Genomic DNA, 49,326 nt, shown 5'->3' with positions numbered 1-49,326 from the left:
GCTGCGCCAGCCGGTCACGCGCATCGCGGCCTGGCTGGCGATTGGCGAAGGCGTGTTGACCGGCTGGCTGCCGGGTTATTTGCTGTTGACCGGGGTGATTGGCTAACCTGGGAAGTAGGGGCGGGCGGCTGAAGCTGTTGTGGTCTTCGGTAAAACCACACAACGACAGCAATTCCGGATTCAGAAGGGTGCTCGTCACCGGCTATAAACTGCAGGTCGAAATGAAGCTACAACCTGCACTGGGTATGACCAAAAACCAACCCGCTTTCGCCTCGCTGAGGCCTTCCTTTCCAGGATTGGGCAACGTGTGTGGGCGGCGCTGTCTGACGCGGGCTTGCTGCATGCGTCTAAAAAAGAGGCGCGCCTGAACCCATGAACCCTTCCTGGTATGCGCGTCACATCATGCCGCCGGCGCTGGACTTTGTCTGCGGCCTGCCGATGGTCAGCCGCCAGCGCCATCTGATCGTGCCGCTGGCGCGCGGCCGGGTGCTTGAAGTCGGCATTGGCACCGGGCTGAACATGCCGTGGTATGACAAAACCCGCGTCACGCACATCACCGGGCTGGACCCGGCGCTGGAGTTGCATCCGCGGGCGCGCGAGCGCATTGCAGAAGCCGGGCTGGAGGTGGAACTGGTGGGCTTGTCGGCCGAGCAGATTCCGCGGCCTGACGCCAGCTTTGACACGGTGCTGGTCACCTACACGCTGTGCACCATTCCTGACGCACTGGCCGCGCTGCAGGAAATGCGCCGGGTGCTGGCGCCGGGCGGGCAGTTGCTGTTTTGCGAGCATGGGCGTGCGCCCGATGCCTCGGTGCGACGCTGGCAGGAACGGCTGCAGCCACTGTGGGGAAAAGTCGCCGGCGGCTGCCACCTGGGCCGCGACATTCCGGCGCTGCTGCAAGACGCCGGCTTCAGCCTGGCTGATCTGCACACCCGCTACCTGCCCGGCCCCCGGCCGTTCACGTTTCACTATTGGGGCGAGACGCTGCCGGTTTGAGTTTTGACGGGATTCAATTTCTGGTTCAAGACCAAACTGTCGCGATGCACAACCGTGGCATTTGCTATCAAAAAAATAGCTGTTTATGCAAGAACAGCATGCGCTAAAGCCCTAAAAACCATAAAATTTGTAACTACTCAGCTTATCGAACGAGACCTTCCTGCTCCCTCTCCCTCCGGGAGAGGGCAGGGGTGAGGGCTCCCGATGGCGATTTTTTTGGCAGCACTCGCGCCCGCTGACCCCCATCCCAACCTTCCCCCATCGGGGGAAGAGGTCATAAGAACTCAATGTAATGGTTCACGGGCAAGCTAGTCGTTACCGAATTTCGCAACAACCGCCCTGTTTTTCGTGAGTCGTGCGTCCAAGGCTTGCACGTCGGAAGGTTGTTCGCAGCCTTGAGGCAGGCGATCAGGTCGCTGCGGTCCGCGGGCCTCAGGAACGCTGTCGCAGGTCATGGCGGTACCGGGCACCACGGCCATCGGCTTAACCAGAAACAGGTTGAGCGCTTTATTTAAAATTTGATGCGAACTGAAAGGGACGCGCAGCAATACAAAGCCACTGCCCTTCATCAGCTTTTTGAAGGCGCCTGCAGCATCGGCCCCGGGCGCTTATGCTGGCAGGCCTGCACCGGGCCGGGCGCCCGGCCATCCACCGTACCGGAGTTTTTACGACATGCGTTACAAACCTCTCGGCCGCACCGGCCTTTTTGTTTCCGAGCTGTGCCTGGGCACCATGACGTTTGGTGGCGCCGACGGCATGTGGCGCCAGATCGGTGCGCTGCAGCAGCAGGACGCTGAGCAACTGGTCGGCCAGGCGATTGACGCCGGCATCAATTTCATCGACACCGCCGATGTGTACTCGGAAGGCGTGTCGGAGCAGATCACCGGCCAGGCGCTGAAAAACCTGAAGATTCCGCGCGACAACGTGGTGGTTGCGACCAAGGTGTTTGGCCAGACCGGTGAAGGCCCGAACAGCCGTGGCTTGAGCCGCAGCCACATTCTGGACGGCGTCAAGGCCAGCCTGAAGCGCCTGCAACTCGACCACATCGACCTTTACCAGGTGCACGGCTTCGACCCCGCAACGCCGATGGACGAAACCCTGCGCGCCCTGGACCAGCTGGTGCGCCATGGCCATGTGCGCTACATCGGAGTGTCCAACTGGGCCGCCTGGCAGATCACGAAGGCACTGGGCATGTCGGAGCGGCTGGGGCTGGCGCGCTTTGAATCGCTGCAGGCGTATTACAGCGTGGCCGGGCGCGACCTGGAGCGCGAACTCGTCCCGATGCTCAAAAGTGAAGGCGTCGGGCTGATGGTCTGGAGCCCGCTGGCCGGCGGATTCCTGAGCGGCAAGTACAGCCGTGACCAGAAGGACAAGGCCGAGGAAGGCAGCCGCCGCATCGCCTTCGACTTTCCGCCGGTCAACAAGGAAAAAGCCTGGGACTGCATCGACGTGATGCGCCCCATGGCCGAGGCGAAGGGCGTGTCGGTGGCGCGGGTGGCACTGGCCTGGCTGCTGCACCAGCCGCAGGTCACCAGCGTGATCGTCGGCGCCAAGCGAGCCGAGCAACTGGCCGACAACCTCGCGGCCACGCAGGTCAAGCTGAGCCCCGACGAACTCCGGCAGATCGACGAGGCCAGCCGCCTGGCGTCCGAATACCCCGGATGGATGCTTGAGCGCCAGGGCGAACACCGGCGCAAACAGATGGCGGTGGCGCTGCCAGGCAACGCCTGAGCGGCGCGCCGGGGCTGCCACGCGTTGCCGGGGTGGCTCTTTCGGGCGGGCTGTCAATTCCCTCTCCCGCTGGTGGTCAGTGCGGCGCCGGCACCTTGCCCCACATGCGGAGCCACAGCCAGGGCAGCGCCGTGGCCAGGTCAGGCCGCTGGCTTTCCAGCACCGGCACCCGCGCCTGCCCGGCCCGTGCGGCAGGCGGGCCGAGGTTGAAGTGAAAGGTGTAGGCCGGTTCCTGGCCCATGCGCAGATCCGTCACAAACAGCTGGCCGCCCGATTCCGAAAGACGGTAAAACCCGTGGCTGAAGGCCGCCATGCGGGCCACAGACGGCTCCTGGCGGTGCCGGTCCATGAGCGCTGCGCCCCGGTCATGCGCGCTCCAGCGGATGCGCGGGGAGTCGTCCAGCAGCGAGTAATGGCCTTCAAAATACTGCGTGGGCGTGGTTGCCACCAGCCGCCAGAGCAGCGTGTTGAACGGCGCGGGCGTGACCAGCAGCCCGCTGGCGGCAATGCCTTCGGCCTGAAGCGAGGCGCGTGCGACCGTGGTGGCCTGCTGTTGCGCCCCGACGCTCCAGCCCAGGTAGAGCGTGCTCAGCACCAGGCCGGCCGTGTTCCAGCGCAGGCCGCGCCGGCTTTTCAGGCGCAGCGCCGCCACCACGCCGACGATCAGTGGCACGGTGTAGAGCGGGTCGATGATGAAGATGCTGCCCACGGCAAACGGATGGTCGCTGAAGGGCTGCAGCAACTGCGTGCCATACACCGTCATCACGTCGAGCAGCGGATGCGTGAACAACGCCAGCCACAGCGCCAGCCACCAGCGCCTGAACAGCCCCGGCTCGCCATGCAGCCGGCTGACTCCCCAGGCCAACAGCGGTGCCGCGAGGGTGAGGAACAGCAGCGAATGGCTTTCGGCGCGATGGCGCGTCATGTTCAATATGGCGTTGCCCTGATCGATGAAGGCATCCAGGTCGGGCAGGGTGCCGGCCACGGCGCCCCAGAGCGCGGCCTTCCAGGCGGCCGTGCGCCGGCCCATGACGGCCACGCTCAAGGCAGAACCGAGCGCGATTTGGGTCAGTGAATCCATGGAGGGCAGCTTAGCGCACGGTACCCGTCCAGCCAGGTGGACCGCAGGATGGGCCGGCGACGGGGCAGGGCATGACGGTCTTCGTTCAGCGGACAAACGCGTAATGTGACTGACTGACTGACTGACTGGCTGGCTGGCTGGCTGTGTCCGGACATTGGCCAGCCCATGGGTTTGGCCAATGTCCGGGATGCTTTTTCCTCACAAGCGCACACTCGCGGCAAAGGGTTGCGCGCAATCCACGCTGGGCCACAATACCGGATGCCGGGTTTGCTGCAAGCCCGCAAGAAGTTTGAGTCCTGCCGGCGTATCCGGAAATTTCACCAGAGAGCAACCAAGGAAACCGCGTGAGCATTGCAGGCAGCGAACTGATTCCTCCGTCAGGCACGGTCCGGGCGCCCATAGGCGACCAGCCTGTGGGGCGCGCTTCACCCCCAGGCGACGCAGCGTTTCACCTGCTGGCCGATGCCTTGCCCCAGATCGTCTGGACGATGCAGCCAGACGGGCAGCACACTTACTTCAACCAGCGCTGGCTTGACTATTCCGGTGCATCCCTGCAAGACAGCCTTGCCCACGGCTGGAGCCGGTTCATCCATGCCGATGACCGCGCGCAGGTGGCCGCGCAATGGGCCCTGGCGCGCATCAGCGGCGAAGCCTGCGACGTGGAATGCCGGCTGCGCCGCGCCGACGGCCTTTACCGCTGGATGCTCGGCCGTACCGTCCTGCAGCGCGACGCGGCCGGCCATCCCGTCGGATGGGTGGGCACGCTGACCGACATTGACGACCTCAGGCAGCGCGCCGGGCTGCTGGAAAAAAACCTCTACATGGGCCGGCTTGCCGGCAGGGTGGCGCGACTGGGCGGATGGACCATCGACCTGCCCGAGCGCACGCTGGCCTGGTCGGACGAGAACTGCCTGATCCACGATGTCGCGCCGGGTTACACGCCCACGCTGGACGAAGGCATCGGCTACTTTTTCCCCGAACATCGGCCGCTGGTGATCCGCCATGTGCAAAATTGTGCCGAAAACGGCGTTGCCTACGAATTTGTGCTGCCCAAGCAAACAGCCACGGGCCGGCGCATCTGGGTGCGTTCCATGGGCGAGGCGGTGCGCGACGCCAGCGGAAAAATCGTTCGCATTCAGGGCGTGTTCCAGGACATTTCAGAGCAAAAGGAGGCCGAGGAGCGCGCGCTGGCGCTGGAAGCGCAGCTCGCCGCCACGCTGGAAAGCATCACGGACGGGTTTTGCCTGATCGACAAGGACTGGAAGGTCACCTTTTTCAACGGCCAGGCCGAGCGCATGCTTCAGCGCCGGCGCGAAGACGTTCTGGGAAAAACCCTGTGGCAGGAGTTTCCCGAGTCCCTGGGCACCCGCACGGAGCGTGAATGCCGCCTCGCCCTTCAGGAGCAGCGCACGACGCGGTTTGAAGCCTTTTACCCGCCGCTGAACCTGTGCATTCATTTTCATGTCTATCCCACGGAAAACGGGCTGGCGGTTTACTTTCAGGACATCACCCGGCAGCGCGCAGAAGAGTCGCAACTGCGGCTGCTGCAGACGGCAGTGTCGCGCCTGAACGACATCGTCATCATCACCGAAGCCGTCCCACTGAAGCAAAGCGGCGGGCGCATCGTGTTTGTCAACGACGCCTTCGAGCGCCAGACCGGCTACAGCAGCGCCGAAATGCAGGGCCATGCCTCCGGGCTGCTGTGGGGGACGAACACCCAGCGGTCCGAGCTGGACCGGATTCGCGCCGCCATGGCCCGGTGGGAGGCGGTGCGCGCGGAAATAGTCATCTACACCAAGGAGGGGAGCGAGCGCTGGCTGGAAACCGACATTACGCCCGTTGCCGGCAAGTCCGGCAAGTTCACCCACTGGGTCGCCGTCGGGCGCGACATCACCGAGCGCCGGCAGCAGCAGCAGGAAATCCTGAGCCTCAACACCGGACTCGAAGCGCGGGTGCTGCTGCGCACCTTCGAGCTGGAGCGGGCGAACCGGGAACTCGAATCCTTTGCCTATTCGGTGTCGCATGACCTGCGCACGCCCCTGAGCAGCATCCATGCCTTCAGCCAGCTGGTGGTGAAAATCGATGGCGCCCAGGTGAGCGCGAAGGGCCAGCATTATCTGGAGCGCATCGGGGTGGGCGTCAAACACATGGGCGATCTGATTGAAGGCCTGCTGAACCTGGCCGATGTATCGCGCAAAAAAATCGCCTCAGAGCCTGTCGATCTTTCGGAAATTGCCCGGCGCATCGGACGCGACCAGCGTGAGCGCGAGCCGGGGCGCCAGACCACGTTGCAGGTCCAGGACGGGCTGAGCGCGCAGGGTGACGCCCGGCTGCTGTCGGTCGTTTTTCAAAACCTGCTGGGCAACGCCTGGAAGTTCACGTCCCGCGAGCCCCTGGCGCGCATCGAGGTCGGCGGCGAGCCGGATTTCGACGGCAACACCGTCTTTTTTGTCCGGGACAACGGCGCTGGATTCGACATGGCTTTCGCTCCCAAGCTTTTCGGCACCTTCGAGCGCCTGCATTCGCCCGAGGAGTTCTCGGGAACCGGCATCGGGCTGGCCACTGTCAAGCGCATCATTGAACGCCACGGAGGCCGCGTTTGGGCCGAAAGCACGCCAAACGAAGGGGCTGCGTTTTTCTTTACGCTGGGTCGCGCGAGCGAACCGCTGCCGTGACGGGACCCGTTTTGCGCTGCCATGCGACATCCCTCAGGCTGCTGGCCGCGTGCTCATCGGCTGCGGCGATTCCTCGTCCTTTACGCCGCCAGGCGATCTGACTGCTGCGCGAGCCGGGGGTTCGGTGTCGTCCACCAGGGGGATGTTTTCGTGCTGGGCCACCATTTCCAGCGCACGCTCGAAAAGCGCGCGGGCAGAGCCTGAAATGGCATGCAGGTGGGCATGAAGGTGCGCGTCTTCCTCGTTCTTGTTCAGGCATTCCTGGCTGTATTGCTCGAAGCTTGCCAGCTGCGCGATCAGCTCGGCCACATGCCGGGGGCATTCGCACAGCATGTTGCTTGAAATGCCGGCCACCCGCGACAGCGTGTCGTCGGAGTATTTTCGCGGCGGGATCAGCGAATCGGCGTGAACCCCGCCCAGGCTTTTGGCGGTGTCGACCAGCAGCACCGAACTGATCAGGTCCGACAATTCGTAGTCCGAGACCGGCCCGCGCCGCACCAGGATGCCGGCCTCCCGCATCGCTTGCACCACTGCTTCCTGTGCAAAGCCATAGACCACCAGCGTATGCACCACGCCCTGTTTCAGGGCCAGTTCCTGGATTTGGCTGCGGATGCTGTCATGCAGGGTGTTGACCTTGACCAGCAGGATCTGGGGCGGTTCCTGAAAACCGGCGACGCCAGCCTGCGCCAGATCTGGAAAACTGTCAGTCACCCGCAGGCTGCTGCCCAGGAAATGACGGATGAACTTTCCCGACGCCACACGGCCGGTGATCCCGGCTCCAATCACTGCCAGTGACACCGTGCCGGCCGCCTGCGTGGGTGCTTCAGGCGGGCTGTCCAGCGCTTTGTGCGGCTGCTGCAGCCTTTCCAGTTCCGCTGCCTGCAGCGGTGCAATCGTACTGATGGCATGCCCCTGCCGGCTGAGCTGCTTCAGCAGGCCGGCCTTGTGCACATCCTCCTGGCTGTAGAGCCGGTGCTTTCCGGTGGTTTTCGACGGCGAAAAAGCGTGGTGTCTGACTTCCCATATCCGCAGGGTGGAAACGGGGATTCCCGTCATTTTTGCAAGCGCTCCGATGCGGAAAAGCGTGTCGATCAGCCCATTTTCATTTTGAGTAGTTTTTTGCATATGAATTTGCGTAGATTTCACTGTTTATAACTTAAAAATTCGATTTGTTTCGACTTTTTTCAGATAAAGTTGTTTTAATTGTGTAGGTTTGGCGTTAAGCTACGCACTAATATCTACTCAAACCCGGAAGGACAATCATGCTGATTCCCAAAAGAACCCGAGTTGCCGTTGAATCACTGGTCTACATCGCAGCCAAAGGCGCCCGCCAGCCGATTCCTGCCCGTGAAGTGGCGCAGGCCCTGAGCGTGTCGCTGGCCGGACTGGAAAGCATTTTGCGGGTGCTGCGCGAACACCACCTTGTCTGCTCCTTCAAGGGGCCCGGAGGCGGTTACCAAGTGGAAGGCGACCTGAAAAAATTCACCGTCCTGGACGTTGTGAAGTTTTTCGAGGCTTCACCGCCCAAGCCGCGCAGCGGATCTGCCTGCGACGATTTTGCCGTTGATTTCCACGAGGCCTGCAAGAACGCCTTCAATGCAGAAAACCTGCATGACCTGGTGAGCGCAGCGGCCTGCAGCGACCTTGCGCTTCCCGTGGCCAAGCCGCGCTTTGCCTTCAGGCCACTGCCGTCGCCAGTGTGCCCGCGTGGCCCGAACTCGGTGTTCCAGCTGCATTCCTGCGACTTTGCCATGCGCAAGAGCGCTGCCTGAGGGGGAGCATTCCGGTGCGCACCCACAGGCTTGATCCGGACTGCAGGTCAGCCTGTGGCCAGGCATGGTCATGACGTGCCATCCATTCTCCCCACGGGCGCAACAAGCTGCCGCAAGGCAGGGTGTGGCATTGCAATATCCAGATCCCCGTTTTATTGATTTGTTTTTTCCAGAAGGACGCGGCCCATGCTGACGCACCTCAGCGACCTGATCGTCGCAGCCAACGTAGGCATCATGCTGTTTTTCACCGTGGCCGTGGCGCCCACCATTTTTGTCGTGCTGCCCCAGGAATGGGCAAGCGCCTATGTGCGCTCTTTTTTCCCCAAATACTATTTGTTTCTCGGCCTGAGCACGGCCGGTGCTGCAGCGCTGGCCGGCGTGGCGCTGGTGCAGGGCAGCCTGGTGGCGGTGGCGCTGGTCTTTTTCCTGAGCCGTTTCTGGCTGACGCCGCTGGTGAACCGGGCGCGCGACAACCACCAGGGCCGCCTTTTCAAACAGCTTCACACCCTGAGCGTGACACTCAACATGCTGCAACTGGCCGTGCTGGTCTGGATTCTGGTCAAAAGCCTGGGCGCGGCATGACCTTGCCCAGCACGCCCGATGGCAAGCCGCAGTTGCATTGCGAGTCGATCACGGTGCTGTTCGACGGTGCCTGTCCCCTGTGCCGTCGCGAGGTCGGCGTCTACCAGGCGCTCAAACCGGCGCAACCTGTCGCCTGGCTGGACGCCAGCCAGGCATCGGTCCAGCTCACGCTTGAGGACCGGGCCCGCTATCTGGCACGCTTTCATGTGCGCCGGGAAGACGGGTCGCTGTTGAGCGGCGCTGCCGCGTTTGTGGCGCTCTGGCGGGTCATGCCGGGCTGGCGCTGGCTGGCGCGTCTGGCCATGCTGCCCGGTGTCACGCCGGTGCTGGAACTGCTCTACCGTGGATTTCTGCATGTCCGGCCCGGCATCCAGTGGCTGGCCAGGCGCTGGCCTTAAATTGCCAGCGGGTCCACATCAATCATCCAGCGCACCAGGCTTTTGAATTCCGCCTGCCGACGCGTTTCGAACAACACCGGCTGCCAGGCGGCCAGAAACCCCTGCAACGCCTTGCGCGACGGGCTTTCGACCAGCATCTGCGCACGCTCGACATCGGCGACGCGCTGGATGGTCATCGGCACGGCCGGGTAGGGCGTGACGTGGTCATGACCCGGCAACTGCTGCAGCCGGGCGGCCTCGGCGGCGGCGTTCAGGAAGCCCTGGGCGACGTCCTGCGTCTTGGCGTCGGCCCGGATGAGCGCTGAAAAACCGAAGGGCGCCAGTCCGGCGGCCTGCCGCTCGGCAAGTTCGCGGGCGGCAAAGGCCGGATAGTCGTGCCGCTTCAGCGCTTCGAACAGCGGGTGGTCGGGGTGGAAGGTCTGCACCCACATTTCGCTGGCGGCGCTGTGCCGGGCATCGCGGCCGGCGCGGCCCGCCGCCTGCATCAACAGGCTGAACAGGCGCTCGGGCGCGCGGAAGTCGCTGGAAAACAGCGCGCTGTCGGTATTGACGGCGGCCACCAGCGTGATGTGCCGGAAGTCGTGGCCCTTGGCAATCATCTGCGTGCCGACCAGCACATCGACCTCGCCGGCATGCACGCGGGCCAGCTGCGATTCGAGCGAGCCCTTGAGCCGGGTGCTGTCGGCGTCGATGCGGGCAATCCGCACCGGCTCGCCATCGGGCCGCCGCACATCGGCCAGCAATTCGGCCAGGTGTTCTTCCAGCCGCTCGGTGCCGCGCCCGACCGGCGCGATGTCCACATTGCCGCAGTTCGGGCAGGCGCGCGGCACGCGTTCGGTGAAGCCGCAGTGGTGGCAGCGCAGCGTGCGGTCGATCTTGTGGAACACGCGGTAGGCACTGCAGTGCGGGCAGTCGCTTTTCCAGTCGCAGTCCAGGCAGGCCAGCACCGGCGCATAGCCGCGCCGGTTCAGGAAAATCATTGACTGTTCGCCGCGCGCCACCCGCTCGGCGATGGCCGCCAGCAGCGGCGGCGCGATGACGCAGGACCTAGGCTGGTGGTTCATGTCCACCCGCCTGACGGCAGGCAAGCCATTGTTTGCCAGCTTGGCCGCTTCGCCCGATGGCTGGCCAGCGCCAATGCGTTCTTCCATGTCCAGGCGCTGGTAGCGGCCCGCAATCGTCGCCTGCCAGCTTTCCAGCGACGGCGTGGCCGAACCGAGCAACACCCTGCATGTTCTGGCCCCCACGCTTGCCACTTCGTGTGCTGCGCTGCCCCCCGAGGGGGCCGCTGCGCCTGCGGCCCGGCCAAGCCGGTTCCGCGGCCCTGGCTGGTGCAGATCACCTGTGGCTGTATCTATCGCCGGTCCAGCGCTGACCCCTTCTTGTCTTGTGGTGGTTTCAAGCCGGGCGCGGTACACCGCCAGGTCGCGAGCCGAATAGCGCGCGCCTTCCTGCTGCTTGTAGCTGGGGTCGTGTTCTTCATCGACGACGATCAGGCGCAGGTTCGGCATCGACGCAAACACCGCCATGCGCGTGCCCAGCACCAGCCGCGCCTGGCCCGAATGCGCGGCCAGCCATCCCTTGAGCCGCTGGGCCGGCGTGAGGCCGCTGTGCATCGGCACGACGCGTTCCCGGCCCAAGTGGGCAAAGCGCGTTTCAAACCGGGCCTGAAGCTGCGGCGTGAGGTTGATCTCGGGCACCATCACCAGCACCTGCGCCTCGGGGTCTTGCGCCAGCACTTTGGCGGCGGCGCGCAGGTAGACCTCGGTCTTGCCGCTGCCGGTGGCGCCAAACAGCAGCGCGGGCCGCTGCTTTTCGCTGGTTTCAGTATCAAATTGGGCTATTGCGCTTGCCTGCTGTGCGCTAAGTGCTATTAATTCAGTAGCTTCAGGCGTGCCTTCGGGGGGGCTTGCCGGCCGCTTGAGCCGGCGTGCCAGTTGCATGCCGGTCAGGTCGCGCAACTGCGGCGGCAGCGCCGCCAGCGCCACCTCGCCGAGCGAGCGCTGGTAATAGCCAGCGGTGAAGGCCACCAGCTTGCGCCAGGTGGCCGACAGCGGGTCCAGCCCATCCAGCGCGCCGGCAATGTCGCGGATGCTTTCCTCTGCCATGTCGCCGCAGTCCGGCAGCACGTCCCACACCACCCCCAGCACCTCGCGCCGGCCAAAGGGAACGCGCACCAGCGTGCCCGCGACCAGCGGCACGGCGCTGCGGTAGGTCAGCGGTCCGGCGATGGCGCTGTGCGCCGGCGTGGCCACGACTATCTGCAGCCAGTGGCTCATAGCCAGCGTCCTGAAGGTCGGGCGGCGGCAACAGCACGACCATGACAAGCGCTAAGTCCTTGATTTTTCACTGTTTTGGAGTTGTCCAGATTTTCTGTGGATAACTTTGTTGATAGCTTGTTGCAAGCGGCCGCAGAGCCTTGTAAATCAAGGCTTTCCTTAAATTGCCCGGCAAAAAGGCAATTTGAAGTTTCCTTATAAATCAACAACTTACGTGTGCTATGGGTTTGATAGTAGGGCGCCGGGCTGAAGCTGGACCTTAAAAAGCTGTACCACAGGTTTTGTGCATAAGTCCCTGGAAGGATGCTATTTTTTTATGGTAAAGGGCGTGGGGCCTGTCCTTTTTAAGCCTGTCCGCAAGCGGCCCGAAGGTTTTCAGGCCTGGCTGGCGCGCAGCCTGCGCGATTGCGCATGCACCGCGCGAACCAGCACGTCAACGTTTTGCGGCGGCGTGAACTGGCTGATGCCGTGGCCCAAATTGAAAATCTGGGTGGGTCCGGTTTGCGTTAAATCGGTGTGCGGCGCACCGAAGCTGCCCAGCACGGCGGCCACTTCGGCCTCGATCTGTGCCGGGTTGGCAAACAGCGCGTTCGGGTCGAGGTTGCCCTGCAGCGCCTTGGCGTTCGGGCCATTTTCGCCGACCAGCGCCCGCGCCCTGGCCAGGTTCACGGTCCAGTCCAGGCCCAGCACTTCGCAGTCGAGCTGTTTCATGGCTTCGAGCCACTGGCCGCCGCCCTTGGTGAACACCAAACGCGGGATGATGACGCCGTTGTGCTCGCGCTTGAGCTGACTCAGCACGCGCGCGGTGTAGGCCAGGCTGAAGGTGTGAAAGGCTGCATCGGCCAGTACGCCGCCCCAGCTGTCGAAAATCATCACCGCCTGCGCGCCGGCCTCGATCTGGGCGTTCAGGTACAGCGCCACCGCGTCGGCGTTGATCGCCAGCATCTTGTGCATCAGGTCGGGGCGCTGGTACAGCATGGTCTTGACCCGCCGGTAGTCGTCCGAGCCGGCGCCCTCGACCATGTAGCAGGCCAGCGTCCAGGGGCTGCCCGAAAAGCCGATCAGCGGTACCCGGCCATTGAGCGCCTTGCGAATCGATGTGACGGCGTCGAACACATAGCGCAGCTTGTTCATGTCGGGCACTTCGAGCTTGTTGACGGCGGCTTCGTCGCGCACCGGCGTGGCAAACTTCGGGCCTTCGCCAAGCTGGAACGACAGCCCCAGGCCCATGGCGTCGGGCACGGTCAGGATGTCGCTGAACAAAATGGCTGCGTCCAGCGGAAAGCGTTCCAGCGGCTGCAGCGTGACTTCGGTGGCGTAGTCGGTGTTGGTCGCCAGCCCCATGAAACTGCCGGCCTGGGCGCGCGTGGCCTTGTATTCGGGCAGGTAGCGGCCAGCCTGGCGCATCAGCCAGACCGGGGTGTAAGGGGTCGCCTGACGCAGGCAGGCGCGCAGGAAGGTGTCGTTTTGAAGGGGTGCAAACATCGGGGGATTGTCTCAGGTGTGGGAAATGGATGGGTCGGGTCGCCTGGCGTTCATTGCTCTTTTATTGATAGCTGAAAGCGCCCGCAGTCATTGCGCAAGAAGGCTTAAACGCTTGCAGTTGCGTCGGGATGCCTGAGCAGCAGGCGCTCCAGCGCGTTGAGCGTGTCATAGGACTCGGCAAAGTCGGCGAACAGCGCGGCATTGTCGGGCGCGGCCGCCTGGCCCTGCCAGCCAGCGCGAAACTGGTCAAAGATTTCGCCGAAACTTTTCTTTCCGTCGATCATTCGCAAAATTTTCGCGCCGTACTTTCCGGGGTTGACGATGACCGAGACGCCCGAATGCTGGTGCGTGAGCCTGAAGGGCTGGCCCTTGTTGCTGCCAAAGACCTGCGCCGCAATCTCGCCGGTCAGGGGCTCATGGTAGAAAAACGGAATATAGGCCGTATCGCCGTAGGGCGCGGTGCAGGCCGCGTCCTGCGTCAGGTAAAGCGAATGGGTGATGAGGTTGCCGATCATCAGCTCGGCCATCTCGTACTGCTGGCGCAGGGGCAGGCGGCGCAGTTCGGCGGCCATGGCGGGCGGCTTGCTGCCCAGCACCATGTGTGGCAGGTAGGGCGAGCGGCCGCGCTGCACATCGCTGAAGCTCAGGTGCCTGCCGTGCTGCACGCCCAGCCAGTCGAACAGCTCGCCCACGCTGTAGGCGCGGTCCTGTGAATGCAGCATCAGGTCGTAGATGCCGGCGTCGCCGATCTTGTGGTCGTTGAACAGCGATTCGCTGGCCTTGAACCAGTTGCTGGCCGGCAGGCTGCCGAGGAGGTCGCGGGTGTTGGCGATCTTGCGCGGGTCGTCCAGCTCCTGGCCGGAGCCGCTCTGGTTGACCATGCGCATCAGCGCCTGCATCTGGTAGACGCCGGTGCGCCCGGTGGTGCCGTACACCATCAGGCCGATGGCGCCGTCCGGCTTCAGGGCGCTCAGCAGCACCCGCAAACCCAGGTCGGGATCGGCCAGGTGGTGCAGCACGCCGCTGCAGTTGATGTAGTCGAACTTGCCCAGGCCCAGCGCCGGCAGGCTCAGCAGCGAGTAATGCACCCAGGTGATGTTGCTCAGGCCGCGAATTTTCGCCCGCTCCTGCGCCAGCACGATGCTGGCGTGGCTCATGTCGAGGTGAACGATCTCGGCATTGGTGCCGCGCAGCTGCTCGGCCAGGAAGATCGTCGCGTCACCGGTGCCGCCGCCAGCCACCAGGGCCCTGAAACCCTGGCTGAAGGACTGTTTTCCGGCAAAGCAATAGTGGTTGATCATCGGCAGGTCTTCCAGCCACGTCATCGTCAGGCGCTGGTGCTCGTCCTGCGGATTGCAGGGCGGGTAGGGCATGGCTTCGTACTGGCTCTTGACCTTGGGCAGGTGGTTCTGGGGCATGGGTGTCTCGAATCAATCAGAAAAAACGGGCGGCAAAGTCCTTATTGTCAGCCAGCCGCAGGCCGCACCGCAGCAGGGCAGGCTCAGCGCACCGGCAGGAACTGCAAAAACGTTCCGCCGACAAAGTTCTGCACATAGCTGATCACGGCGCGGCGGTACTTCTCGGTCGCCACCTCGGCCAGCAGGTCGAGCCGGCCGATGATCTTGCCGAATTCCCGCTCGAAGCTCAGGTTGCGCTGGTGGCCCGAGATGTCGTCGGCCAGCAGCAGCGGCTGGCCTGCGGCATTGCGCCGGTTGGAGAGCAGCCAGACCGCAATCTCGACGTTGCGCGCTGCGTTGTAGACATGCTGGTGGTCCAGGCTGTCCACCAGGTACAGGCGCGTTTGGCCGCCATGCGCCGTCACCAGCATGTCGGCGCTGGCCACGACAAAGGCGGCCACCCGGTCGCCGCTGAAATCAGGCTGCAGCGCCAGCGACAGCGCGGCAATGTCGCGCCTGCCCTGCAGTTCGGGCCACGGCACCGGCCTTTCCAGCGCGAGGCGAAGCTGCTCCATGGTGGCCTCGCGGCTGGACGCGCCGGTTTTGCGCCATTCGGCCGGATTGCGCCGGTACAGCTTGTCGGCAATGCGCAGCAGGCTGTCCAGGTTGTCGCGCATGGCCAGTGTGGCCATGCGGTTCACGTCCGACTGGGCCAGTTCCGTCGGGCGCATGGGCGCCACCAGCGTCTCGCCGCGCTCGATGGACGCCGGGCCGGCGCAGCCCGCCAGTGCCAGCATCAGCGCGGCCGGCAGCAAGGCCCGTAAACAGGCAACGCGGCGCGGTACGCCTGTGCGCGCCTGGTCAGCCGGGTTCAGGGCGACGACCTCTCAGGCTGTGCCTGGGGGTCGAGCTGGCCGCTGGACAGCAGCACCCGGTGGTCTATCTTGATGCAGTGGTCCTGCACCACCAGCAGGCCGGCGGCTTCGGCTGCGGCGGCGGCCTGGGCATTGGCCACGCCGAGCTGCATCCACACCGCTTTGGCACCAATGGCGATGGCCTCATCGACAATCGGCGGAATGTCTTCGCTGTTGCGGAAGCAGTTCACCAGGTCGATTTTTTCGTGCCGGGCTGCTTCCTGCAGCGTGGCATAGGCCTTTTCGCCCAGTACCTCGGTGGCGTTCGGGTTGACCGGAATGATGCGGTAGCCGGCGGCCTGCATGTAGCGCGACACGTCAAAGCTGGCCCGGTGCGGCTTGGGCGACAGGCCGACAACGGCAATGGTGCGGCAGTCCTTCAGGATGCGGGTAATGCGTTCGGGGGCACGTGAATTCATGGTTGGGCTCCTGGTTATTACTGTGGAGTGCGGGCTTGCGGGGCGGGGGTCTTGTCAGGCATGGATTCATCACAGCCTGGCCAGTTCGGCCCGGACATCGCTCACGGACAGGATTTCGGACAATACCACCGGCGCGCGGCCGGGCTTGTAAAACACATAAACCGGCACGCCGCTGCGGCCGAGTTCGGCCAGCGCGGCGGTCACGGCCGGATCGCGGCGCGTCCAGTCGGCGCGCAGCAGGGCGACGTTCCTGGCGTCCATGTCGGCCAGCACGTCGGCGTTGGCCAGCGTGGTCTTCTTGTTGTACTGGCAGGTCACGCACCAGGCGGCGGTGAAATCGACAAACACGCTCTGGCCCTGCGCTGTCAGCTGCTCGACGCGGCCCGGCTGCCAGTCCTGCCAGCGGGCCGAGGCGGCGGCCAAAGGCGTGCCGACGGGCTTGACGATGTTCGGCCCGATGGCCCATATCCCCAAGGCGCAGAGCGCTATTGAAAAAGTAGCGATTGCGCGCCGCGCCGCGCCCCTCAGGCTGAACGACCAGACCGCCAGCGCCATCAGCACCAGCAGCGCCAGCAGCGCGCCCGCGCCGTCGATGCCGCTTTGCTGGCCCAGCACCCAGACCAGCCAGGCCACGGTGGCAAACATCGGAAAGGCCATCAGCTGCTTGAACGTCACCATCCACGCGCCGGGGTGGGGCAGCACGCGAGCCACGGCCGGCACCGCGCTGGCCGCCAGATACGGCAGCGCCATGCCAATGCCAATCGCGCCAAACACCGCCAGCGCCTGCACTGCCGGCAGGCCGACGGCATAACCCAGCGACGCGCCCATGAACGGCGCGGTACACGGCGAGGCAATCGCCGTCGCCATCACGCCCGACAAAAAGGCATTCAGGCTGGGGTTTTTGGCCTGCAGGTTGACGACGCGGCTGGGCAGGATGCTGCCAAAGTCAAACACACCCGCCAGGTTCAGCCCCAGCAGGGTGAACAGCGCCGCCAGACCCGCGACCACTGCCGGGCTTTGCAGCTGAAAGCCCCAGCCCAATTGCTCGCCTGCCGCCCGCAGGCCCAGCAGCAGCGCACCCAGCGCCAGAAAGGACAGCACCACGCCGGCGGTGTAGGCCAAGCCTCCGCTCAGGCGCCGGGACTGGTTTTTTTCATTCACAAAGCCGACCACCTTGATGGCCAGCACCGGGAACACGCAGGGCATCAGGTTCAGGATCAGCCCGCCTAGCAGCGCGCCCAAAAGGGCCACCAGCAGTCCCGGCGAAGCCTTGGCCGATGCGCCAGGCGCCGCAACCGGCGCGGCTGCATTGGCCCTGAGCGCCGCCTGCAGGGCCGGCGACAACCCCACCGGGGCCGCCACCGCAGGCCATTCGCCGGTCACCGGTGCCTCGATGCGGTAAGCCACGTCGTTGTAGGCCACGACCAGCGGCATGTTCAGCGGGCTTTCGGTGCGCTGGCCCGAGAGCGGCAGCTGCGCCGTCCAGAGCGCGCCCTGCCAGGCCTGTTGCCAGGCGCCGGCCGGCTCGATCACACTGCCCGTTTCCGGAAACAGCGCCAGCGTTTTGCCCTGCAGTGCGGCGGGCAGGCCGGCCAGCGACACCTTCAGTACCTTGCCGCTGACTTCGAGCTGGCTGTTGCCCGTGGGCAGCGGTTGGGGCGCGGCGTCGAAAGCCGCCTGGAAAGCCGGACCGCTCGCCGCCGTCGAGCCCCTGGCGGGCAGGCTCAGGCTGAATTCGCCCTCCTGCGGAATGCATTCCTTGCGGCAGACCAGCCAGCTGGCCTTGAGCTTCACGTCGAGCTGCGGCGCATTGAAACCGGTCGCGATGGTCAGCGGCACCGGCAGCAGCACGGTGCGCTCGTAGCCGTAGTTCGCCAGCGTGCCGATGGGGATTTTTTTCGGCGTCGGCCAGGCGATCTCGCCCGCCGTGATGCCCGCCGGCAGTTGCCATTCGAGCATCGTCGGCAGGCCCGAGTCGCCGGAATTTTTCCAGTAGGTGTGCCACTCGGGCTGGTGCGTCAGCTGCAGGCCCAGCCAGACCGGCTTGCCGGCTTCAACGCCCTCGGGTGCCCAGGCCAGCAGTTCCGCGCGCACCTGTTCGGTGGTGACCACCGGACCGGCCAGCGACGACTTTATCAAGCTGTTTTGGGTATTTGCGCTTGCTGGCAGGGCGCAGGCAGCTATCAAAAAAATAGCTGAGAGGAAACGGTTCAAATTCATGGTGAGGGTCTGACAGGCGGCGTAGGCGTTAGTTCCGGGGGTGCCCGGCAGGCTCGATTGTGCGTCAGCCGTGCCGGTGGGTCATGGCGAGCCCGGCTATACCGGGGGCTGGGCAAACACCGCCGGCAGCTTTTTCGGCGCCCGGATGCGCAACTGCTTGTTGACGTTTTCCTGGCCGAACACCACCTCGATGTCGGCCACCGCCACGCCGAACAGTGGCGCCAGGAAACGCACCATGTGGTCGGTTGCCTTGCCGCCCTTGGGCGTAGCGGTCACGCTGACCTTGAGCTGCGTGCCCTTGGGCTTGCCGATGGCGTCCTTGCCGGCGCTGGGCTTGCCCAGGATGTTGACGATCAACACATCCCCGTCCCAGGCAAAGAAGGCGTCGCCGGTGGCGTTGCGGATCTGGCCCCGGCTCATGCGGCGGATTGCCGGTGTGGGAAGGCTGTACGGGGCAAGTAATTCAATGGGCGGTTTGGCATGGTTTGCCGATGATAGGGGCTGGTTTCAGCAGATGGACAGGCCGGGCCCGGACGATACCCGCCTGTTCCGCACCACGCCATGGGTCATTTGCGTGCTTGATGTCGCCAAGGGTTACGGGCATATCCCTCAGCGTGGCACCCAGCCGCCGCACACCGGAAAGACTTGCCCGACGAAACAATTGGCGTGTTCACTGCAGAGGTAGGCCGCAAATTCAGCGTCTTCCCTTGCGCCAACCAGTCGGCCGAGCGGTACCTCCCGCTTCAGCCTCTCCTGGAATCGAGGGTTGGCCTGCACATCCGGGGGAAAGTAGGTGGGGTTGTCGACGAAGTTCTGCGCAATGGCATTGACCTGAATATTGTGGCCCGCCACTTCCACCCCCACCGCCTGAACATAGGCCAGCTGCGCGCCTCGAGCCGCACTGTAGGTGGAAGTGCGCTTCATGCCGCGCAGTGCTGAGGCGCTGCCCATGACAAGAATCTTGCCGGCGCGCCGTTTGATCATTGCGGGCAACACGGCCCTGAACAAGCGAGGGAGCGGATTCACGAGTGCTGCAAATGTGTCGAGCCACTCTTCATCGAGCACATCAGTCACGGCCGTTGTGGGGGCGGGTACGGCCAGGTTGACGACCAGCACATCTATTCGACCTGCAGCGGCAACCATGGCTGCAGGCGAATCCGGGCTCAGCAGGGAATCGGTATTCCCCATGACCTTTGCGCCGTGTTCGGCAAATACCCTGCACAGCACCGGACCCATGAATACATCTGCATTGGTGATGAGCACCCGTTTGCCCGTCAGGCTCATGTCCGGCATGGTTTCTCCTTTGGAACGGGCAGAAAATTTGCATCGTACTGTGATACCAAAGACGCATCAGCTGCCCGATGACCGATTTGGCACTTTTTCACAATACCCGCTCCCGAACGCCTCCCCTTTCACGCGCGCTGTCCGTTCCTGCACGGGTCACTCGAGCCGGTCTTCTGTTCGGCGGACAGCAGTGTCATCGCCCGCCAAGGCCGGACGACCTCGGCTCCCATTGTCCCGTCTCTGCCATGCTGCAGCTGAACGCTGGCGCCGCGGTTGATCCTCCGACGCTCGAAGCAGACGACGAGCATGGGGCGTGGACAGGAACCCGGCGCACCCTCAACGAGGCAAACGCCGGCGAGGAGGCTGTGCCGTCAAACACCGACTTGTTTGAAAAGACCGCGAATCGACGGATTTTGAATGTCAATGATGGCAAAACAGGCATTGCTGACGGCCTGAGAGGTCGGCATGAATCCAGAAGCGGGTGTGTGAGTCAGATTTCCTTGTGTATCTGACCATAGGCGAGCATCGCAAACAAACCTGTTCCACCCAATATGTTGCCGATCAGAATCGGGAATATATGACTAGCAAACGCCGTGAGGATATTCATCTCGCCTGTCAGCACCAGATTGAAAATTTCGTTTGATCCGGCGACGACATGGGTAAAACCACCCGCCGCAATAAGCCAGGTAAACAGCATGATGACGATAACTTCGGAGCCTTTTGCCGAAGGCAGCATCCACACCAATGCCGCAATGAAGAAACCCGCCGGAATGCCCCGCGACAGCGCAGTAGCAGGCGACAGTTCCGCGACGTCACGCGATATTTCGAGAATCGAGGAAAGGATTTCGTCTGGCAGGATACCGCCATGAACAGCAAGTGCCGCCGTGAAAAACGTGCCAAAGATGTTTGCCGCAAACACGATCGCCCACAAACGCGCAGTGCTGTATAACCGATTCCGGTTTGGACTGGCCAGAATTGGAAGCACGACAGTGATCGTGTTTTCAGTGAACAGTTGGAGCCTGCACATGATCACCAGCACAAAACCCAATGTGTAGCCAAAGCTTTCGATGACCGAAAGATAGGGGGATTCTGCCGCCACTGCGTTACGGATGATGCCTTCGGCCAGAACAGATGTCGAAATTCCGATCCCCGCCGCCACACCTGACCACCAAAGCGACGTTTTGGGACGGCGCAATTCTTCTTCGCCTTCGCGCAAAATGATGGAATAGACTGTGAGCGCTGACAACTTGCCGTTGTCGGCGACGACTTCACGTTCTTCCTCGGTCAGCGCTTTTTCTGTCTGTGTTGGCGACTTCTCGATCAATTCCCGCTGTGCCACCTTCTTGAGGGTGTCATCGGCTGGCTCCTTGGCATCCGATGACGCATCAGACCGTGGAGGGTGACCTTCGCTTTCGTCGACCATGCTGCGTCCTTCTTGTTCTAGTCTTTGACAGACTTGTTGTTGGCCATGGTCGATTCCCTATTCGCGACTTCGCCATTGCCCATGCTGCATGGAAAAACGGGCACGCCAGGTCCCATTCGAAAGTCGTCAGTCTTGCTGACCGCCGAAAACTGGCATGTCAACATCACCGGTACGGGCACAAACACCAAATCGCCGAGCAATGCGCCGGTCCTTGGCCAACAGGTTGGTACTAACAAAAAAACAACCCAGCCAGGTTCGGATCAGGCCTCGATTCCCTGTTTGCCATGGTGTTGCGATGTTTAAAACTGACTGCATCCGCAAAATCTTGTCCTTCCATTCGGGGATCATCACAAAGTCATTTACCTGCAACGGTTGCAACTTGGTTATTCACTCTCCTTTGGTGACAACACGCCTGAAAGAACTTGGACTGACAGTCGGCTCGCCTCGGAATTGCGACCATTTGCCGCCATGCCACTGCCGGATGTTGACAGGTTTCTCGAACTGGATGATCAGGTTTAACACTTCAACAAGCAACCAGTGCCGCTGGATATCGCCACGGTTGAGCAGGCTTTTGCCAAAAGTTACCTCTGCTTCAAGCATGTTCACAGCAGTTGCAATTCGTCACTGGAAAAAGCGGTGCCATGGGCGTCATCAGAGCCAATCCCGCAGATCAAATGCTGGGGTGGCCAGAAGGCGGCAGGGTCATGTTGACCAAGGCAGTCGAGAGCCTGCGGCCGGTGCCAATGGGTCAACGCTCAGGGCGCGACGACACCAGGCATTGCCTGCACTTCGGTGGCGCCAGAGTCGGCGATTGCCAGTTTGCCGCGGATGGTCATATCGCTGATGAAGTGAAACTGGTCGCGCATGTCGAAAGGGTAGGCCTTGAGTTTGTAGTGCGTGCCCAGCGGTGACTCGGACAGCATTACGACGACTGGCTTGTCATATTCGAGGTAGGCGCTGCTCAGCGCGACATCGCGCAGCGCCACGCGCACGCGGCCCGCGTCATGGTCGGGCCGCAGGTAGAACGAGGCGACGCACATCAGCGTGCGCGAGCCGTCGTTCGAGTTGGCGATGTTGTTTTGCCAGATCTTCTCGTGCGGCACATGGACGATGTCGTCAGCCGGCGTGCAGATCTCGATTGCGCGCATTCCGACTGATCGCACCTCCCCGTAGTCGTCGCCAATGCGGACCCAGTCGCCCGGACGGTAGGGCCGTTCGACGATCGCGACGACACCGGCGATCAGGCTGCTGACGTAGTCTTTGAAGGCGAAGCCGATCGCCACACCCAGGGCGCCGGCGATGACGAGAAAGTTCTGCAGCGTGATGTTGAAGACGATCGGAATCACCCACATGATCGCAATCACCAGCAGCACCAGCCGGATGATCGGTACCGCACCGAGCAGGTAGAGCCGCAGTTGGCTCGGGCCGCGCTCGGCCAGGAAAGGGAGCAGCTTGCGTGCCACCAGAATGATGAGCCAGGTCCCCAGCAGGATCAGCCCGATCTTCGTGAAACTGATGTCCTGCAGGTCATTGATTAACTTGGCGGCCTTTTGCTGACCTTGTTCCGCTGATGCCATCTCACATGGCTCCGATTGGAAATCCCGCAGCCTTCAACGCCTTGCGGACAGCCGGATAGGCCGTCGGCTTGACGCGATGGCGGTCGCTGTCGTATTCGCGCAGCAGATGGCCGGAGGTGACCAGTGCGGCCAGCATGTCGGGCTCACCCGTTGTCGGCAGCACTGCGTCGATTTCATCCGGCGTCAGCTCGCCATGGATCAGCAGGGCCTGCAGCACCTGCAGTGCCCTGTCCTCGTTCGACAGCGGCAGCTCGACATCATCGATGCTGACGACCCAGACCGTGCGCGCGTCGCCGGCGGTCGCCCCTGCGGCGCGGTCCGACAGCGGCTCTTCGCCGAAGTTGACCATCAGGCTGGCGCGCCACAAGTGCCACGCGACCCACGGGATGCCGCCGCTGCGTGCAGCGAGCTGGCGAAAGTGGGCGTTGCACGGCTCGCCGTCGTCGTCGCAGGCGAGCACGTCGTCGCCGTTGTCTGTCAGCCTGAACGTCGTGGTGACACCGTCGCTGCCCTGTGCCAGCAGGATGAACCAGTCGCGCAGTCGCCGTGCGTCGAAGGGCTCGAATGTTTGCGGACGCGGCAGGGCGAGGTCTGCGCCCGCGCCCTTGACAACGAAGCGCCAGGCCCAGCTGTCGCAACCAACCAGACAGCGGCGATGTGTGCAGGCCAACTGCGACAGCAGCGACCGCACCGCGTGCATTCCGTTGCGCTGGCGCAGGAACCAGTGCTCCAGCCGCGGGATCACCAGCAGCCCGTCGCCGGTCAGGTCAGGTAGCTTGCCATGGGTAACCCAATTGATCAGGCTGGCGCGGTGCGGTTCGCTCACCAATTCGTGGCCACGCGTTTGCGCCCAGATCGAAAGCGTTCCGGTGGTGTCGCACGGCGGGATGACGATGGTGCGCAGCCTGGGATGCGCACCATCGTCACGCGACCACTCGCCGAACTGTTCATCGAGCGCCTGCAGCAGCGGACCGCAATCCGGAGGGTCGACCAGGTCATTGATCACCGACACCGATGCCCGGCCCAGGCCCGAATGCTGCAGAAGCGGGTCTTCGGGGCCGTACATTCGGCGCTTCAACCGGGCCCAGGTCGCTCGGAGGACGTGTTCTGTTGGCATGGCCGGCGCGGTGTAGTCGCTGAGCGCTATCAGTTCGGGAAGGGTTACGTCATTTCTTTGCATCGTTAATTTGGGCGGGTCCGGCACAGGGATATTTGAAATAAGTCCAGCACATCAGCCTCCGGCTTTGCCGGGGGAGGGTTGCTTGCCACCTGCATCACTGCGGCAGCGTTCCCAACCGTGCGTCTTCAATATCTTATTGCGGCTTGTTTTCAGCAATGGCCGTGTCTTCCGAGCTTGCCAACGAGCCAGCCCCAGCACCGCCTATCGCGCCGGCAACAGCGCCCACCATGCCGCCAACCAATACACCGACCGGCCCTGCCACCACTGCCCCGACAGCAGCACCCGTGGCTGTGCCTGCCACCAGACCACCACCCACCAGGGTGGACTTTGATTCGCGCTCCGATTCTTCAGGGCTGAGGGCAACCTGCGCTGCCAGGTTCGGGTCCTGGGACGGCACGCCGTGTCCGGGTGTTGCCTGCTCGACAAGGTCTGCATCAACAGGCTTTGCGTCCATTGGCTGATAAGGGGATGAGTTCATATGCGCTCCTGGGGAAGTTAACGCGTGGGCGAGCAAGGCACTCCCTGCAATATCCTTATAAACCCTGTGACATGGCATTTTCGTGGTCCAAGTGACTGGGACACTGTCAGACAAGCTTCTGTTGCAGCGCCGCCCTTGACACACGTCAAGCCGCCCTCACAAGCAAGTAGGTCACCTGTTTGGGTGCGGATGAAACATTCCGGCAAAGCCGTTCTTACTGCAGAACTTGATAATGCCGCCATGCCTTCCCCTCAAGCCACCAACTCGCCCGCCATCGTCATCGCCACCCTGAACGCCAAGTACATTCACGCCTCGCTGGGACTGCGTTGCCTGCTGGCCAACCTGGACCTTCATGGCGGCGCGGGCCTGCGCGCCCGTACGCAACTGCGCGAATTCGTGATTCAGCAGCGGCCGACGCAAATCGTTGAAGACCTGCTGACGCTCAATCCGCAGGTGATTGGTCTGGGTATTTATATCTGGAACGTGGTTGAAACGACGCAGGTCGTGCGCCTGTTGAAAACCTTGCGGCCCGACATCAAGATCGTGCTCGGCGGGCCGGAAGTCAGTCATGAAACCGAAAGCCAGGAAATCTGCCGGCTGGCCGACCATGTGGTAACCGGCTGGGGCGATGTCAGCTTTCCCAAGCTGTGCCGCGCCTTGCTGGACGGCCCAAAGCCGTTGATGAAAGTCATCATTGGCGAGCAGCCAGCGCTGGAAGAATTGGCCTTGCCCTACAACGAGTACACGCCAGAAGACCTGGCCAGGCGCCTGCTGTATGTCGAAGCCTCGCGCGGTTGTCCGTTCAAGTGTGAGTTCTGCCTGAGTTCGCTCGACAAGACCGCCTGGGCGTTTGAGCTGGACCGCTTCATGGCCGAGATGGACACGCTGTTTCAGCGCGGCGCACGCAACTTCAAGTTCGTGGACCGCACCTTCAATTTGAAGGTTGATTTTTCGGTGCGGATTTTGCAGTTTTTCCTGGACCGGATGGCGCCCGACCTGTTCGTGCATTTCGAGGTTGTGCCCGACAGCCTGCCTGACCGGCTGAAAGCGCTGATCGTGCAGTTCCCGGCCGGATCGCTGCAGTTCGAGGTCGGTATTCAGAGCTTCAACCCCGAGGTGCAGCAGCGCATTTCGCGCAAGCAGGACAACGCCAAGACTGCCGACAACCTGCGCTGGCTGGTGGGCGAAAGCCGGGCGCATGTGCATGCCGACCTGATTTTCGGCCTGCCGGGCGAAACGCTGCAGAGCTTTGCCGACGGCTTTGACCGGCTGCATGAACTCGCGCCGCACGAAATCCAGTTCGGCATCCTCAAGCGCCTGCGCGGCACGCCGATCACGCGGCACACGGCGGATTTTGCGATGGCCTACGACCCGCAGACGCCGTACACGATTTTGCAAACCTCGACGATTGACTTTGCGACGATGCAGCGCATCCAGCGGTTTGCGCGCTACTGGGAAATGGTCGCCAATTCGGGCCGGTTCGCGCTGGGGCTCAAGCTGCTGCTGGGGCCGGGGTCGGCGTTCAGGCACTTTCTGGCATTCAGCGACTGGCTGTGGCGCACCACCGGCAAGACGCATGAATTTGCCTATGAAAAACTGGTGGATCTGTTGCATGCGCACCTGACGTCGGTTCGCGGGCTGGCCGATGACACCGTGCTTGCCGCGCTGCTGGCGGACTACCGGGCTAGCGGCGCGCGCGGCCGGCCGCAATGCCTGGCCGACCTGCCCGGTGCGAATGCCGGCCCGCAGGCCGCAGCGCAGCAGAACCGGCACGCTGAACGCCAGGTGCGTCACCTCGGCCAACACCGCGAAGCCATTCAAAAAGCCGCCGCTGCGGCATGAGGCCATCAATTTCATCCGAAAACTGCCTTTTCCGCTTTCCCGTTAAAGGTTTTTAGCTATTAAAAATATAGCAATATTGAGTTTCGGCGCTGGTCTTGCCGCGCATTCAACAGGTTCAAAATATGCACATGACTTCTTCCCCGCCCGCACCTCTTGCCTTGCCCCGCTTCTGGGCCGACCTGAAAACCACCGACTTCGCCCGCCTCAATCTGAACCGCTGCATTGCCGTGCTGCCGGTGGCGGCCATCGAGCAGCACGGGCCGCACCTGCCGCTCAACGTCGATGCGACGCTGGTCGATGGCGTGGTGACTGCCGCGCTGCCGCATTTGCCTGCCAGTCTGCCGGTGCTGTTTTTACCGACGCAATCCATCGGTTTCAGCCCCGAACACACGCGCTTTGCCGGCACGCTGACGCTGAAAGCCGAAACCGTGATCCGGCTCTGGACCGAGCTGGCCGAGTCGGTGGCCGCCACGGGTGTAAAAAAGCTGGTGCTGCTCAATGCGCACGGTGGCAATGTCGGCCTGCTGGATGTGGTGGCGCGCGACCTGCGCACGCGGCTGGGCATGCTGGTCTACAGCGTGAATTCCTTTAACCTGCCGCTCAAGGATGAACAGGGCGCGTCGGTAGCCGACCAGTTCAGTGCGCACGAGCACCGCTTTGGCATCCATGCCGGCGAGATCGAAACCTCGATGATGCTGGCGCTCCAGCCCGGGCAGGTCGATATGGCGAAGGCGCAGGATTTTCATTCGACGTCGCAGGACCGCTCCGAGCGTTTCAGTATTCTGGGCGACGGCCGCAGCGCCAAGCTGGGCTGGCAGATGCAGGACTACAACCCGCACGGCGCAGTTGGCAACGCGCTGGCGGCCACGGCGGAAAAAGGCCATGCGCTGCTGGGCGCCATGGGCCGCAGCCTGGCGCAATTGCTGCTTGAGATTGACCAGTTGCCGGCCGACACGCTGCGCGACACGACGGCGAACTGACAACGGCCGCCGCAAAAGGCAAACCCCCAGGCAACGGGTAATTCGCCTGGGGGTTTGTACCGCAGGCCTGGCCGGTAAGCTGGCTGCGGTGTGAAACAAGTATCCACCACACGCCACCGAAGGATTTGCCTGATTTGCTGCTGTATTTTGAAAATACAGATAAATATTCTGGGGAATCAAAAAATCCAGCTAAATTACCTTCATGGATACATTGGACCGAAAAATTCTTCAAGTCTTGCAAGCCGACTCGCGTACCAGCCTGCAGGACATCGGCCAGGCGGTGGGGCTGAGTCCCTCGCCGTGCTGGGGCCGCATCAAGAAAATGGAGGAGGCCGGCGTCATCGAGGGCTACACCGTCAGGCTCAATGCGCAGGCGCTGGGCCTGGGCGACACGGTGCTGGTGCAGGTCACGCTCGACAGCCATTCCGACAACACGCTGGAAAAGTTCGGCGAAACCCTGGCGGCCATTCCCGAAGTGATCGAAGCCTGGCTGGTGTCCGGGGAATACGACTACCTGCTGCGCATCGCGGTGAAAGACACCAAGGACTACGAACGCCTGCTGCGCGAGCGGCTCTACAAGATCAAGGGCATACGCCACAGCAAGTCGAGCTTCGTGCTGCGCACGCTGAAAAAAGCCGACCTGCCTTTGCTGCCAGGCTGATGCCTTTGAAATGCTGACAGGTAAATGACTGACAAAACCCTGCGTGTGCTGCTGACGACAGCTGTCGCAGGCTGCGGTCAAAGTTGACAAAGAGCTGCGCTGCATCCATGCAGCACCCGAATAACGGTTTTCAGGAGATTTTTCATGTCATCAACGCCCTTGCGCGCTTTTGCATTCAGGCCTTGCTTCGCCGCCGCTGCAGGCCTTGCCTTGCTGGGCAGCCTGACTGCTTGCGGAGACACCGCTTCGCTGGTCCCCACGGCCGGCATGGGCGCCACGCCGACCCTGCCGCAACCCAAAAGCAGCCTGATTCCGACCGTCAACATCGCACCGGCCACCGGCTGGCCGGACGGCGCCATGCCAACGGCCATGGCCGGCCTTGGCGTGACGGCGCTGGCCACCGGGCTGGACCACCCGCGCTGGGTCTATGTCTTGCCCAACGGCGATGTGCTGGTCGCCGAAACCAATGCGCCGCCCAAGCCCGAAGACGGTAAGGGCATCAAGGGCTGGGTCATGAAAAAGGTGATGGCCAAGGCTGGTGCCGGCGTGCCGTCGGCCAACCGCATCACGCTGCTGCGCGACGTGGACGGTGACGGCAAGGCCGAAACCCGCACGGTTTTCATGCAGAACCTGAACTCGCCCTATGGCATGGCGCTGGTGGGCAGCGACCTGTACATCGCCAATGCCGATGCCGTGGTGAAGGTCGCGTACCAGACCGGCCAGACCAGCATCAGCGAAACACCGGTGAAAGTGGTCGATCTGCCAGGCGGCCCCATCAACCACCACTGGACGAAAAACGTCATCGCCAGCCTGGATGGCAGCAAGCTGTATGTCACCGTCGGCTCGAACAGCAACGTGGCAGAAAACGGCATGGAAGCCGAAGAAGGCCGCGCCGCCATCTGGGAGGTGGAGCCGAAAACCGGCACACACCGGGTGTTTGCATCCGGCCTGCGCAATCCGAACGGCATGGGCTGGGCGCCCGGGACCGGCGCGCTCTGGACGGTGGTGAACGAACGCGATGAAATTGGCAGCGACCTGGTGCCGGACTACCTCACTTCGGTGAAGGACGGCGCGTTTTACGGCTGGCCCTACAGCTACTACGGCCAGAACGTCGATGTGCGCGTCAAGCCGCCCCGGCCCGACATGGTGGCCAAGGCGATTGCCCCCGACTATGCGCTGGGCTCGCATGTCGCGCCGCTCGGCATGGCTTTTTCCGAAGGCGCTGCCTTGCCGGCTTCGCTGGCCAGCGGCGTGTTTGTCGGCGAGCATGGTTCGTGGAACCGCAAGCCATTGAGCGGCTACAAGGTGGTGTTCGTGCCCTTCGCCAGCGGCCGGCCGTCAGGCCTGCCGGTCGATGTGCTGACCGGATTTTTGAGCCCCGACGGCAAGGCTTACGGCCGGCCGGTCGGCGTGGCGATGGACAAACGCGGCGCGCTGCTGGTGGCCGATGATGTCGGCAATGTGGTCTGGCGCGTCAGTGGCCAGGCCGCAAAGTAAACCTGCAGCGCATTCCTGCAACGAATAGACCGGTTTTTTGAATGAAATAAGTCATTTACGCACACTGGACATGCGCGAGTTGCTATTTAATTGATAGCGTTCTCGTTTTGCAGGCTTCTGGTGTCGCGCGAGCCTCGTTTCCCGGTCATTCAGGCGAAGGTCACCCAGCCTGCATGTTCGGGTGCGTCCAGGTGGGGCAGCGTGTTGAAGGTCACCAGCCGGTGGCGCTTGGGGCTGAAGGCAAACTCTGTCACCGAGCAATTGCGGATGCCCAAATTCAGCTCAATCGTCGTTTCCGGGCTGGTGCCCAGCACATGGCCCACCGCCGTCGCAATCGGCCCGCCGCTGGACACCAGCAGTACATTGCCCTGGTGGTGAGTGCGGGTGTATTCCAGCGCCTTGGTGATGCCGGCGACAAACTCGTTGTAGCTGGGCATGCCTTGGGGGCTGACCACGCCGGCCATCCATTGCGCCAGGCCGTCCTTGAGCAGGCGAAAGTGATGCCGGTACAGCTCGGGCGTATCGGGTCTGGCCAGCGGATAGGGATGAATTGCGCCAATCACGGCGGCGCTGTCGTATTCATTGAGCCCGGGCCAGAGCAGATGCGGCAGTGGCGATGGTTCCATGCCGGGTGCCGCGCCTGCTGCGCTGCCCGCACCGGCAGTCCAATCGCGGCTGCTTTCAAAGGCCAGTCCCATGCCTTCGCAGATGCCGGAAAAGGTCTGCAACTGGCGGTTCAGCGTGCCGGTCAGCGCGGCCTCGAAGCGCAATCCCTTGGTCCTGAAATACTCGCCCAGCCTCACGCTCTGCCGGTGCCCGAGCGGACTCAGCACATCGTAGTCATCGGCGCCAAACGAAGCCTGGCCGTGGCGTACCAAATAAAGTGTTCCCATGACAGGAATTTTGACCAGCTGACCGATTCGTCCTTGTCACCCGGGGGACGGTGGCGCCGCCTTGCAGTGCACGTCCTTCTGCTGCCAAAGCTCCTAGGCTGCACACCGCGGCATTCTGGCAGCCATCGACTTGCAGTACGCAATCAGGCTGTCGAGTTCGGTGGCCTTGTGGTACACGGCATCGACGCCAAGCCGCTCGCAGTGGTGCAGCAGATGGTCGTTGCGCGCATGGTTGGTCATCACAAGAATGCTCTGCTCGGGGCGCCGGTTCTGGCAATGCCTGATCACGCCGACACCGGTTCCTTCGCTCAGGAAAAGATCAACCAGGGCAATGTCCCACTGGCCAGGATGGCGGTCAAGCCAGCTGACCGCCTGGGTTTCCGTGGCTGCCACGCCCACAATGACTGCCTTCGCTTCCGTCGTCAGGATTTGCGTCAGGTAGGCGCACTGGGCGGCACTGTCTTCAACCAGAAACACTCGTAAAGCCATTGGTTTCCTTTGAATGAAAAACAGGAATTGCTTTTTCCGGAAAAGGCACATTTCACCTGTCGGCAGGGCGTAGAAAAGCCACTTTATTACAAAAGTGTCGGACTAAATCCGAAATTTACGAAATGTGGAAGCTTTCGATTTATTCACTCTACTGTGGGCAATCAAATTTATCAATTTAAAAATGAAATCTTTCAGTCGAGTTTTGCATCCAAGGGTAAGCGCACGGATCACCAGAATGGCTGGTTCAGCCAGAGGCGACGAGAGCGGCCGGCAATTTTTGGTGTTCAGCGGGCAACCTGAAGCTTAGCCACGCACCGCTGTCGCTGCGCGCGAGTCCGACCGATTCGGCAGCTGCCAGCAGTTCAAGGTCACGCCAGTTCAAAAGCCGGTAGCCATTCGAATAGACATGTTTTGCCTGTTCCTGTTCAGTACAAAGCAGGTCAATCGTCAGGTCGATGCGGTCCGGGAACGCCTGGGCGCGCAGCGTGAGCGTGGCCGGTGCGGTTGCCTGATCGCTCAGGCAGAAAAGCGCTGCGCTGACGACGCTGCGAAGCGCCCGGCAGGAGAATTCCGCGGCGACCGGCGGCACCTCATTGGCAATCACGAAGCCCTTGAGCTTGAAATCGTTGAGCAGCAGCGCGGCGCATTCCTCCACGCCGGCATCAAAGCGCTGGGTGGCTGCCGGTTTCGGACAAACCCAGGTCAGCAGGTTGATGACGGACTTGATGGCTGACTCCGACACGCTGCCCAGCAAGGTGCAGTCCTGGCGCAGGTTGCCCAGGTCGGGGCTGGCCGACTGAAGACGCCGGTCCATCATGACGGCAAGCATGTCCATCGACTGGAAATTGCCCATGATCTGGTGCTGAAGTACCGGCGTCAGGCGTTGTAGCAAGGCGTAGCGCGCGCCGTCCTCAAGCAGTGACAACTCGGCGCCCGGCGTATTTTCGGGCAGAAGGGTGCTTGTCAAGGTTTGCGGGGGGGTCATCCTGGGAGTCCATCGTTGGCGGGGGAAAGTCTTGTGGAAAGGTTTTGCCCGTGATTGTGGCAAAGGCTGAATTGCGCGCGTGCCGATTCCCGGGATTCTAGGCTGACAGCCAGGCCCTGGGACCGCCACCCTGGAGCGTTCAGCGGCAAGCGACATGCTGGCGCTGGTTCTGGTGATTCAGCGCCGCCGCCGGTCTGGCAGGGGTGTTGTCAGCGCAGGGCAGTGCCGAGCATCACCTGGCCTTCGATGCAGGTCACCGAATCGCCGCCGACCCAGACCTGGCCCTGCGCATCGCGCTCCAGATAAACCTGTCCGGAGCGGCCCAGACACACCCCTTGCGACGCCAGATAACGCCCGGGTGCATGACCTTCGGCCATCAGCCATTGGGCCAGGCTGGCATTGAGGCTGCCGGTCACCGGGTCTTCGTTGATGCCGATGGAGGGGGCAAAAAAACGCACTTCCATATCGGGCGCGGTGCTGTTGTTTTCCTTTACCGCCGCGTCAAAAGCGCGCGCTTCCCGATTGGCGCGTGCAATCAGCGGCGGGGTTTCTTCGGGCGGGTAAAGAGCTGCCACGCCGACCTTCATGTCCAGCTGTTCAAGCGTCAGAAAATTGGGCGTCAGCTGGAGCACGGTCTCGGGGCTGTCCAGCAGCAGCCCAAGACACATCGGCCCGTTGTTCAGCAGTTGCGCCGCCAGAATCTGCGCTGACTGCACACCCAGCGCCGCCGCGACCTTGGCCAGCATCACGGGACTGGGAACCGAGCGTTCAAGAGGCGGCGCTGCAAAGGCCAGTCGCTGCGTGCCCGCCTCGCGGCGAATCCTGACCAGGCCGACCTGGCATTCCTGCACGATGAAGTCTTTGGCTTTTGGCTGGCCCCCGGCCTGCAGCCAGGCGTGGCAGCTGCCCAGCGTCGGATGGCCGGCAAAGGGCAGTTCGCCGCCGGGCGTGAAGATGCGCACCTGGTAATCGGCAGATGCCTGTGTGGGTGGCAGCAAAAACGTGGTTTCCGACAGGTTCGTCCAGCGGGCAAAACGCTGCATGGCCGCGTCGTCGAGCCCGCTGCCATCGAGCACGACCGCCAGAGGGTTTCCCAGGTAAGGCACAGCCGTAAAAACGTCAACTTGCTTGAACAGGCGGGGTGTCATCGGTTGCTTTCCTGCCGCATGCGCGGCCAGCGTTTCAGGGTTTCAAGCCAGGGGCAGGGCTTCAAGCGTCTGTGCGCTGAGGGCCGCTTGAGCGCTGGAGCCGGCGTGCATGTCCCGAATGGCGGCGGCCAGCGCGGCAATGCCGATGTCGATCTGCGCGACGCTCGATGTGACAAAGGACAGGCGCAGCGTGCGAACGTCAGCCTGGCCGGCATAAAACGCCCGGCCCGGCACAAAGGCCACATTGCGCTCGACCGCCAGGGGCAGCAGGTCAACCGCATTCATGCCTTCGGGCAGGCGCACCCACAGGAACATGCCGCCAGCCGGCGTGTTCCATTCGACGCCTTCGGGCATCTCACGCGTCATGGCCGCCAGCATGGCGTCGCGCTGCGATTTGTACAGGGCGCGTATGGTCGGCACATGGCGGTCGAGGAATCCGTCTTTCATCACCTCGGCCACCAGGCGCTGGTTGAAGCCGGGGCTGTGCAGGTCAGCCGCCTGCTTGGCCTGCAGCAGCTTGGGGAAGATCGACGCAGGCGCCACCATGAAGCCCAGCCGCAGCCCTGGCGCCAGCACCTTGGAGAACGACCCCAGGTAGATGCAGCCTTCCGGGTTGCGCGCCGTCATTGGCAGCGGCGGTGGGGTGTCAAACCACAAATCGCCGTAGGGGTTGTCCTCGACCAGCGGCAGGCCCAGGCGCGCGGCCTCGGCGCTGAGCGCTGCCCGGCGCTCTTCTGGCATGGTGCGGCCGGTCGGGTTCTGGAAGTTGGGCAGCACATAGAAAAAGCGTGCGCCTTCGGCCTTGGCCGTCAGATCGGAAATATCCACGCCACCATCGTCGCTGGCGACGCTGACGATGTCGGGCTCCATCGGCGTGAAGGCCTGCAGCGCGCCCAGGTAGGTCGGCGTTTCAACCAGCACTCGGCTGCCTTCGTCGATCAGCACCTTGGCCACCAGGTCCAGCCCCTGCTGCGAGCCGGTGGTGATCAGCACCAGCGCCGGATCGACGTTCCACGGCAGCATCGCGGCCACCATTTCGCGGAGTAGCGCATAGCCTTCGCTGGCCGCGTACTGCAGCGCCGCATCACTGTCTTCGCGCAACACCTTTTCGCAGGCGGCACTGAAGGCACTGACCGGAAAGGTCTTGGGCGAGGGAAGGCCGCCGGCAAAGCTGATGATGCCGGGCTTTTCGGTGACCTTCAGGATCTCGCGGATCACCGAAGGGTTCATTTTTTCGGCGCGTCGCGCCTGCGTCCATTGCATTTCAATCTCCTGTTGATGATCCGATTGTCAGATAGATGGAAAGGATAGCGGCAGGCCGGATCAGCCTTTGGCGGCCAGCGGTTTGGGCGGCGCCCCGTTCACCGGCATTTTCTTGCCAATGAAGACAGTGGCCATCACGCCCAGGCCAAAGCCCAGCGTCGCCGCATCCAGCTGTTCGCCCAGCAGAGGCACGGCAAACAGCATGGACAAAAAGGGCTGCACCAGCTGCACCTGGCTGACCCGCACCACGCCGCCCAATGCCAGGCCGCGGTACCAGGCAAAAAACCCGATCCACATCGAAAACACCGCCAGGTAGGCAAACGCGCCCCAGCTGGCCCAGCCGATGCTCTGGCTGGCGGCTGGCGCATGGATGAAGGCCAGCGGAAGCGAGACCGGCAGCGAGATCACCAGCACCCAGCAAATTACCCGCTCGGCGCCCAGCGAAGGCGTCAGCCGCGCGCCGCCGATATAACCCAGCGCCGCACTCAGCATGGCCAGCAGCAGGAACACATCGGCCAGCTGAATCGCAATGTGGCCGCTGCCATCGCCCGAGTGCAAGGCCATGAACAGCAGCACCAGCAGCGTTCCTGTCACGGCGCAGGCCCAGAAGGCCAGACTCGGCCTCTGTCGGAACCACAGCGCCGCCATGCCTGCCGTGGCCAGCGGCAGCAGGCCGGTGACCACCGCGCCATGCGTGCTGGGAACATATTGCAGGGCCAGCGATAAAAACAGCGGAAACCCCACCACCACGCAGACTGCGGTGAAGCCCAGCAGACGCCATTGCCGGCCCTGAGGCTTTTGCCGGTGGCCGCGCCAAAAGCCAAAACCCAAATAAAGCAGCGACAGCACACCGGCCACGGCCGCCCGGCCAAAGGTGGTGAACCAGGGCGAAAGCTGCGGCGCATCAATCGACCCCACCGCCAGTTTGGTCATGGGCAGCGTGACCGAAAAAATCACGATGCCCAGCAAGCCAAGCCACAAGCCTTTGTTGACCTGCGCGTTATCCAGCGGCGGGTTCATAAAAAAAGCATCCAGATGGCGGTGGCCACCAGCACGGCAGCCATGACACGGTTGAACACAACCAGCCGCCGCCCTGACCCCTGGGGTCCGGCCAGCCATTCACGCAGCAGCGAGCCGGCCAGCGCGTACGTCAGGTTGCTGGCAAAGGCAAAGGCGAGCATCACCGGCACCACCACGACCAAGCGCTGGCCAGGATCGGCGCGCCCGGCAACCCAGCCGCTGACAATCGCCAGCGCCAGCATCCAGGCTTTGATGTTGACCAACTGCAGCGCCGCGCCCTGCCAGAAGGTGACGTTGAGCCGTGCCGCATCGGCGGGGCTCAACTGGCGAGAGCGCGCTATTTTTGATGCCAGCCACAGCAGGTAGGCCACGCCCACAAGCTTGATGGACCAGCCCAGCAGCGGCACCGCCAGCACCAGTGCCCCGAGCCCCAGCGCGCAGATGCCCAGGAGCACGCCCCAGCCTACCGGCACGGCGCAGACAAAAGGCATGGCGCGCCGCAGGCCATGGTTGGCCGCGAGCGCGGTGGACAGCGTGGTGTTGGGGCCAGGCGTGAAACTCATGGCCGTGGCCAGGACGAGCAGCGCGGTAAATTCTTGCCAGTTCATGGCCCTGACTTTATAGTTTGCAGCAGCACACTGCCAATACAGTTTGAGAAAAAAATCAAAAAACTGTACTGGCTGTTTTGACAGCACACGGGCAGGGCGTCCCGCCACAGAAGATCCAGCCATGTTGATGAAAACCGCATCCCAGTCCCTGGCCGAGCAGCTTTGCGCGCGTTTTGCCGAACGCATCCGCACCCGCTTGCTGGCACCGGGCGCACGATTGCCGTCGGTGCGGCTGTGCGCCGAGCAGCAGGGCGTGAGCGTGTCCACCGTTGTGGCTGCCTATGACCAGCTGCAGGCGCAGGGGCTGGTGGTGGCGCGCAAGAACCGAGGCTTTTTTGTCCGGGATTTGACATCAAATATGCCGTTTGCGCAGGCTGCATCTGCGCAAGCAGCTATTCAAAGCATAGCGGTTGCAGCCCGTGCGCCGGTCGATGCTGCGGCCCTGATTCGCGGCATGTTCCATTCCGTCAGCAATAAGCCGCAACCGGGCATGGGCGTGTTTCCGGCGGAATGGCTGGACGCCAGCTTTTTGCCGGCAGCGGTGCGAAAGGTCACCAGCGACAGTGCGCTGCGCGAACTGTCGCTTCACTATGGCGAGCCCATGGGCGACAGCGGCCTGCGCCGAACGCTTTCGCAGCGGCTGGGCGCGCTCAACATCCCGGCCGAGCCCGGGCAGATCATCACCACCGTCGGCGCCACCCACGCGCTGGACATCATCAGCCGCACCCTGCTGCGCGCCGGCGACTGCGTGATGGTCGAGGAGCCCGGTTGGGCGGTGGAGTTTGCCCGGCTCGATGCGCTGGGCATGCGCATCCTGCCGGTGCCGCGCCGTGCAGACGGACCCGACCTCGATGTGATGGCTCAGTACTGCCAGCTGCATGCCCCCAAGCTGTTTGTCAGCGTCAGCGTGTTCCACAACCCGACCGGTCATTGCCTGTCGCCCGGCAGCGCCCACCGGTTGCTGCAACTGGCCTGCCAGCACAATTTCCATATCGCCGAGGACGACACCTACAGCCACCTGGCGCCCGACCATGCCACGCGGCTGTGCGCGCTTGACGGCCTGCAACGTACGATTTACGTCAGCGGGTTTTCCAAGATCCTGGCACCCGGCTGGCGCGTGGGCTTCATGGCCGCGCCGCCCGTGCTGGTCGAGCGCCTGCTCAATACCAAGCTGCTCGCCACCCTGACGACACCCGCGCTGCTGGAAAAAGCCCTGGCCTGGTGCATTGATCAGGGCCAGCTGCGCCGGCATGCCGAGCGCATCCGCAGCCGGCTTGACCAGGCACGCGGTCGCAGCGTCAAACTGGCACTGGCCCATGGCTGCAGCTTTGCCGCAGAGCCCGCAGGCCTGTTTGGCTGGGTTGAAACCGGCGTGGACACCGACGCGCTGGCGCAGCGCCTGCTGGACGAGGACTACCTGATCGCGCCCGGTTCGCTGTTTCATGCGGTGCGCAAGCCCGGCACGCTGATGCGCATCAATTTCGCGACGACGCAGGACGCTGCGTTCTGGAAAGTGTTTGTGCGGTTGCGGGACGGCGTGCGCTGAACAGGGCTCAGTCAACTGGCCAATGCGGCCCAAACGGGGTTGTAGCCTACCCATACCCAGATTTGCAGTCCAGCCCAAGCGCTTGCGCTGCGCCATGGACTCTGCTGCTAATTGCCTTGTGCTCTCCATGAATTTCTACGGTCTGACTATTGGCTGAGGATTCCGGCCGATCACCTGAGTGGGGATTCCAGATGAACATTAACGGAAATTTGCAACGGCTTCTCACGCATTAAGTTGCACCCGCCATGCCACAAGCAGATGAATTTGTAATTAATTTAATACAAATAAGTGGCATTGCGACTATCAAGCAAAAGTAACTAAATGTATTAAAACTACAAAATAATGCTATTTAAGCGTTGTTTTATAGTTTGAATGCAGGATTTTTGTGAAATTTTGCGCGGTTTTTCATGAATTTTGGCAACATGGCGTGCATTTTTTAAATTGTTAACATAAAGTTACGTTCTTTATAAATTGAATTAAAAACAGTAACAATTTGCACTGCGGCCTTTGGCTTTTGATCACAGTCGTTTGCCGCTGATGTCTAAATTCTGGATGCACCCCGATGAAATCTCTCCTGAGTCTTTGTTTTCTGGTCGCCGGCCTGGCCTTGGGGCCGGCTGCCCTAGCCCAAACACCTGCCGTTACCTCCACCCTTAGCGCTCAGCGTGTGGAAATGGTGGAGGGCAAGGCTGTTCTCAAACCCGCTGCCCAGAGCAAGCCAGGCGAGGTCATTGAATACACCGGCGCCTACCGCAACGCCGGCACAACCGCTGTCAGCGCACTCCAGGCGGTCGTTCCCGTACCCGTCGGAACCACGTTCATTGCGGGCAGTGCACAGCCGGCAGCCACCCAGGCGTCCACCGACGGCACCCGTTTTGCGGCCTTGCCGCTGGTTCGCATGGTCAGGCAGGCCGATGGAAGCGATCGCAAAGAGGCCGTTCCGCTGGCTGAATACCGTGCCCTGCGCTGGGATGTCGGCACGCTGGGCGCTGGTACCAGCACTGTGGTCAGCCTTCGCGTGCGCATCGACGCACCCGTCGTCGCTTCTGGCACCAAGCCGTAAGGCTGCCTGTTTTTATGCAGCAGCGCTGAGCCAGGCGGCCCGGCGTTGAACGCTTCAGTCGTTCGTTGTTACTTGTTTGTCGTTTTGAATCCAGGAGAACCCCGCCATGTATGCCCCCCCCATCAGTCCGCACCTGTTGCGCCTGCCCCATTTCTTCACCCGGTGGCTGGCCGCCTTGTTTGCCGCTGTTTTGCTGGCGCTGGCCGTCATGCCGGCACGCGCTGCAGCGCCTGCTGCAGGCGCCTCCATCAGCAACCAGGCTTCGGCCAGTTATGCCGACGGTTTGGGGGGTTCGCGGACGGTATTGTCAAACACGGTCAGCACCACGGTCACCCAGGTCGCCAGCTTGACCCTGGTCGCCAACGGCGCGCAAACGGCCACACCAGGCAGCGTGGTCTATTACCCGCATACCCTCACCAATACGGGTAACGGTTCGGACACGTTCAACCTGACCAGCGCCAATACCGGCGGATTCGCCATGACGACCGTGCAGTTCTTTGCCGACAACGGCAGTGGCCAGCCCACCGGCTCGGCCATCACCTCCAGCGGCGCGCTGGCTGCAGGCACTGCCTTCAAGTTCATCGTCGTTGGCACCCTGCCCAGCACGGCCGTCACGGCGCAGACCAATGCCATCGTGGTCACGGCTGCCAGCGCTTTGACACCGGCTCAAACTGCATCGAACACCGACACCACCACGGTCACCAACAATGCGGTAGTGACACTGACCAAGGCTGTCAGTGTGTCCACCGGAGCGCCGGGTTCCGGACCCTACACCTACACCCTGACCTACACGAACACCGGTAACAGCACGGCCTCCGCCGTGGCCATCACCGATGTGATTCCTGCAGGCATGACGTATGTGGCAGCTTCCGCACGCTGGAGCGTGACGGGCAGTGCGGCATTGAGCGATTCCGGTGTTTCTTCGGGCACATCGCCCAACACCTTGACGTCTGGCTACACCGCAGCCACCAAGACTTTCCTGGCAACCCTGAATTCGGTGACGGCGGGCCAGTCGGGCACTATCACCTTCAATGTCAATGTGGATGCCGCCATTGCCCCCGGTGTGCTGAACAACGTTGCCACCACGTCGTACAACAACGGCGCGACGACCGTGACGGGCTCGTCCAACACGGTGCCGTTCACGGTGCAGCAAACCGCGGCCGTGACATTCACCGGTCCGGCAGCGGCAACGCCCAGTGCCAATACCGGCGCAACGGTCAGCTTCACCAATCAGGTGAAAAACACCGGCACCGGCGCAGACACCTTCAACATCAAGCTGGCTGCCAGCAACTCCTTCCCGAGTGGCACCACCTTCCAGTTGTTCAAGAGCGATGGCCTGACACCGCTGGTCGATACCAACGGCGATGGCATCATCGACACGGGTCCGCTGGCTGCCAATGCAACCTACGACGTGATCTTGAAAGCCACGTTGCCGCCCAATGCGTCTGGCGCAGGTCCTTTTGTGATCACCAAGACCGCAACCTCGGTGGTTGATCCCACCAAGTCAGCGACCGCGACTGACACGCTGACCGCCATCACGGGTGCGTCGGTTGACCTGACCAACAATTCGGTCACAGGTCCGGGCGTTGGCGCAGGCCCTGAAGCCACAGTGCAAGTGACCAACACCGTGAATCCCGGCACCACGACGGTGTTCACCCTGGTTGCGAAGAACACCGGCCCGTCACCTGACAGCTTCAACTTCAGTGCCAGCACGGTGCCAGGATTTGGATCGCTGACCCCGCCTCTAGGCTGGACCGTGACCTTCAAGGCTGACGGTGGCTCAGGCACTGCCTGTTCATCCACAGGTGCAACCATCGTCAACTCGGGCAATGTGGCCGCAGGCAGCGCAGCCACCGTTTGCGCCGTGGTGACCGTGCCGGCCGGCTTTGCTGCAGGAACCAACGACCTGTATTTCCGCTCCCTGTCGCCTACTTCGGGTGCCAGCGACATATTGCACGACGCCGTGACAGTCAACGCCGTGCGTTCCATCACCATCACGCCCAACGGCGCTGGCCAGACCTACCCGGGTGGCTCGTTTGTTTACAGCCACACGCTGACCAACACCGGCAACGTGACCGAAGGCAATGGCACGCTCAGCACCATCACCCTGGGGGCCGCGAACAACCAGACCGGCTGGACTTCGACGCTGTACTACGACAATGGCCCCAACGGCACACTGGATGCAACTGATCCGCTGATCACCGGCACCCTGAATTCTGTGCTGCCTGCCGGCCTTGCGCCTGGTGCGTCCATCACCGTTTTCGACAAGGTGATCGCTCCGAGTGGCGCCGTTCCTGGCGCGGTGAATGCAACGACCATCACGGTGACCACCACCAACGGTACTTACTCCACCACCGTTCCTGCACCCACCGTGGCCACGGACAGCACCACAGTCATCGCCGGTAACCTGACCCTGACAAAGGCACAGTCGCTTGACGTCAACTGCACTGGCACTGCAGGTGTTTATACCGCCGCCAACCTGAATGCCAAGCCTGGCGAATGCGTGCTTTACCAGATTACTGTCACCAATGTGGGTTCTGCAAATGCCACCACGGTTGTCGTGTCTGATGTAACGCCGACCTACACGAAGCTGAAAAACCTGGCTGCCACGACAGTGGGCACCGTTACCGGTCCTGCCGTCGGCGCGGCAGGTGCCATCAGTGCCGCTGTCGGCACGCTCACACCTAGCCAGTCGGCTGTGGTGACTTTTGGCGTTCAGATCGACAACTAAAAAGGTCGTGACCGTCCAGCGGAGGGGGGCGAAAGCCTCCCTCCGCTTTTTAGAAACCAGCCGCAAGGTGGTTTCCAAAAAGCGGCCAACCGCAAGCCCTCCCTTCCCCACCCATTCCCTCCATGCTCTTTCGCCTGTTTCGCAAGCTCTTGCCCTTTTGCCTGTTGCTGGTCTTGTTGACCGTGGCAAAGGCAGGGCCCGCACCTGCAGGCACCGTCATCAGCAACACGGGGACGGGAACGTATGTGGATTCAGCATCCGGCTTGTCGGTGCGGCTGAAATCCAATACCGTCAACACCACCATCACGGTGCTGGAGGCCTTGACCCTTTCCGCCAACCAGACAGTGCTGGTGGCCAATGGCTCCTCATTTGCCATCAGCCACAAGCTTACCAACACCGGCAATGCACTGGCTACCTACCGCATTACAGCCAGTGTTGCTGTGGGTGGCGCGTTCACGCCTCTTGGGGTGCAGGTGATCCAGGACACCAACTCCAATGGCCGAGCCGACACAGGCGAACCTGTTATTTCCGCCGGTGGCGCCATTTCATTGACACCCGGGGACAGTGTCAATTTGCTGTTGACAGCGCAAGCGCCCGCCACCAGCACGCCGGGGCAGTCCGCACAGCTGGTGGTTGCCGCCCTGAGCACGTTGCAGGGCGTGAGTGCCAGCAATACCGACACAATAACCTTGACCAACGGGGCCGCGATCGTGGCAACTCTGGCGCCATCGGCTGCCACAGCCCTGCCTGAAGCGTCTCTGGGGTTTACCGCCACCGTAGTCAACAACGGCAACGCAGCAGCTGCGTCAACCGTGGTCACGCTCAATGGTGCGCCGGCCACCCTGTTTGTGCTGCGTGTGCCCGTTCCCGTCAATGTGACCTTTGTGTCCATCCAGATGCCGGTCAGCCCCGGCACACAGGTGCTCTACCATGTGCTGGGCAGTGCCGTCGACAGCTATGTCACCAGCTTGCCAGTGGGTGCCGTGGTGGATGTCGTGGCCTGGGGCGTGGCCAGCCTTCCGCAAGGCGCGAGCCTGCAGGGGCAGTTCACCGTCACCGTCAACAACAATGCTGCAGGCACGATTACTGGCACGGCCTATACCGACTGGACCGACCAGGGCGCCCGCTTGAGCACTGGCAGCAATACCGTGGTGCTGCCTCTGCCTGCCAGGGCAGCCAAAATCGCTTTTTATACCAATACAAGCTACCTCACCCCTGCAATACAGAACCTGACCGGCAGCCCGCTGTTCATACAGGTGGATGCGGCTGCCTGCAATACCAGCCCGACCCAGATCAATACGGCACCAGTGACATTGGTCAGCCAGCTCACCGGTGACACAGAAACCTTCACTGCGGTCGAAACGGGTGCCAACACCGGCTTGTTTCGCATCTTGCCCAATGTGCCCACAGCCAACGCGGCATTTCGTGTCGTGGCCTCGGGCAACGGCATCCTGGAAGTGCTGCGAGATGATGTGGTCAGTGCGACCCTCACCGCCTGTGGCGGTATTTCGGTTTCGGCCACCACCACCTTGCTGATTGACCCCAGCGGCGTGGTGTATGACAGCAAGACCAACCAGCCGCTCGCCGGCGTGACTGTGCAACTGATCGATGTCACCGGAGCGGGCAATGGCGGAAAACCGGGCAGTGCGGCAACGGTGTTCCTGCCTGACGGCACACCAGCCCCAAGTCAGATCATTACCCTGGCCGATGGCAGTTTTGCCTTTCCCCTGGTGGCACCCAGCACCTACAAGCTGATGCTGGGCACGCCGGCGGGTTATACGTTCCCCTCGAAACTGCCGGCAGCGCTTCAGCCGGCAGGGCGTCTGATTGATGCGCAGGGCTCTTATGGCAAGGAATTCACCATCGCCAGCACGGACCGGGCGCCAGTGAGGTTTGATGTGCCGCTTGACGCGGGCGCTACCGGTGGGCTTTTCATTCAAAAAACAGCCAACAAGGCCACGGCCGAAATTGGTGATTTCGTCGATTATTCCGTCAAGTTCAACAATGTCACCGCCGTGCGGCTTCCCGCTACGGTGGTCAATGACAGCCTGCCGGCGGGTTTTGCCTATGTTCGGGGTACGGCCAGGCTCAATGGCGCGCCACTTCCTGATCCTGCTGGCAGAACCGGTCCCGGCCTGCAATTTTCGCTGGGCTCTGTGGCGGTGGGTGCACAGCCGGTTTTGACTTATCGCGTTCGCGTGGGCGCCGGCAGTCAGGGCAGCAATGGCGTCAACACGGCGCAGGCAGTCAGTGGCAATGTCCTGTCCAACAATTCAAGCGTTCGTGTTCAGCTTGTCGGTGGCGTGTTTTCAAACAAGGCCTATCTCATTGGCAAGGTGTTTGCCGACTGTCGCCAGAACGGCATCCAGGATGCTGGTGAACCGGGCATTCCGGGTGTTCGGCTTTATCTGGAAGATGGCACCCATGCGATTACCGATGAAGAAGGCAAATACAGCCTGTACGGTTTGACCCCCCGCACCCATGTGGTCAAGATCGACCGCACCACCTTGCCAGCCGGGGCAACGCTTGAAGTGCTGAGCAACCGAAATGCACTGGACCCGGACAGCCGGTTTGTCGATCTGACCCACGGTGAATTGCAGAAAGCAGACTTTGCCGTTGCCGAATGCACACCGGACGTCCAGGAGCAGGTCGCGGCTCGGCGCAAGGCGCTGAGCTCTCCCAACGAAGTCCTGCAAGCCGCCGCTCTTCTGCTCTCGTCTACCACTTCGGCGGCGGCTGCAGATGGACGCGCCTTGCCGTCCAGCGGCACCTTCGGTCTGCCTGGCGCGTTGCAAGCCAATGGCGGTTCAAACACGACCAAACTGCTGCCCACCACCACTTTTCCCGGTGTAACCCTTCGACCGTCTTCATCTGCCGCTGCGCTGGGCGCGGTCGGTGATCCAGGCGGCCCTTACGCACCCACTGCGCAAGGTGTACCCCAGGCGCTTTTCACGCCCGGCAAGATGCAGCCTGATGCGGTGCCTTCCACAAATATTTTGGCGTCCCCGCCAGAGCCTGGCGAGCAAAGCCAGCCGATGCAGCCGCTGGAAGACCTTTTGCCCGGTCTTGGCCCTGAAGTCGGTTTTATCAACCTGCGCAATGAGCAGGTCTTGACCAGCGACCAGACCCGAGTCCGCGTCAAAGGCCCTGTGGGCGGAAATTTTGAACTTCTGGTGAACGGCCAACCCGTCCCCCTCACCCAGGTCGGCAAGAAGAGCAGCCTGGAAGAAAATGGCACGCTTGCCTGGGAATACATCGGTATCAACCTCAAGCCGGGACGCAACACCTTGATCCTGCGGTCAACCGACCCCTTTGGAAACCTGCGTGGCCAGGAACAGATCACCTTGCTGGCACCCGGAGCCCTTGCACACATCGGGATAGACGTTTCAGCGCACCCTGTCGCTGACAGCGCCACGCCACTGGCTGTCACCCTTCGCTTGCGCGATGCGCAGAACCTGCCAGTTGCGGTTCGCACCCAGGTCACTTTGCTGTCCAGTCTGGGCCAGTGGCAAACGCCCGATCTGGACCCGCAACAACCAGGCGTCCAGGTATTCGTCGAAGGCGGCGAAGCACGCTTTTTGCTGCTGCCGCCAGCCCAGCCAGGCAAGGCCGAGCTGAGTGCCACCAGTGGCAAGGTCAATGCCGTGGCCAAGGTCGAATTTCTGCCCAACCTGCGTCCCATGCTGGCGGTCGGCCTGATCGAAGGAACGATCAACCTGCGCAACCTCTCGCCTTCGGGCCTGCAGCCCACGCAAAGCGGTGATGTGTTCGAGCGCCAGATCCAGAGTGCCTCACGCAGCTTTGACAACGGTAAGGGCGAAGTGGCGGCCCGCGCTGCACTTTTTCTGAAGGGCAAGGTGCTCGGCTCCACCCTGCTGACCCTGGCTTACGACTCTGACAAACCTTCGGATACCGCGCTGTTCCGCGACATCCAGCCCAACCAGTTCTACCCGGTGTATGGTGACTCGTCAGCCCGCGGCTTTGACGCCCAGTCCACCGGAAAACTCTATGTCATGGTGCAAAACGGCACCAGCTATGCACTGCTGGGCGATTACTCGACCCAGAGCGACAATCCAGTGCGCCAGCTGACGCAGTATTCGCGTGCCCTCAATGGTGTCAAGGGGCGCTTGCAGGAAGGGAATTTCACGGTTGAAGGCTTTGCCAGCCGCACCTCCACCACGCAACTGGTGGAAGAGTTTCGGGCCAACGGCACTTCGGGGCCATTCCGACTGAATGTCAATGGTGTGGTCAACAGCCAGCAGGTGAACATTCTTACGCGTGACCGCAACCAGCCTTCGGTCATCGTCAAGGATGTTCCACTGGCCGCCTTCACCGACTATGAGCTGGAGCCTTATTCTGGCCAGCTGCTGCTCAAAAGTCCGGTGCCCAGCGTGGATGCCGACCTCAATCCAGTGTTCATCCGGGTCAGTTATGCCATCGATTCGGGTGGCCCGAAACACTCGGTGGCCGGTGCCGACGTCAGGGTTCAGCTGACACCCAACCTTGCCGTGGGCGCAACGCTCATCCGCGATGCCGACCCGGTCAACCAGCAAAGTCTGGCGGGCATCAACATGGCCGCCCGGCTGGGCGACAAGACGCTGGCCACAGCGGAAATCGCCCGCAGTTCGACCGACCTACAGGGCAGCGGCGGCGGCCAGCGCATTGAAATTCGACATGACGACCTGGCGTTGCAGGCCCGCGTGTGGGCGGCACGCACGGATGCCGGGTTTTTCAATCCCAACAGCCCGCAATCGGCGGGCCGCTCAGAATACGGCGTCAAGACAGGGATTCCGCTGGATGAAAAAAACCGGCTCGTGGCCGAAGCCCTGAAAACCTCGGACAGCATCACCGGCGCCGAGCAGACCGGCGCCGAGATCAAGCTGGAGCACAGTCTGCCCGGCAATGCCCGGATTGAAGCGGGGTTTCGTTACAGCCGCGCCAATGCAAGCTCGGTGTTGACGGCCTTTCCGCTGCCCGGCACTTCATTGCCTGTCAGCCCTGGTGCGGCTGCGCTTGCCGCCGCTTCCGCACAGACCGGTTTTACCAGCGCACGCGTCAAGTTGACGGTGCCCGTGCCCAATTTGCCGCAGGCTGATGTTTTCGGGATCGCCGAATACGCCATCGACGGGAGCGGTGGGCGCCAGATTGGCCTGGGCGGCAACTATGCAGTCAATCCAACGACCAAGTTGTACCTGCGCCACGACCTGACGAACAGTTTGAATGGCCCCTACAACCTCAATCCGGCTGTATCGCAATACACCACCGTGGCGGGCATCAACACCGAGTTGCCGGACAGCACCCAAGTTTTCAACGAATACCGCATGGGCGACAGCCTCAATGGACGCAACAGTGAAGCTGCCGTCGGCCTGCGCCGGCTCTGGCGCCTGGAAAGCGGCCTCGGTCTTACCGGCAGCTTGCAGCGCATCAAGCCTTTGACTGGCGTGGTGGCAGACGATTCCAGCGCGGTGACTCTAGGTATCGATTACGTGGCCGCTGCCGACTGGAAGGGCTCTGCCCAAGTGCAGTGGCAAACTTCTTCAGCCTCGCGCAGCTGGCTCACCAGCGCCGCGCTGGCGAACAAGCTCGATGCCGACTGGACGCTTCTCAACCGGGCCCTGTACAGCATGCAGACCAGCCTTGCCGCAGCTGGCGGGGAGCGCAAGCTGGTGACCGCGCAGTCCGGTTTTTCATACCGTCCTGTTGAAACCGATGCGTTCAACGCACTGGGCCGCATCCAGTTCAAGCGCGACCTGGACAGCACACTGGGGGCCGGGCTGAACCGCGACGAGTCCTCCTGGCTGGCATCCACCCATGTGAACTTCCAGCCCAGCCACCACTGGCTGATGACCGGCCGGTATGCTGCAAGATGGGCCACCGACCGTGCCAATACGCTGGACAGCCGTTCCTTTACACAGCTCCTGGGCGGGCGCTCCACTTGGGACGTCACCGATCGCGTCGACATCGGCGTGCAGGCCTATCGCATGTGGGGCAACGGCGCCGCAGAAACCGCGATGGGTGTCGAGGCCGGCTACCTGGTCTGGAAAAACCTCTGGCTTTCGCTGGGTTACAACGCCAAGGGTTTCAGGGCAGCAGAACTGGCAGGCGACGCCTACACCCAGCGCGGCGTGTACCTGCGGCTGCGGTTCAAGTTTGATGAAAACCTGTTCGGCGCCGATGCCGCGACATCGGGCATGCCGGTGGCGTCGACATCCCCGGCAAAGGCAGCGCTTGTATCTGCCGATTCCCAACCATGACGCCTGTGCCTGCTTCAGACCGGTTGATCGAATCGGCTCGATGCAAGTTGGCGGGTTTGCCGGCTGTGGGCAGGCAGCTGTGGCTGGCACGATGGTGGGTGGCTGCCAGCCTGATGGGCATGCACGCATCAGCCAGCGCGGTGAACTTTGACTTCACCGGAGCCGAACAGACCTATACCCTGCCGGCGGGAGCCAGCGGCGTCGTCATTCAGGCCGCTGGCGCTGGCGGCGCGGGTGGTGGTGCAGATGCGCAAGGTGCTGGCGCTGCCGGAGCTGGAAAAGGCGGCACCGGCGGCAACGGGGTCACCGCAACCGGCACCTATCTGGCCATCAGCGGAACGCAGCTGAAAATCTATGTAGGGCGTGGCGGTACCGGCGGCGTAACCTCCAGCTTCGGCTTTGACGCCACCAATTCTGCCGGTGTGGCCGGCAGCGCCGGCGGGGTCAATGGTTGGGCCGGTGGCGCTGGCGGCTTGCCGGGCGGCGGCGGCTACTCCGGCGGCGGCGGTGGCGGTGGCGGCGCCAGCGTGGTGAGTACGTCTTCCGGTACGCGTATTTTTGTGGCGGGCGGCGGCGGCGGCGGCCAGGGCGGCTCTTGGGAATCCATCTCTATTGCGCCTGCTACAGCGAACCCGACGGGCGGGACACTTCCGGGCTCAGCCGGCGTAGTGGGTACTTCGCCAGGTGTCAACGGAGACGGCGGTGGCGGTGGCGGTGGCGGTGGTGGTTGCCCCGGCGGCGTTGGTGGCAGCGCTCACAATGACAAGTCCGGCACAGCCAATGGCACAGCCGCAATTAAAGGTGGTTCGTGTGCAGCCGCTGCGGTCACCGGCTTTTCGGTTCTCACCGCATCAGGCGGCGGCGGCGGGGCCGGCAGTCCGGCCGACCCTGGCACGGGAAATAATCCGCGAGGCACGGCCGGCGGCAATGGCTCGGTCGTCCTGACACCGGTGTTCCCAACGCTGAACCTGGCCAAATCGCAGCCTTCGCCATCGCTGGCGGTGGGTAGCAACAGTGCATACCTCCTCACCGTCAGCAATACCGGTGGTTACCCGGCCAATTCCGCCCGCGTTTTCGACCAGCTGCCGTCCAACGTCACCTATGTCAGCAGCAGCGGCGCCGGATGGTCCTGTAGCGCTGCACCCAATGCCAGCGGCACACTGGTCACCTGCGACTTCGTGGGAACCATTGCGGCCACCACCGGCACATCGGCTCTGCAAATTACCGTCAGCCCCACCACCAATGCCACTGTTGCCAACTATGCGTCGGTGGACCCGACCGGCGCCGCCAGTCCGCCGGTGCCCACCACCTGCACCGCCGCCAACGCGCCAAGTGCCGGATGCGCCACGCCGGTTGTCAGTGCTGTGGGCCTGGCGGTGTCGGGCCGCGTCTACCGCGATGCCAATGGCAACAACAGCCTGGACGGCTCCGAATCGGGCACGGGGTTGTCCGGCTTGTTTGTCAAGCTGTCGCCTTCAAGCGGCACCGCGTGTTCCAGCCCTGCAACCAATGCGGTGGCGGTCAACGCTGCCACGGGTGGGTTCAGCCTTGCAAATGTGGCCCAAGGCAATTACTGCTTGATTCTGGACAACAACGGCACATTGACCGACATCAGTCCTTCGATACCTTCAGACTATATCGGCACTGAAAACGCGAGCGGCATTGTTCAGATCACCGTCAGCGCTGCCCCCGAGCCGCCACAAAATTTCGGCCTTTACAACGGTTCGCGACTCAGCGGCGTGGTATTTCTCGATACGGGCGCCGGTGCTGGCGGCGTTGCCAACAACGGCGTGCGTGATGGCGCGGAAACAGGAATCGGCGGTTTGCTGGTCGAGGTCCGCAACGGCGCTGCAGTGGTCGCATTTGCCACCACTGCCGGCAATGGCAGTTACAGCATGCTTGTTCCAGCGTCCATTGGCCAACAGCGGGTGGTAACGCCTTTTGCCGCCAGTGGCTATGTGGCTACCGGTGGCACTCCGGGCAATACGAACGGCACCTACAACCGGCCCAGCCTTGGCTACACACCGGTCAACGGCGTCAACCTCATCGACGCCAATTTCGGGCTGGTTCCGGTCAACACCTTGTCCCCCAACGGTGCGCAGACAGGGCAGCCCGGCACGGTGGTGTTTTACGCCCACACCTTCACTGCAGGCAGCGGGGGGCAGCTTGCGTTGTCGCTGGCCAATGCAGCCACGCCCGCCGGGCTGCCCTGGAGCCAGGTGCTGTACCGCGACAGCGACTGCAGCAGCACGCTGCAGGGCTCGGAGCCGCAAGTCAGCGCCCCGATCACCGTGACGGCAGAGCAAACACTGTGCCTCATCGTTAAGCAGTTCATACCGGCCGCTGCGGCAACGGGGGCGATAAACACGATCACCCTCAGTGCTGCGTTCAGCTACACCAGTTCGATCCCGCTGCTGTCCAGTACCCTGACTGCCAACGATGTCACCACCGTCGG

At 62.6% G+C, this 49,326-nt stretch carries 40 protein-coding genes and 1 pseudogene; 17 read left to right on the top strand and 24 right to left on the bottom strand.

What is annotated here, in order from left to right:
• Position 1: 1 nt before the first annotated feature.
• The gene (locus tag GZ092_RS21260) at positions 2–106 is read left to right on the top strand and encodes an AmiS/UreI family transporter (RefSeq protein WP_363254535.1); all 105 of its coding nucleotides are present in this window, start codon (positions 2–4) and stop codon (positions 104–106) included.
• A gap of 266 nt (positions 107–372) precedes the next feature.
• Positions 373–996: a class I SAM-dependent methyltransferase gene (locus GZ092_RS14670; protein WP_293637456.1), complete on the top strand. Its 624-nt coding sequence runs from the start codon at positions 373–375 to the stop codon at positions 994–996.
• Positions 997–1,304: 308 nt separating this feature from the next.
• Here the strand turns inward: GZ092_RS14670 and GZ092_RS14665 are convergent, their stop codons facing one another.
• A complete protein-coding gene (locus tag GZ092_RS14665; RefSeq protein WP_293637455.1) occupies positions 1,305–1,565 on the bottom strand; it encodes a hypothetical protein in 261 nt (86 codons plus the stop codon).
• A 103-nt stretch (positions 1,566–1,668) separates the two neighbouring features.
• On the opposite strand from GZ092_RS14665, the gene GZ092_RS14660 reads away from it, so the two are divergent.
• On the top strand, positions 1,669–2,727 hold the full coding sequence (locus tag GZ092_RS14660) for an aldo/keto reductase (RefSeq protein WP_293637454.1): 1,059 nt from the start codon (positions 1,669–1,671) through the stop codon (positions 2,725–2,727).
• 76 nt (positions 2,728–2,803) lie between these two features.
• Here the strand turns inward: GZ092_RS14660 and GZ092_RS14655 are convergent, their stop codons facing one another.
• Entirely contained in the window at positions 2,804–3,808 is a 1,005-nt protein-coding gene (locus tag GZ092_RS14655) for a metal-dependent hydrolase (RefSeq protein ID WP_293637453.1), read from the bottom strand.
• Between the two features lie 344 nt (positions 3,809–4,152).
• Between GZ092_RS14655 and GZ092_RS14650 the strand changes: the two genes are divergently transcribed.
• Positions 4,153–6,483: a PAS domain S-box protein gene (locus GZ092_RS14650; protein WP_293637452.1), complete on the top strand. Its 2,331-nt coding sequence runs from the start codon at positions 4,153–4,155 to the stop codon at positions 6,481–6,483.
• A 33-nt stretch (positions 6,484–6,516) separates the two neighbouring features.
• On the opposite strand, the gene GZ092_RS14645 is transcribed toward GZ092_RS14650, so the two are convergent.
• On the bottom strand, positions 6,517–7,608 hold the full coding sequence (locus GZ092_RS14645; RefSeq protein WP_293637451.1) for a MerR family transcriptional regulator: 1,092 nt from the start codon (positions 7,606–7,608) through the stop codon (positions 6,517–6,519).
• Between the two features lie 137 nt (positions 7,609–7,745).
• Between GZ092_RS14645 and GZ092_RS14640 the strand changes: the two genes are divergently transcribed.
• The 3 genes from GZ092_RS14640 (at position 7,746) to GZ092_RS14630 (ending at position 9,235) form a co-directional block, all read left to right on the top strand.
• Positions 7,746–8,255 carry an Rrf2 family transcriptional regulator gene (locus GZ092_RS14640; protein WP_293637450.1) on the top strand — a complete coding sequence of 170 codons (510 nt, stop codon included), beginning with the start codon at positions 7,746–7,748 and terminating at the stop codon, positions 8,253–8,255.
• 186 nt (positions 8,256–8,441) lie between these two features.
• A complete protein-coding gene (locus GZ092_RS14635) occupies positions 8,442–8,837 on the top strand; it encodes a DUF4149 domain-containing protein (protein ID WP_293637449.1) in 396 nt (131 codons plus the stop codon).
• Positions 8,834–9,235, top strand: coding sequence for a DUF393 domain-containing protein (locus GZ092_RS14630; RefSeq protein WP_293637448.1), 402 nt, complete (start codon positions 8,834–8,836; stop codon positions 9,233–9,235). The genes GZ092_RS14635 and GZ092_RS14630 overlap by 4 nt, the downstream gene beginning before the upstream one ends.
• Here GZ092_RS14630 and priA read toward each other — a convergent pair.
• The 8 genes from priA to GZ092_RS14590 all read right to left on the bottom strand — a co-directional run bounded on the left by priA (position 9,232) and on the right by GZ092_RS14590 (position 19,242).
• Positions 9,232–11,514 carry a primosomal protein N' gene (gene priA, locus GZ092_RS14625; RefSeq protein ID WP_293637447.1) on the bottom strand — a complete coding sequence of 761 codons (2,283 nt, stop codon included), beginning with the start codon at positions 11,512–11,514 and terminating at the stop codon, positions 9,232–9,234. The genes GZ092_RS14630 and priA overlap by 4 nt on opposite strands.
• Positions 11,515–11,889: 375 nt before the next feature.
• A complete protein-coding gene (gene hemE, locus GZ092_RS14620) occupies positions 11,890–12,999 on the bottom strand; it encodes a uroporphyrinogen decarboxylase (protein WP_293637445.1) in 1,110 nt (369 codons plus the stop codon).
• Between the two features lie 104 nt (positions 13,000–13,103).
• A complete protein-coding gene (locus tag GZ092_RS14615; protein WP_293637443.1) occupies positions 13,104–14,417 on the bottom strand; it encodes a class I SAM-dependent methyltransferase in 1,314 nt (437 codons plus the stop codon).
• A gap of 83 nt (positions 14,418–14,500) precedes the next feature.
• On the bottom strand, positions 14,501–15,193 hold the full coding sequence (locus GZ092_RS14610) for a hypothetical protein (protein ID WP_293637458.1): 693 nt from the start codon (positions 15,191–15,193) through the stop codon (positions 14,501–14,503).
• Positions 15,194–15,267: 74 nt separating this feature from the next.
• On the bottom strand, positions 15,268–15,729 hold the full coding sequence (locus GZ092_RS14605) for a CoA-binding protein (protein ID WP_293637441.1): 462 nt from the start codon (positions 15,727–15,729) through the stop codon (positions 15,268–15,270).
• 69 nt (positions 15,730–15,798) lie between these two features.
• Positions 15,799–17,949: a thioredoxin family protein gene (locus GZ092_RS14600; protein ID WP_293637440.1), complete on the bottom strand. Its 2,151-nt coding sequence runs from the start codon at positions 17,947–17,949 to the stop codon at positions 15,799–15,801.
• 96 nt (positions 17,950–18,045) lie between these two features.
• Positions 18,046–18,369 carry a DUF167 family protein gene (locus GZ092_RS14595; protein ID WP_293637439.1) on the bottom strand — a complete coding sequence of 108 codons (324 nt, stop codon included), beginning with the start codon at positions 18,367–18,369 and terminating at the stop codon, positions 18,046–18,048.
• A 189-nt stretch (positions 18,370–18,558) separates the two neighbouring features.
• The gene (locus GZ092_RS14590) at positions 18,559–19,242 is read right to left on the bottom strand and encodes an SDR family oxidoreductase (protein WP_293637437.1); all 684 of its coding nucleotides are present in this window, start codon (positions 19,240–19,242) and stop codon (positions 18,559–18,561) included.
• A gap of 236 nt (positions 19,243–19,478) precedes the next feature.
• Here GZ092_RS14590 and GZ092_RS14585 point away from each other — a divergent pair, with 236 nt between their 5' ends.
• On the top strand, positions 19,479–19,745 hold the full coding sequence (locus GZ092_RS14585; RefSeq protein WP_293637435.1) for a hypothetical protein: 267 nt from the start codon (positions 19,479–19,481) through the stop codon (positions 19,743–19,745).
• Here the strand turns inward: GZ092_RS14585 and GZ092_RS14580 are convergent.
• The 6 genes from GZ092_RS14580 to GZ092_RS14555 form a co-directional block, all read right to left on the bottom strand.
• Positions 19,724–20,656 carry a formate/nitrite transporter family protein gene (locus GZ092_RS14580; RefSeq protein ID WP_293637433.1) on the bottom strand — a complete coding sequence of 311 codons (933 nt, stop codon included), beginning with the start codon at positions 20,654–20,656 and terminating at the stop codon, positions 19,724–19,726. The genes GZ092_RS14585 and GZ092_RS14580 overlap by 22 nt on opposite strands.
• Positions 20,657–20,782: 126 nt before the next feature.
• On the bottom strand, positions 20,783–21,034 hold the full coding sequence (locus GZ092_RS14575) for a hypothetical protein (RefSeq protein ID WP_293637431.1): 252 nt from the start codon (positions 21,032–21,034) through the stop codon (positions 20,783–20,785).
• Between the two features lie 9 nt (positions 21,035–21,043).
• Positions 21,044–21,262, bottom strand: a complete 219-nt coding sequence (locus GZ092_RS14570) for a hypothetical protein (RefSeq protein ID WP_293637429.1) — start codon at positions 21,260–21,262, stop codon at positions 21,044–21,046.
• A 149-nt stretch (positions 21,263–21,411) separates the two neighbouring features.
• Positions 21,412–22,233, bottom strand: coding sequence for a mechanosensitive ion channel domain-containing protein (locus GZ092_RS14565; RefSeq protein ID WP_293637428.1), 822 nt, complete (start codon positions 22,231–22,233; stop codon positions 21,412–21,414).
• A gap of 1 nt (position 22,234) precedes the next feature.
• Positions 22,235–23,299, bottom strand: a complete 1,065-nt coding sequence (locus GZ092_RS14560) for a hypothetical protein (protein WP_293637427.1) — start codon at positions 23,297–23,299, stop codon at positions 22,235–22,237.
• A 247-nt stretch (positions 23,300–23,546) separates the two neighbouring features.
• On the bottom strand, positions 23,547–23,891 hold the full coding sequence (locus GZ092_RS14555; RefSeq protein WP_293637425.1) for a hypothetical protein: 345 nt from the start codon (positions 23,889–23,891) through the stop codon (positions 23,547–23,549).
• A gap of 240 nt (positions 23,892–24,131) precedes the next feature.
• Between GZ092_RS14555 and GZ092_RS14550 the strand changes: the two genes are divergently transcribed.
• The 4 genes from GZ092_RS14550 to GZ092_RS14535 all read left to right on the top strand — a co-directional run bounded on the left by GZ092_RS14550 (position 24,132) and on the right by GZ092_RS14535 (position 28,871).
• The gene (locus GZ092_RS14550; protein ID WP_293637424.1) at positions 24,132–25,733 is read left to right on the top strand and encodes a B12-binding domain-containing radical SAM protein; all 1,602 of its coding nucleotides are present in this window, start codon (positions 24,132–24,134) and stop codon (positions 25,731–25,733) included.
• A 128-nt stretch (positions 25,734–25,861) separates the two neighbouring features.
• Complete coding sequence (locus GZ092_RS14545) at positions 25,862–26,713, top strand: creatininase family protein (protein WP_293637423.1); 852 nt, start codon at positions 25,862–25,864, stop codon at positions 26,711–26,713.
• Between the two features lie 202 nt (positions 26,714–26,915).
• The gene (locus GZ092_RS14540) at positions 26,916–27,374 is read left to right on the top strand and encodes an Lrp/AsnC family transcriptional regulator (protein ID WP_293637422.1); all 459 of its coding nucleotides are present in this window, start codon (positions 26,916–26,918) and stop codon (positions 27,372–27,374) included.
• A 144-nt stretch (positions 27,375–27,518) separates the two neighbouring features.
• Positions 27,519–28,871 (top strand): sorbosone dehydrogenase family protein, encoded by a 1,353-nt coding sequence (locus tag GZ092_RS14535; RefSeq protein ID WP_293637420.1) that lies wholly within the window; start codon positions 27,519–27,521, stop codon positions 28,869–28,871.
• 149 nt (positions 28,872–29,020) lie between these two features.
• Here GZ092_RS14535 and GZ092_RS14530 read toward each other — a convergent pair whose 3' ends face one another.
• The 7 genes from GZ092_RS14530 to GZ092_RS14500 form a co-directional block, all read right to left on the bottom strand.
• Positions 29,021–29,764 carry a histidine phosphatase family protein gene (locus tag GZ092_RS14530; RefSeq protein WP_293637419.1) on the bottom strand — a complete coding sequence of 248 codons (744 nt, stop codon included), beginning with the start codon at positions 29,762–29,764 and terminating at the stop codon, positions 29,021–29,023.
• Positions 29,765–29,857: 93 nt separating this feature from the next.
• Complete coding sequence (locus GZ092_RS14525; protein ID WP_293637418.1) at positions 29,858–30,253, bottom strand: response regulator; 396 nt, start codon at positions 30,251–30,253, stop codon at positions 29,858–29,860.
• A 244-nt stretch (positions 30,254–30,497) separates the two neighbouring features.
• Positions 30,498–31,220 (bottom strand): hypothetical protein, encoded by a 723-nt coding sequence (locus GZ092_RS14520; protein WP_293637417.1) that lies wholly within the window; start codon positions 31,218–31,220, stop codon positions 30,498–30,500.
• 227 nt (positions 31,221–31,447) lie between these two features.
• Positions 31,448–32,386 carry a PhzF family phenazine biosynthesis protein gene (locus tag GZ092_RS14515; RefSeq protein ID WP_293637416.1) on the bottom strand — a complete coding sequence of 313 codons (939 nt, stop codon included), beginning with the start codon at positions 32,384–32,386 and terminating at the stop codon, positions 31,448–31,450.
• A gap of 42 nt (positions 32,387–32,428) precedes the next feature.
• Positions 32,429–33,649 carry a PLP-dependent aminotransferase family protein gene (locus GZ092_RS14510; RefSeq protein ID WP_293637415.1) on the bottom strand — a complete coding sequence of 407 codons (1,221 nt, stop codon included), beginning with the start codon at positions 33,647–33,649 and terminating at the stop codon, positions 32,429–32,431.
• A gap of 60 nt (positions 33,650–33,709) precedes the next feature.
• A complete protein-coding gene (locus GZ092_RS14505; protein ID WP_293637414.1) occupies positions 33,710–34,669 on the bottom strand; it encodes a DMT family transporter in 960 nt (319 codons plus the stop codon).
• Positions 34,666–35,277 carry a LysE family translocator gene (locus GZ092_RS14500; RefSeq protein WP_293637413.1) on the bottom strand — a complete coding sequence of 204 codons (612 nt, stop codon included), beginning with the start codon at positions 35,275–35,277 and terminating at the stop codon, positions 34,666–34,668. The genes GZ092_RS14505 and GZ092_RS14500 overlap by 4 nt, the downstream gene beginning before the upstream one ends.
• Positions 35,278–35,398: 121 nt before the next feature.
• Here GZ092_RS14500 and GZ092_RS14495 point away from each other — a divergent pair, with 121 nt between their 5' ends.
• From GZ092_RS14495 to GZ092_RS14475, 5 genes and pseudogenes are all read left to right on the top strand, one after another.
• Positions 35,399–36,823, top strand: coding sequence for a PLP-dependent aminotransferase family protein (locus tag GZ092_RS14495; protein WP_293637411.1), 1,425 nt, complete (start codon positions 35,399–35,401; stop codon positions 36,821–36,823).
• Between the two features lie 562 nt (positions 36,824–37,385).
• Positions 37,386–37,886, top strand: a complete 501-nt coding sequence (locus GZ092_RS14490; RefSeq protein WP_293637409.1) for a hypothetical protein — start codon at positions 37,386–37,388, stop codon at positions 37,884–37,886.
• 106 nt (positions 37,887–37,992) lie between these two features.
• Positions 37,993–40,617 carry a hypothetical protein gene (locus GZ092_RS14485; protein WP_293637408.1) on the top strand — a complete coding sequence of 875 codons (2,625 nt, stop codon included), beginning with the start codon at positions 37,993–37,995 and terminating at the stop codon, positions 40,615–40,617.
• Positions 40,618–40,739: 122 nt separating this feature from the next.
• Positions 40,740–46,871, top strand: coding sequence for an SdrD B-like domain-containing protein (locus GZ092_RS14480; RefSeq protein WP_293637407.1), 6,132 nt, complete (start codon positions 40,740–40,742; stop codon positions 46,869–46,871).
• Positions 46,868–49,326: pseudogene (locus tag GZ092_RS14475) on the top strand (hypothetical protein); the annotation flags it as partial. The gene GZ092_RS14480 and the pseudogene GZ092_RS14475, both read left to right, overlap by 4 nt.

Origin of the sequence: Polaromonas sp. (assembly GCF_010365105.1) — a bacterium.
Classification (GTDB): Bacteria; Pseudomonadota; Gammaproteobacteria; order Burkholderiales; family Burkholderiaceae_C; genus Polaromonas.
This window is presented reverse-complemented; position numbering and strand designations above follow the sequence as displayed.

Bases quoted from the DNA above. Each gene is read 5' to 3' on its own strand.
- GZ092_RS14670 (WP_293637456.1), top strand. From the start codon at position 373: ATGAACCCTTCCTGGTATGCGCGTCACATCATGCCGCCGGCGCTGGAC.
- GZ092_RS14665 (WP_293637455.1), bottom strand. From the start codon at position 1,565: ATGAAGGGCAGTGGCTTTGTATTGCTGCGCGTCCCTTTCAGTTCGCAT.
- GZ092_RS14660 (WP_293637454.1), top strand. From the start codon at position 1,669: ATGCGTTACAAACCTCTCGGCCGCACCGGCCTTTTTGTTTCCGAGCTG.
- GZ092_RS14655 (WP_293637453.1), bottom strand. From the start codon at position 3,808: ATGGATTCACTGACCCAAATCGCGCTCGGTTCTGCCTTGAGCGTGGCC.
- GZ092_RS14645 (WP_293637451.1), bottom strand. From the start codon at position 7,608: ATGCAAAAAACTACTCAAAATGAAAATGGGCTGATCGACACGCTTTTC.
- GZ092_RS14640 (WP_293637450.1), top strand. From the start codon at position 7,746: ATGCTGATTCCCAAAAGAACCCGAGTTGCCGTTGAATCACTGGTCTAC.
- GZ092_RS14635 (WP_293637449.1), top strand. From the start codon at position 8,442: ATGCTGACGCACCTCAGCGACCTGATCGTCGCAGCCAACGTAGGCATC.
- GZ092_RS14630 (WP_293637448.1), top strand. From the start codon at position 8,834: ATGACCTTGCCCAGCACGCCCGATGGCAAGCCGCAGTTGCATTGCGAG.
- priA (WP_293637447.1), bottom strand. From the start codon at position 11,514: ATGAGCCACTGGCTGCAGATAGTCGTGGCCACGCCGGCGCACAGCGCC.
- hemE (WP_293637445.1), bottom strand. From the start codon at position 12,999: ATGTTTGCACCCCTTCAAAACGACACCTTCCTGCGCGCCTGCCTGCGT.
- GZ092_RS14615 (WP_293637443.1), bottom strand. From the start codon at position 14,417: ATGCCCCAGAACCACCTGCCCAAGGTCAAGAGCCAGTACGAAGCCATG.
- GZ092_RS14610 (WP_293637458.1), bottom strand. From the start codon at position 15,193: ATGCTGGCACTGGCGGGCTGCGCCGGCCCGGCGTCCATCGAGCGCGGC.
- GZ092_RS14605 (WP_293637441.1), bottom strand. From the start codon at position 15,729: ATGAATTCACGTGCCCCCGAACGCATTACCCGCATCCTGAAGGACTGC.
- GZ092_RS14600 (WP_293637440.1), bottom strand. From the start codon at position 17,949: ATGAATTTGAACCGTTTCCTCTCAGCTATTTTTTTGATAGCTGCCTGC.
- GZ092_RS14595 (WP_293637439.1), bottom strand. From the start codon at position 18,369: ATGAGCCGGGGCCAGATCCGCAACGCCACCGGCGACGCCTTCTTTGCC.
- GZ092_RS14590 (WP_293637437.1), bottom strand. From the start codon at position 19,242: ATGCCGGACATGAGCCTGACGGGCAAACGGGTGCTCATCACCAATGCA.
- GZ092_RS14585 (WP_293637435.1), top strand. From the start codon at position 19,479: ATGCTGCAGCTGAACGCTGGCGCCGCGGTTGATCCTCCGACGCTCGAA.
- GZ092_RS14580 (WP_293637433.1), bottom strand. From the start codon at position 20,656: ATGGTCGACGAAAGCGAAGGTCACCCTCCACGGTCTGATGCGTCATCG.
- GZ092_RS14565 (WP_293637428.1), bottom strand. From the start codon at position 22,233: ATGGCATCAGCGGAACAAGGTCAGCAAAAGGCCGCCAAGTTAATCAAT.
- GZ092_RS14560 (WP_293637427.1), bottom strand. From the start codon at position 23,299: ATGTACGGCCCCGAAGACCCGCTTCTGCAGCATTCGGGCCTGGGCCGG.
- GZ092_RS14555 (WP_293637425.1), bottom strand. From the start codon at position 23,891: ATGAACTCATCCCCTTATCAGCCAATGGACGCAAAGCCTGTTGATGCA.
- GZ092_RS14550 (WP_293637424.1), top strand. From the start codon at position 24,132: ATGCCTTCCCCTCAAGCCACCAACTCGCCCGCCATCGTCATCGCCACC.
- GZ092_RS14545 (WP_293637423.1), top strand. From the start codon at position 25,862: ATGACTTCTTCCCCGCCCGCACCTCTTGCCTTGCCCCGCTTCTGGGCC.
- GZ092_RS14540 (WP_293637422.1), top strand. From the start codon at position 26,916: ATGGATACATTGGACCGAAAAATTCTTCAAGTCTTGCAAGCCGACTCG.
- GZ092_RS14535 (WP_293637420.1), top strand. From the start codon at position 27,519: ATGTCATCAACGCCCTTGCGCGCTTTTGCATTCAGGCCTTGCTTCGCC.
- GZ092_RS14530 (WP_293637419.1), bottom strand. From the start codon at position 29,764: ATGGGAACACTTTATTTGGTACGCCACGGCCAGGCTTCGTTTGGCGCC.
- GZ092_RS14525 (WP_293637418.1), bottom strand. From the start codon at position 30,253: ATGGCTTTACGAGTGTTTCTGGTTGAAGACAGTGCCGCCCAGTGCGCC.
- GZ092_RS14515 (WP_293637416.1), bottom strand. From the start codon at position 32,386: ATGACACCCCGCCTGTTCAAGCAAGTTGACGTTTTTACGGCTGTGCCT.
- GZ092_RS14510 (WP_293637415.1), bottom strand. From the start codon at position 33,649: ATGCAATGGACGCAGGCGCGACGCGCCGAAAAAATGAACCCTTCGGTG.
- GZ092_RS14505 (WP_293637414.1), bottom strand. From the start codon at position 34,669: ATGAACCCGCCGCTGGATAACGCGCAGGTCAACAAAGGCTTGTGGCTT.
- GZ092_RS14500 (WP_293637413.1), bottom strand. From the start codon at position 35,277: ATGAACTGGCAAGAATTTACCGCGCTGCTCGTCCTGGCCACGGCCATG.
- GZ092_RS14495 (WP_293637411.1), top strand. From the start codon at position 35,399: ATGTTGATGAAAACCGCATCCCAGTCCCTGGCCGAGCAGCTTTGCGCG.
- GZ092_RS14490 (WP_293637409.1), top strand. From the start codon at position 37,386: ATGAAATCTCTCCTGAGTCTTTGTTTTCTGGTCGCCGGCCTGGCCTTG.
- GZ092_RS14485 (WP_293637408.1), top strand. From the start codon at position 37,993: ATGTATGCCCCCCCCATCAGTCCGCACCTGTTGCGCCTGCCCCATTTC.
- GZ092_RS14480 (WP_293637407.1), top strand. From the start codon at position 40,740: ATGCTCTTTCGCCTGTTTCGCAAGCTCTTGCCCTTTTGCCTGTTGCTG.